This is a genomic window from Enterococcus sp. C65 (assembly GCF_040887165.1).
GTDB classification, from domain to species: domain Bacteria; phylum Bacillota; class Bacilli; order Lactobacillales; family Enterococcaceae; genus Enterococcus_B; species Enterococcus_B hirae.
Genome location: NZ_JBFOFG010000004.1, coordinates 1 through 57671, shown reverse-complemented (window position 1 = coordinate 57671; position 57671 = coordinate 1). Strand labels below are relative to the sequence as shown.

56 protein-coding genes and 2 other annotated features (1 of these 58 running past the window's edge) are annotated in these 57671 nt (G+C 37.0%); of the genes, 18 read left to right on the top strand and 38 right to left on the bottom strand.

Going from position 1 to position 57671, the window contains the following annotated elements:
* The 6 genes from AB3I12_RS05405 to AB3I12_RS05380 form a co-directional block, all read left to right on the top strand.
* A protein-coding gene (locus AB3I12_RS05405) for an acryloyl-CoA reductase (protein WP_063626716.1) crosses the window boundary here: on the top strand, positions 1-400 show its 3' portion. 590 nt of this gene lie to the left of the window's left edge; only the last 400 of its 990 coding nucleotides appear in the window; the start codon falls outside the window, past its left edge; the stop codon is at positions 398-400.
* Positions 397-1143, top strand: a complete 747-nt coding sequence (locus AB3I12_RS05400; RefSeq protein ID WP_034699795.1) for a phosphopantothenate--cysteine ligase — start codon at positions 397-399, stop codon at positions 1141-1143. The genes AB3I12_RS05405 and AB3I12_RS05400 overlap by 4 nt, the downstream gene beginning before the upstream one ends.
* Before the next feature lie 85 nt (positions 1144-1228).
* Positions 1229-1780, top strand: a complete 552-nt coding sequence (gene coaC / locus AB3I12_RS05395) for a phosphopantothenoylcysteine decarboxylase (RefSeq protein ID WP_010719847.1) — start codon at positions 1229-1231, stop codon at positions 1778-1780.
* 16 nt (positions 1781-1796) lie between these two features.
* Positions 1797-2429 carry an ECF transporter S component gene (locus AB3I12_RS05390; RefSeq protein WP_010719848.1) on the top strand — a complete coding sequence of 211 codons (633 nt, stop codon included), beginning with the start codon at positions 1797-1799 and terminating at the stop codon, positions 2427-2429.
* A gap of 361 nt (positions 2430-2790) precedes the next feature.
* Positions 2791-3438, top strand: coding sequence for an SDR family oxidoreductase (locus tag AB3I12_RS05385; protein ID WP_010719849.1), 648 nt, complete (start codon positions 2791-2793; stop codon positions 3436-3438).
* 3 nt (positions 3439-3441) lie between these two features.
* Complete coding sequence (locus tag AB3I12_RS05380) at positions 3442-4425, top strand: NAD(P)H-quinone oxidoreductase (RefSeq protein ID WP_063626714.1); 984 nt, start codon at positions 3442-3444, stop codon at positions 4423-4425.
* Positions 4426-4527: 102 nt separating this feature from the next.
* On the opposite strand, the gene AB3I12_RS05375 is transcribed toward AB3I12_RS05380, so the two are convergent.
* Positions 4528-5061 carry an isoprenylcysteine carboxyl methyltransferase family protein gene (locus AB3I12_RS05375; RefSeq protein WP_063626712.1) on the bottom strand — a complete coding sequence of 178 codons (534 nt, stop codon included), beginning with the start codon at positions 5059-5061 and terminating at the stop codon, positions 4528-4530.
* 210 nt (positions 5062-5271) lie between these two features.
* Positions 5272-6783 carry a flavocytochrome c gene (locus AB3I12_RS05370; RefSeq protein ID WP_063626710.1) on the bottom strand — a complete coding sequence of 504 codons (1512 nt, stop codon included), beginning with the start codon at positions 6781-6783 and terminating at the stop codon, positions 5272-5274.
* Between the two features lie 237 nt (positions 6784-7020).
* Between AB3I12_RS05370 and AB3I12_RS05365 the strand changes: the two genes are divergently transcribed.
* Positions 7021-7860 (top strand): hypothetical protein, encoded by an 840-nt coding sequence (locus AB3I12_RS05365; RefSeq protein WP_063626708.1) that lies wholly within the window; start codon positions 7021-7023, stop codon positions 7858-7860.
* Positions 7861-8080: 220 nt separating this feature from the next.
* Here AB3I12_RS05365 and AB3I12_RS05360 read toward each other — a convergent pair whose 3' ends face one another.
* The 4 genes from AB3I12_RS05360 to AB3I12_RS05345 form a co-directional block, all read right to left on the bottom strand.
* A complete protein-coding gene (locus AB3I12_RS05360) occupies positions 8081-8386 on the bottom strand; it encodes a bacteriocin immunity protein (protein ID WP_063626706.1) in 306 nt (101 codons plus the stop codon).
* 281 nt (positions 8387-8667) lie between these two features.
* Positions 8668-9252, bottom strand: a complete 585-nt coding sequence (locus AB3I12_RS05355) for an N-acetyltransferase (RefSeq protein ID WP_063626704.1) — start codon at positions 9250-9252, stop codon at positions 8668-8670.
* A 107-nt stretch (positions 9253-9359) separates the two neighbouring features.
* Positions 9360-10280: a UDP-N-acetylmuramate dehydrogenase gene (gene murB / locus AB3I12_RS05350; RefSeq protein ID WP_010719857.1), complete on the bottom strand. Its 921-nt coding sequence runs from the start codon at positions 10278-10280 to the stop codon at positions 9360-9362.
* Positions 10281-10351: 71 nt separating this feature from the next.
* Positions 10352-11272 carry a Gfo/Idh/MocA family protein gene (locus AB3I12_RS05345; RefSeq protein WP_063626703.1) on the bottom strand — a complete coding sequence of 307 codons (921 nt, stop codon included), beginning with the start codon at positions 11270-11272 and terminating at the stop codon, positions 10352-10354.
* Between the two features lie 114 nt (positions 11273-11386).
* Between AB3I12_RS05345 and AB3I12_RS05340 the strand changes: the two genes are divergently transcribed.
* The 3 genes from AB3I12_RS05340 (at position 11387) to AB3I12_RS05330 (ending at position 14151) form a co-directional block, all read left to right on the top strand.
* Positions 11387-12139, top strand: a complete 753-nt coding sequence (locus tag AB3I12_RS05340) for an exodeoxyribonuclease III (protein ID WP_010738301.1) — start codon at positions 11387-11389, stop codon at positions 12137-12139.
* A gap of 190 nt (positions 12140-12329) precedes the next feature.
* Positions 12330-12863, top strand: a complete 534-nt coding sequence (locus tag AB3I12_RS05335; RefSeq protein WP_010719861.1) for a 3'-5' exonuclease — start codon at positions 12330-12332, stop codon at positions 12861-12863.
* 208 nt (positions 12864-13071) lie between these two features.
* Positions 13072-14151 (top strand): hypothetical protein, encoded by a 1080-nt coding sequence (locus AB3I12_RS05330; RefSeq protein WP_063626701.1) that lies wholly within the window; start codon positions 13072-13074, stop codon positions 14149-14151.
* Between the two features lie 97 nt (positions 14152-14248).
* Here the strand turns inward: AB3I12_RS05330 and AB3I12_RS05325 are convergent, their stop codons facing one another.
* The 4 genes from AB3I12_RS05325 to AB3I12_RS05310 form a co-directional block, all read right to left on the bottom strand.
* On the bottom strand, positions 14249-14773 hold the full coding sequence (locus tag AB3I12_RS05325; RefSeq protein WP_063626699.1) for a GNAT family N-acetyltransferase: 525 nt from the start codon (positions 14771-14773) through the stop codon (positions 14249-14251).
* On the bottom strand, positions 14766-15239 hold the full coding sequence (gene tsaE, locus AB3I12_RS05320) for a tRNA (adenosine(37)-N6)-threonylcarbamoyltransferase complex ATPase subunit type 1 TsaE (protein ID WP_063626697.1): 474 nt from the start codon (positions 15237-15239) through the stop codon (positions 14766-14768). Before tsaE ends, AB3I12_RS05325 begins: the two co-directional genes overlap by 8 nt.
* A 257-nt stretch (positions 15240-15496) precedes the next feature.
* On the bottom strand, positions 15497-16477 hold the full coding sequence (gene pta, locus AB3I12_RS05315) for a phosphate acetyltransferase (protein WP_010719866.1): 981 nt from the start codon (positions 16475-16477) through the stop codon (positions 15497-15499).
* 152 nt (positions 16478-16629) lie between these two features.
* Positions 16630-17310, bottom strand: a complete 681-nt coding sequence (locus AB3I12_RS05310; RefSeq protein ID WP_010719867.1) for a uracil-DNA glycosylase — start codon at positions 17308-17310, stop codon at positions 16630-16632.
* 124 nt (positions 17311-17434) lie between these two features.
* On the opposite strand from AB3I12_RS05310, the gene AB3I12_RS05305 reads away from it, so the two are divergent.
* Together AB3I12_RS05305 and AB3I12_RS05300 are read left to right on the top strand one after the other, a co-directional pair.
* Positions 17435-18304, top strand: coding sequence for a Cof-type HAD-IIB family hydrolase (locus AB3I12_RS05305; RefSeq protein WP_063626695.1), 870 nt, complete (start codon positions 17435-17437; stop codon positions 18302-18304).
* 23 nt (positions 18305-18327) lie between these two features.
* The gene (locus AB3I12_RS05300) at positions 18328-18843 is read left to right on the top strand and encodes an LURP-one-related/scramblase family protein (protein WP_010719869.1); all 516 of its coding nucleotides are present in this window, start codon (positions 18328-18330) and stop codon (positions 18841-18843) included.
* A gap of 165 nt (positions 18844-19008) precedes the next feature.
* Here AB3I12_RS05300 and AB3I12_RS05295 read toward each other — a convergent pair whose 3' ends face one another.
* The 5 genes from AB3I12_RS05295 to AB3I12_RS05275 form a co-directional block, all read right to left on the bottom strand.
* Positions 19009-21003: a collagen-binding domain-containing protein gene (locus tag AB3I12_RS05295; RefSeq protein ID WP_063626693.1), complete on the bottom strand. Its 1995-nt coding sequence runs from the start codon at positions 21001-21003 to the stop codon at positions 19009-19011.
* A gap of 286 nt (positions 21004-21289) precedes the next feature.
* Entirely contained in the window at positions 21290-21853 is a 564-nt protein-coding gene (locus AB3I12_RS05290) for a GNAT family N-acetyltransferase (RefSeq protein WP_010719873.1), read from the bottom strand.
* A gap of 52 nt (positions 21854-21905) precedes the next feature.
* The gene (locus AB3I12_RS05285; RefSeq protein WP_010738307.1) at positions 21906-22085 is read right to left on the bottom strand and encodes a hypothetical protein; all 180 of its coding nucleotides are present in this window, start codon (positions 22083-22085) and stop codon (positions 21906-21908) included.
* A gap of 77 nt (positions 22086-22162) precedes the next feature.
* Positions 22163-22681, bottom strand: a complete 519-nt coding sequence (locus tag AB3I12_RS05280) for a hypothetical protein (RefSeq protein ID WP_010719875.1) — start codon at positions 22679-22681, stop codon at positions 22163-22165.
* Positions 22682-22774: 93 nt separating this feature from the next.
* Positions 22775-23155: a VOC family protein gene (locus AB3I12_RS05275; RefSeq protein WP_010719876.1), complete on the bottom strand. Its 381-nt coding sequence runs from the start codon at positions 23153-23155 to the stop codon at positions 22775-22777.
* 285 nt (positions 23156-23440) lie between these two features.
* Between AB3I12_RS05275 and pnuC the strand changes: the two genes are divergently transcribed.
* On the top strand, positions 23441-24199 hold the full coding sequence (pnuC, locus tag AB3I12_RS05270) for a nicotinamide riboside transporter PnuC (protein ID WP_010738309.1): 759 nt from the start codon (positions 23441-23443) through the stop codon (positions 24197-24199).
* Between the two features lie 153 nt (positions 24200-24352).
* Here pnuC and AB3I12_RS05265 read toward each other — a convergent pair whose 3' ends face one another.
* The 4 genes from AB3I12_RS05265 to AB3I12_RS05250 form a co-directional block, all read right to left on the bottom strand.
* Positions 24353-25648, bottom strand: a complete 1296-nt coding sequence (locus AB3I12_RS05265) for a hypothetical protein (protein ID WP_063626691.1) — start codon at positions 25646-25648, stop codon at positions 24353-24355.
* 90 nt (positions 25649-25738) lie between these two features.
* Positions 25739-26383, bottom strand: a complete 645-nt coding sequence (gene pcp, locus AB3I12_RS05260; RefSeq protein WP_010738311.1) for a pyroglutamyl-peptidase I — start codon at positions 26381-26383, stop codon at positions 25739-25741.
* Positions 26384-26438: 55 nt separating this feature from the next.
* Entirely contained in the window at positions 26439-27383 is a 945-nt protein-coding gene (locus AB3I12_RS05255; RefSeq protein ID WP_010719880.1) for a DUF979 domain-containing protein, read from the bottom strand.
* A gap of 1 nt (position 27384) precedes the next feature.
* Positions 27385-28071: a DUF969 domain-containing protein gene (locus tag AB3I12_RS05250; protein ID WP_010719881.1), complete on the bottom strand. Its 687-nt coding sequence runs from the start codon at positions 28069-28071 to the stop codon at positions 27385-27387.
* Between the two features lie 471 nt (positions 28072-28542).
* On the opposite strand from AB3I12_RS05250, the gene AB3I12_RS05245 reads away from it, so the two are divergent.
* Entirely contained in the window at positions 28543-28863 is a 321-nt protein-coding gene (locus tag AB3I12_RS05245; RefSeq protein WP_010719882.1) for a multidrug efflux SMR transporter, read from the top strand.
* A 162-nt stretch (positions 28864-29025) separates the two neighbouring features.
* On the opposite strand, the gene AB3I12_RS05240 is transcribed toward AB3I12_RS05245, so the two are convergent.
* Positions 29026-30450, bottom strand: coding sequence for a basic amino acid/polyamine antiporter (locus AB3I12_RS05240; RefSeq protein WP_010738312.1), 1425 nt, complete (start codon positions 30448-30450; stop codon positions 29026-29028).
* 208 nt (positions 30451-30658) lie between these two features.
* Between AB3I12_RS05240 and nrdI the strand changes: the two genes are divergently transcribed.
* Both nrdI and AB3I12_RS05230 read left to right on the top strand, forming a co-directional pair.
* Positions 30659-31108, top strand: coding sequence for a class Ib ribonucleoside-diphosphate reductase assembly flavoprotein NrdI (gene nrdI / locus AB3I12_RS05235; protein WP_010719884.1), 450 nt, complete (start codon positions 30659-30661; stop codon positions 31106-31108).
* A gap of 627 nt (positions 31109-31735) precedes the next feature.
* Positions 31736-32137 (top strand): hypothetical protein, encoded by a 402-nt coding sequence (locus tag AB3I12_RS05230; protein ID WP_010738313.1) that lies wholly within the window; start codon positions 31736-31738, stop codon positions 32135-32137.
* 295 nt (positions 32138-32432) lie between these two features.
* On the opposite strand, the gene AB3I12_RS05225 is transcribed toward AB3I12_RS05230, so the two are convergent.
* From AB3I12_RS05225 to AB3I12_RS05170, 12 genes are all read right to left on the bottom strand, one after another.
* Positions 32433-34421, bottom strand: a complete 1989-nt coding sequence (locus AB3I12_RS05225; protein ID WP_053766156.1) for a glucose PTS transporter subunit IIA — start codon at positions 34419-34421, stop codon at positions 32433-32435.
* 13 nt (positions 34422-34434) lie between these two features.
* A complete protein-coding gene (murQ, locus tag AB3I12_RS05220) occupies positions 34435-35331 on the bottom strand; it encodes an N-acetylmuramic acid 6-phosphate etherase (protein ID WP_010738315.1) in 897 nt (298 codons plus the stop codon).
* A complete protein-coding gene (locus tag AB3I12_RS05215) occupies positions 35318-36394 on the bottom strand; it encodes a DUF871 domain-containing protein (RefSeq protein WP_063626689.1) in 1077 nt (358 codons plus the stop codon). Before AB3I12_RS05215 ends, murQ begins: the two co-directional genes overlap by 14 nt.
* A 440-nt stretch (positions 36395-36834) precedes the next feature.
* Positions 36835-37392 (bottom strand): histidine phosphatase family protein, encoded by a 558-nt coding sequence (locus tag AB3I12_RS05210; RefSeq protein ID WP_063626686.1) that lies wholly within the window; start codon positions 37390-37392, stop codon positions 36835-36837.
* An 86-nt stretch (positions 37393-37478) separates the two neighbouring features.
* The gene (locus AB3I12_RS05205; protein WP_034699765.1) at positions 37479-38975 is read right to left on the bottom strand and encodes an Lsa family ABC-F type ribosomal protection protein; all 1497 of its coding nucleotides are present in this window, start codon (positions 38973-38975) and stop codon (positions 37479-37481) included.
* A gap of 349 nt (positions 38976-39324) precedes the next feature.
* Positions 39325-40446, bottom strand: coding sequence for a glycerate kinase (locus AB3I12_RS05200; RefSeq protein ID WP_053766158.1), 1122 nt, complete (start codon positions 40444-40446; stop codon positions 39325-39327).
* Between the two features lie 213 nt (positions 40447-40659).
* Complete coding sequence (locus tag AB3I12_RS05195) at positions 40660-42108, bottom strand: hypothetical protein (RefSeq protein ID WP_063626685.1); 1449 nt, start codon at positions 42106-42108, stop codon at positions 40660-40662.
* A gap of 261 nt (positions 42109-42369) precedes the next feature.
* Complete coding sequence (gene glsA / locus AB3I12_RS05190; RefSeq protein ID WP_034699759.1) at positions 42370-43296, bottom strand: glutaminase A; 927 nt, start codon at positions 43294-43296, stop codon at positions 42370-42372.
* 22 nt (positions 43297-43318) lie between these two features.
* Positions 43319-44749 (bottom strand): amino acid permease, encoded by a 1431-nt coding sequence (locus AB3I12_RS05185; protein WP_010719895.1) that lies wholly within the window; start codon positions 44747-44749, stop codon positions 43319-43321.
* 29 nt (positions 44750-44778) lie between these two features.
* Positions 44779-45987: an ammonium transporter gene (locus AB3I12_RS05180; RefSeq protein WP_063626682.1), complete on the bottom strand. Its 1209-nt coding sequence runs from the start codon at positions 45985-45987 to the stop codon at positions 44779-44781.
* A gap of 403 nt (positions 45988-46390) precedes the next feature.
* Positions 46391-46984, bottom strand: coding sequence for a YitT family protein (locus AB3I12_RS05175; RefSeq protein ID WP_053765862.1), 594 nt, complete (start codon positions 46982-46984; stop codon positions 46391-46393).
* Positions 46985-47254: 270 nt separating this feature from the next.
* Entirely contained in the window at positions 47255-48142 is an 888-nt protein-coding gene (locus AB3I12_RS05170; protein WP_010738325.1) for a hypothetical protein, read from the bottom strand.
* A gap of 348 nt (positions 48143-48490) precedes the next feature.
* On the opposite strand from AB3I12_RS05170, the gene AB3I12_RS05165 reads away from it, so the two are divergent.
* Positions 48491-49828: an amino acid permease gene (locus AB3I12_RS05165; protein WP_010719900.1), complete on the top strand. Its 1338-nt coding sequence runs from the start codon at positions 48491-48493 to the stop codon at positions 49826-49828.
* 131 nt (positions 49829-49959) lie between these two features.
* Positions 49960-50403, top strand: coding sequence for a DUF305 domain-containing protein (locus AB3I12_RS05160; protein ID WP_034699754.1), 444 nt, complete (start codon positions 49960-49962; stop codon positions 50401-50403).
* 69 nt (positions 50404-50472) lie between these two features.
* Here AB3I12_RS05160 and nhaC read toward each other — a convergent pair whose 3' ends face one another.
* The 6 genes from nhaC to AB3I12_RS05130 form a co-directional block, all read right to left on the bottom strand.
* Complete coding sequence (gene nhaC / locus AB3I12_RS05155; RefSeq protein WP_010738327.1) at positions 50473-51885, bottom strand: Na+/H+ antiporter NhaC; 1413 nt, start codon at positions 51883-51885, stop codon at positions 50473-50475.
* A 372-nt stretch (positions 51886-52257) separates the two neighbouring features.
* Positions 52258-53493: a M20 family metallopeptidase gene (locus AB3I12_RS05150; protein ID WP_063626680.1), complete on the bottom strand. Its 1236-nt coding sequence runs from the start codon at positions 53491-53493 to the stop codon at positions 52258-52260.
* Positions 53494-53567: 74 nt separating this feature from the next.
* On the bottom strand, positions 53568-54404 hold the full coding sequence (locus AB3I12_RS05145) for a MetQ/NlpA family ABC transporter substrate-binding protein (RefSeq protein WP_063626678.1): 837 nt from the start codon (positions 54402-54404) through the stop codon (positions 53568-53570).
* 13 nt (positions 54405-54417) lie between these two features.
* Positions 54418-55098, bottom strand: coding sequence for a methionine ABC transporter permease (locus tag AB3I12_RS05140; RefSeq protein WP_010719905.1), 681 nt, complete (start codon positions 55096-55098; stop codon positions 54418-54420).
* A gap of 1 nt (position 55099) precedes the next feature.
* Complete coding sequence (locus tag AB3I12_RS05135) at positions 55100-56173, bottom strand: methionine ABC transporter ATP-binding protein (RefSeq protein ID WP_063626676.1); 1074 nt, start codon at positions 56171-56173, stop codon at positions 55100-55102.
* A gap of 62 nt (positions 56174-56235) precedes the next feature.
* Positions 56236-56473, bottom strand: a binding site (T-box leader).
* Positions 56474-56512: 39 nt separating this feature from the next.
* Positions 56513-56748: a binding site (T-box leader), on the bottom strand.
* A 76-nt stretch (positions 56749-56824) separates the two neighbouring features.
* On the bottom strand, positions 56825-57496 hold the full coding sequence (locus AB3I12_RS05130) for an HAD family phosphatase (protein WP_063626674.1): 672 nt from the start codon (positions 57494-57496) through the stop codon (positions 56825-56827).
* Positions 57497-57671 lie beyond the last annotated feature (175 nt).

The following is a 57671-nucleotide window of genomic DNA, read 5'->3' as shown; positions in this document are numbered from 1 at the left end:
CCTATCCCCAAATGAATTTCTTCCTGAAAAGACAAAACCTTTAGGAAAGCAACAAATCGATTATGTCATTGATACGGTTGGTGGTGACTTATTGACCCAACTCCTTCCTTTGATCGCCTATGATGGTGCTGCGGCATTATGTGGAAATGCTGGAGGAATCCAATTGACCACTACTGTATTACCGTTTATTTTGCGCAATATCCAGTTGATCGGTATCGATTCAGTCAATGTTCCGCATGAAAAACGTTTCTCCTTATGGCAACAATTAGCTGATCTTGCTATTGCTGATGATCTTTTCGTTAAAGAAATCGCCTTGGAGGAATTGCCCGAAGTGATTCAACGATTGTTAGCTGGGCAACATCAGGGAAGAACACTAGTTAATGTAGGTGAAATGAAATGAAGATATTGATTACGGCTGGTGGCACAAGCGAAAAAATTGATCAAGTCCGTTCAATCACAAATCATTCGACTGGGCAGTTAGGTAAAAAGATTGCTGAAACATTGGTAACTGATTCAACAGTAACGATCGACTATGTCACGACAAACAGTGCTGTCAAGCCAACGTCACAGGACAATATTCGCTTTCATCTAATCGAGTCCACTCAAGATTTATTTGAAACTTTGGAAAGATTACTGACAAGTGACTCTTATGATGCCATCATCCATAGTATGGCAGTGAGCGATTTCACTCCTGCTTTTAGCCTATCTGAAGAACAATTGGCACAGAGCATTGACCAAACACCGCTAACGCCAGAACACCTTTCTTCATGGTTCCGAGACCATGAAATAAATCCTAATAAAGCTGAAAAAATCTCTTCTGACACAGAACACTTGTTAATTGCCTTGAAAAAAACGCCTAAGATCATCAGCTATCTAAGAAAATGGCAACCAGAAGCAACCATCATCGGCTTTAAGTTATTAGTCGATGTTTCAAAAACAGAACTTTTAGCAGTCGCCAAAAAAAGCATCATGAAGAATCAGGTAGACTACATCCTTGCGAATGATCTGACACAAATCGACGGAACAAACCATCACGGCTATCTATTAGGGGCAGACGGAACAATCAAAGAAGCTCAGTCCAAGGAAGAAATTGCTAAATTATTAGCATCGGTTATAATAGAACCAGTTTCCTTTAACCAATGAAACGCTGAAAAGAATTCTCTGATTTATTTCTTAAAACACAAAAGTTAAGCTTGATTTTAGCAGGGAATGAAAGGAGTAAACAATTATGAAAAAAATTCTATTGGGGGTTACTGGCAGTATCTCTGCTTATAAAAGTGCGGATATTACCAACCAACTCGTGAAACTTGGCTACCAAGTAGACGTAATCATGACAGAAAGCAGCACTCACTTCATCACGCCACTTACGTTACAATCCTTATCAAAACGTGCCGTCCATACCGATGTCATGCAAGAAAAAGAACCTTCAGTGATTAATCACATCGAACTGGCAAAACAAGCAGACTTGTTCTTGATTGCTCCTGCTACGGCTAATATTATCGGTAAATTAGCAAATGGATTAGCAGATGATCTGCTCTCAACAGTCGCAATGGCACTCCCTGCAGATACTCCGAAGTTGATTGCTCCTGCAATGAATACAAATATGTATCAACATCCACTCAATCAAAGGAATTTAAATACGTTAAAATCAATCGGCTATCAAGAAATCGAGCCAAGAGAGTCGTTGTTGGCTTGTGGTGATTTTGGCAAAGGTGCTTTAGCTGATACCCAAATAATCATTGATCAAACGGTACAATTGATTAATGAAAGAAACGCTTAATATAAAAGGAGTCATTATGAAAAACACACGTACTTTTGCTTTGACTGCTATGTTTTTAGCAATCATGATTTTATTAGCGGTCACACCGCTTGGGTTTATTCCTATTGGTCCAATCAACGCTACGACCATGCACATCCCAGTGATCATTGCATCAATCGTTTTAGGCCCACGTTTAGGTGGCTTTCTAGGAGGAACATTCGGCTTGATTAGTATGATCCGTAGTACGGTCATTCAAACACCTTTGTCATTCGTCTTCTCCCCATTCATCCCAGTGATTGGCACAGACCACGGAAGTTTGAAAGCATTATTGATTGCTTTTATTCCAAGGATATTGATTGGTGTTGTTCCCTACTTTGTCTATAAAGGAATACTACGGCTAAGTAAAAACAAGTTTCAAGGTGTTTCTTTGTTTCTAGCAGGCTTAGCTGGTTCTTTCGTGAATACGATCCTAGTGATGAATATGATCTATTTCTTATTCCAACAAGATTATGCTCAAGTGGTCGGAAAAAGTATCCATGCGTTATATACTGCTATTTTAGCTGTTATCTTTACGAGTGGTGTTCCAGAAGGAATCATCGCTGGAATTGCTACAGTCGCTGTTGGTAGTGTCTTGCTTCGTTTGATGCATGCGACACCCCAACCTAAATAAGACAATTAGCTGATAGCGAACATGATCTTCTTTGAATCAAAACATCCATCCCAATTTTTGTTGAAATTGGTAGATGGATGTTTTTTACTTAAAAATCATCAATAGTATGAAAGCTTCTACTCCTTGGAGCAAGCCTGAATTTGTCCCATCTAAGTTCCCCATGCTGTTTATTATCCTATCCACGGCGTTCTCAGAGCTGACCTTCGGCAATAAGCCTGAATTTTTCAAAATATGTGAAGCTATTTTAAAAAATTCTTTCTTATTGTCTTCGGAGCTATCGATGCTTTCATAACCTCTTTCTCGCATTTTTTTTGTTTAGTGTTATGATTGATAGTGATTATTATAAGAAAGGATGATTAAAATGAAAATTTTTGTTGTAGGTGCTAATGGCCAAATTGGTCGGCATTTAATCAAAGACCTTGCAACTACTAGACATCAAGTGACAGCAGGTGTACGCGAGGTTGCAACACAATCTTTAGTAAAAAAAGATAATGTCACTTATGTTTCTTTCGATCTTACTTGGACAATTGAAGAAATGGCAGATGCTTTTAAAGGTTGTGATCTCGTTATTTTTGTTGCGGGTTCGCAAGGGAAAAACTTATTGCAGATCGACTTAGACGGTGCGATTAAGACAATGATAGCGGCCGAATCAGCACATGTTTCTCGCTACTTTATGATTAGTGCTGTTTTTGCCGAGGATCGCAGCAAATGGCCAGATTCTATGATTGATTACTACATTACGAAACATTATGCTGATGAGTGGCTGAAACAACAAACAACTTTAGATTATGTAATCATCCAGCCAGTGTCATTAACAAATGAAGAAGTCACTACAGTCCAACTGGCAAAACCAACCGAAGCCACTGCTAAAACCGTCTCTCGTCAAACGGTAGCTGCTGTTTTGACAGCTTTAGTGGAACAACCAACTATAACTAAAACAACGCTAGTACTATCTGAAGGAACGCAGGAAATTTCAACTGCGTTGCAGCAAATAGTCGAGGAGGAATAAAAAATGCGAGCCATCACGATCAAACATCCCGGTTCTGCCGAAGTACTACAAGAGATCGATGCACCAAAACCAATAGCGAAAAAAGGACAATTACTCATTAAAGTTCACACAGCGGCAATCAATCGAACGGACATCATGCGGCGAGAAACAACGAATCAACAGACTCCTTACCCAATTCTTGGCGTAGAAGTAGCTGGAGAAGTGGTTGAAAACCGAAGTGATAACCCAGATTTTGTACCAGGTACAAGGGTATGTGGGTTAGTCAATTTAGGCGGTTATGCCGAGTACGCAGTGATGCCAGCTGACCGTGCAATTTTACTGCCCGATACATTGGATAATGTTGCAGCGGCTGGTATTGCAGAAGTTTTTCTAACAGCTTACCAAACACTCTATTGGCTAGGAAATTTACAAGAAGGTGAAACTGTTTTGATCCACGCTGGAGCGAGCGGTGTGGGAACGGCAGCCATCCAACTAGCAAAACAACTTACTAAGGCAACCGTCATCGTCACTGCTGGTTCATCAGAAAAACTAGCTTTTTGTCAAAAACTTGGTGCAGATGAACAGATCAATTACAAAACACAAGATTTTTCAACCGAAGTAGCAAGAATTACCAATGGAAAAGGTGTCGACGTCATCTTAGATTTCATCGGAGCTTCTTATTGGGAGAAAAATTTAGCTTCTATTGCTATTGATGGACGTTGGGTATTGATCGGAATGTTAGGTGGAACAATTGTACCAGAGATTGATTTAGCTACCTTGATCACCAAACGAATCCAATTGATCGGCACTTTGTTGACTCCTCGAAGTGATCAGTACAAAGCTCAATTGACTCAAGAATTTATGCAAGTAGTTGGACCTTATCTAGCTGACCAACGAGTCAAACCAATTATTGATCGTACCTTTACATTGGCGCAAGTCCAAGAAGCTCATGAATATATGGAAGCGAATAAGAATATCGGAAAGATTATTTTGACGATAACAGAATAACCAACTTTTAAATGCAAATAGCAATCAAAAAAAACCCGTAGAATCTCAAAAATAGGAGCAACTATTTTTGGATTCTACGGCTTTTTTTATTTAGCTAGTTTATTATGACTGCTTTATTTCTTTCTGTTTAATAGATGCGACTAATTGATTTTCCTTTTTTATTCGTAGATAGAGACAGAGACTATAAGGAAGAATAAAAATAATGAGTGTCACATAGGCGTGAAAAAGAAGCACGACTCCAATCAATTCAGGTAAAATATTTAAAAAATAATTGGGGTGCTTGACCCGTTGGAACAACCAATGTTCAATCAATTGATGATCTGGTTCAAAGATCAATTTCACTGACCAATATTTTCCTAATAATTTCATGACCCAAAAGAGCATGATAAACGAAAATAGGATGAGACAAAATCCAATCCAGCTGACCCAATTAATTTGTGTTTTTTGAATGCTTCCCTCAAAGAAAGCAGAAAAATAAAACAGCGTATGTAAGATAGCTAACCATTTCGTAGTTGTTTTTCCATACTCAATCGCTCTTTCATGTAATAATTGGTTCGCATGCTTACTTGAAATTTTTAATACATACAATCGTACGAATGCGATTATCAAAAAGAAATAATATAATTGTTGACTCATTCGTTTCACTCGTTTCTATTTTTATTTATTATCATCTGGAACGACCTGCAAAAGTCACTTATTTTCTATCAAATAATCATTTATTCAAAGTAAAGGAGTAGAACCATGATCGCATGTTCTTCACAGTTTGATAAAAGTATAGGAGAAAACTAACTTTTGACATGCTAGTTTTCTCCTAATTGACCGTCCATTTACTTTATATTTACGTTCTTAATTTTCACTGACGAATTTTGCTGCCTGTTGTCCAGCTTGTCGTCCAAAGATAATAATTTCAGCAACCGAATTACCACCAATCCGATTGTTCCCGTGTAGCCCACCAGTTACTTCACCAGCAGCATACAAACCAGTGATCGGTTGATTTTCTTTATTCAACACTTCTGTCTTCGTATTGATTTTCACGCCACCCATTGTGTAGTGGATACCTGGGGCAATTTTGATCGCATAGTATTTGGGTTCTGTCAGCCCATTATCCATCGCTGTCGTCCGATTAAAAGCGTCATCCTTTTGAGCATCGACTGCTTTATTCCAGGATTCAAGTGTTTGAGCCAAATTGTCTGCAGGCACATTTAATTTTTCAGCTAATTCTGCCAGATCATCTCCTGAAGTCACGTAACCCTTTTGCTCATAGAAATCAATTGCTTTTGCTCGATCTCTTACTCCTTGATCAAAAATCAAATAAGCAGATTTTTCCGGTAAAGCTGTAATAGCTGCGGAAACTTTGTCTCTTGTATCTAATTCATTCACAAATCGTTGTCCTTCTTGGTTGACTAAAATAGCCCCCTCACCTCGAACAGCTTCACCAATCAAGACTCCTTCATCTTGTTGGACTGTTGGATGTATCTGGATTTTATCCATGTCAACCGTTTGACCACCTAATTTTTCAATCATCGTGATTCCATCACCAGTTGAGCCTACTTGGTTAGTAGTGACATAGCCTGCTAAATCAGGACGGTATTTTTCAATCACTTCTTGATTGGCACCATACCCGCCAGTTGTCACTACAATTGCGTTCCCTTTGATTTCCTTTGGCTCTTCGCCTTGGACTTGTACAGTCACCTCATTGACTTTACCACTATTTTCTTTGATATCAGTTACATCTGTATTCACAAAAATAGGAATTTTACGTTCATGTACATTTTTTAACAATCCGTCAACTAAGTAACCACCGATAGCTGAGCCATCTGAAGGTCGGTGGGTTCTTTTTTCACTCATTCCCCCAGTAATTGTTAAATTATCCAATTTGATTCCATTTTGATCCAACCAATCAATCGCAGCGGCTGAATGATCAACGAAGTAGTGGAGTAATTCTTGATCATTGGTGCCACCTCCGCCTTTTAATGTTTCTTCGTAGAACGCTTCATTGGAGTCATTGATTCCGTCAGCTTGTTGGAATTTAGTGGCTGATGCATTCATTCCACTTGAGGATTTTAAGGTATTCCCACCTGCTACTGGCATTTTTTCAAAGATGACTGGGTTCAATCCAGCATCTTTTGCTTCAATCGCTGCTGTCATCCCTGCTCCACCTGCACCAACAATAATAATATCATAAGAATCTTTCATTTCAGCTGGGTTGGTATACGTTTGTTCCGATGCACCTGAAGATACCTCTGTTTTTTCAGATGATTTCGTGCTTGTCGTCGTTTTTTCTTTTGAATCTGCACTACAAGCTCCCATTGTTAAAACTGATGTAAAAACCACCAAACTTTTTAGCACTTTTTTCATTCTTTTCCTCCTAAATTTTAGTACTCCTTTATTTTAAGTGAAAAAATTCACAATTCCAACTATTTTTTTATTCTTTTTATCAATAAACAATGACTTTTTCATCTAGCATCTCTAGATAACTATTTTTGCTATTTTTTGTTGGCTGTTTTCTTATTCATTTAGGCGTTTTGGTACAAATAATTTTGGTTTGCGCTTTTACCCTAGTATAATCTTTACTATAGATAAAGGAGTTATTTTATGAACTATCTGAAAATGTTTTTTATGAATGGTACCAAAACCGCTGGAAGAATTACCCATGCGTTTTATATTCTTCTACGGGTCATCGTTACAGTAATGTTAGTCGATCAAATTTTTCAGCAAAACATGGGAAATACTTTTCTCTTATTGCTAACTCTAGTTTTATTTGAAATTCCTTATCTTCTAGAAAAAATGTTAAAGATCGAAATCCCGAATATGTTAGAAATCATTATTATTTCATTTATTTTTAGTTCAACTGTTTTAGGAGAATTAAGTGACTTCTACGGGTATTTCTCAATGTGGGATACTATCTTACATGCTTTAACTGGTTTTTTAGCTGGTGGGGTTGGTTTTTCACTTGTCTACTTACTGAACAAAAACACGAAAACAATGAATCTAACACCATTATTGTTAGCTATCGTTTCATTTTGTTTTTCAATGACAGTCGGTGTGATGTGGGAATTTGTTGAATTTTCAGCTGATCATTTATTTCAACTGGACATGCAAAAAGATAGCCTTGTCCAACAAATCAATAGTGTGGAGTTAAGTAAAGATGGCAATACTGTCCACTCGATCCCTAATATCGAGCAAACCATCGTGGAATATAAAGATTCAGCTGGAAATACAGAAAAATATGTGATTTCTGGTGGTTATCTTGACATAGGGATTATTGACACGATGAAAGACCTATTCGTCAATTTCATTGGAGCCTTGACGTTTAGTATCTTTGGTTATCTTTATAGCCAGAATGATTATCGAAAGTTTACTTTTATCCGTAACTTCATCCCCAGAAAAAAGAGAGAATCACGAACTGAAAGAAGAAAAGCACCTTCGAAATAAACAAAATTTTATCGTCAATTATTCTTTACGTGATCCTATCGGTAACTTTAGAAACTAGTATAAGAAAAATAGTCTACTATTAAAAGCCTGGGACAAGAACGTCCTAGGCTTTTTTGATGGGTATAAAAACAAATAAAGTGTGTTCAGGAATTGTACTACTTACACTTATTAAAGAGATCAGATAAACCAGCTAGCAGTGGTTCCACGCTTCAGGGGATATTTATTGAAAAAATGGTCCAAAAGTGATGGGTGTCGAAGCTAATCCTCGACCTAATTCTTGTTCAAATCGCCCTATCGTAGAAATTTTTAAATAAAAAGCTGCGACTGGTGGTGTCAATTGACTCTTGATCGCTAAAGGGCGTAGTTGATATTCCAGATCTTTCATTACTCTTGGAAAATATTCTTGCTTTTCTAGTTTGTTTTTAGCCTCGATCAATGATACTCTTTCCCTTTCTTTGACTTCTTTATTAAGAATCAAGTCGTATAATTCCACTATAATTTGATTGATTTCTTCTGTTTTCTTCATGATATCGCTCCCTTTAATATCATTTGGCACATCTTTCTCAAAGCTTTAATAAATATTAAATGTATTATAGTCTAGATTTACCTCTTCAGGTCATTCATTTCCTAAATAACTGTTTTCCATTCATAATTGTATCCTATAGTTATATATACATTCTTACATTTCAGCCTAAACCTATTTGAAATGAAACCAGTAGGTCGGAAAAAAGAAAGCCAAAATAACCATGATCACAGAAAATAGCTGATTCTACTTTCCATTATCACGGTTATTCCACAAAAAGAATGTTAGTCTTTTTTAGCTTTTATATTCAATTTTTCCAAAGTGTCCATTGCTAAGGGATACTCGCTATTGGGACGTCCATCAAAATTCTCAGCAATAATCGTAAACCCTAGCTTTTGGTATAGTTGAATGGCAGGATGACTCCAAGTTTGCGTATGCAGATACACTGGTCCATGAGATGCCAGCTTTTGGAAAATACGCAATACTTCGATCGTTAATGCTTTGGCAATCCCTTTTCCTTGATGCCTCGGATCTACTGCCAGCCAATGAAAAAGCGGATAGCTTCCATCCTTCCGTTTTTTGAACCAAGCGGTACAAGTCGCGATTTTTTCACCTGTATCAGTTACAACGAAAAGCATTCGTTGCTGAAGTTCTTCTTGATAAGGTAAAAAAGCTCTCTGAAAGTAAGCAAATGCTTCTGTTTCTGTTGCGAACTCTCCGACTGATTGTTCGATTCTTGCCCATTCGGTTTCATCGCCTAGACGGTAGTACTCAAAATGATACCCAGTCGCTAAAGATTGCGTAGGGAGACTGTCACTTAATGGACGAGTCATCCAAATCTCGGCATAAGGAACACGTTTATCTAGCATGAGCTAACTTCCTTTCTAAACAGAATAGCTCTTTCTATCTGTTTTATCACAAAAGTTTGAACATCTCACTGTAGTCATTGATGGCTAGTTCATTCAACTAGCAATGGTTACATGCTTGCATCCACTGTTTTTGCTTCGCCAATGATGCGTACTTCTGTTTCCAAAGACACATCAAATTTTTCTTTGATCACTTCTTGGATATGCGCGATCAATTCTGTATAATCCGTAGCGGTCGCATGATCAATATTGACAATAAAGCCAGCATGTTTTTCAGAGATTTGAGCGCCACCCCATTTTAAGCCTTGTAATCCAGCTTCTTGGATCAATTGACCAGTAAAATGCCCCACAGGACGTTTGAATACACTCCCACAAGAAGGATATTCCAATGGTTGTTTCGATTGACGTAATTCAGTCAGCTCGTCCATCCGCCCTTTGATTACTTCATGCTCTCCTGCAGTTAATTGGAAACGTGCTTCTAAAACGACTGCATCCATTTCTTGGATTTTACTATGTCGATAAGAAAACGCCATTTCTTCGTTGGTTAGAGTTTTCAACGTACCATCTGCTAATAAAACATCCACTTCTGCCAATACGTCTTTGATTTCACCGCCATAGGCACCTGCATTCATATAAACAGCGCCTCCGATACTTCCAGGAATGCCACAAGCAAACTCAAACCCGGTTAAAGAAGTATCTAACGCTGCATAGGTCGTATCGATCAATTTTGCTCCAGCTTCAGCTGTGACCATCGTCCCAGAAACTCGGATTTGTTTCATCTCAGTCAACATGATCACCATGCCACGAATCCCACCATCTTGAACAATCAAATTACTGGCATTACCTAAAACCATCCAAGGTACATCATGGGTTCGGCAATAATCCACTACTTCTTTTACTTCATTTTGTGTTTTTGGGAAAACGAGAACATCCGCTGGACCGCCCGTTTTGGTAAACGTGTAATTCATCAATGGTTCATCAAACAATAGATTGAGTGCTGGTAAATTTTTAACTAAGTCTTCTTTATTCACTGAGGATTTTCCTTTCTATATCAAACATCCCCATTATTCTATCACGCTTAAAACAAACTTGCCAGTTTCCCTCACATTTGTTGTCTTGTATGTTTGCGTAGCATTTCTTCACAAAGTGCATGACTTTGCATGATCCCTTGTTGCTTCAATCCTTCCATTGAAGGTTTTTCTTTGCTGATCTCTGCGAAAAATGTTTGAACCATTGGCTCAAAACCGCGTTTGACTAACGTACTTTCCCAATCGCCAAATTTTTCTATTTCGATACCAGATGCTCGTTGGATCGTCATATCCGTTAATTCCGCCACTTCATAAGTACCACTTTTACTAGTGATCTGATAGTTCTCGCTATTTGCTCCACTTAAAAGATCCATTGTTAAAATTGCTGTTTGATGGGCTGTTTCCAATTGTAAAACCGCAAATTCCAAAAATTCTTTTGTTTCACGGATCTGATATTTCGTACGCAAGATCGGTTCGTCCAAAAGATATACCGCCGTATCAACAAGATGTAAAAACAAATCATAGATCACAAATTCCGTTGTTTCCTGAGCTGCAATTCGATTTTTTTGTAACTGGATTAGCCGCTTCTCGGGGACTTGTTTCAAACGTTCGACCATTGGAGCAAAACGTCGATTGAATCCAACCATTAAGACAACTTGATTTTTATCTGCCAGTTCTTGTAATTCGTTGATTTCATTAAGGTCAACACTGAGTGGTTTATCGATATACACATGCACCTGATTTTCAAGACATTTTTTGGCTAATTCATAATGTACCTTTGTGGCTGCATGAATCATACAAGCCTTGATATCCTGAGACAGTAGTTCATCAATTGATTCATATAGGTGGTCAAATCCATACATTTCATGGATTCGTTTTTTCGTTTCTTTGTTTCTAGTCGCAATGTAGAAATCAATCTTTCCTTGATTTTTTGCATAAGTAGGTAAATACGCTTTTTCTGCAATATTACCCACACCAATCACACCAATTCGCATGTTCGTTCCTCCAATCCATTCATTACTCTTATCTTACACTATTTTTTAGTAAAATAAGGTACAATAGAACCACAAATGCTAATCTAAGATCCAAAAGAAAGGATGCGTATTTAATTGAAATTTATCTCCTGGAATGTGAATGGCCTACGTGCAATCGTCAATAAAAATTTTTTAGACGTCTTTCATGAATTAGATGCCGACTTTTTCTGTCTTCAAGAAACCAAACTACAAGCCGGTCAAATCGAATTAGACTTACCTGGCTATCATCAATATTGGAATTATGCAGAAAGAAAAGGCTATTCAGGCACAGCGATCTTTGCCAAAGAACCCGCACTAAATGTCTCTTATGGAATGGGCATTGATTTACATGATCAAGAAGGACGTTTGATCACACTTGAATACCCTGAATTCTTTCTAGTTACTTGTTATACACCTAATTCCCAAAATGAATTAAAACGCTTGGACTACCGTTTACAATGGGAAGAAGCCTTTTACCATTACTTAGAAGAACTAAAAAAACAAAAACCAGTCATTGTGTGTGGCGACTTAAACGTTGCCCACCAGGAAATTGATTTGAAAAATTGGAAAACCAATCAAAAAAATGCTGGCTTTACGATGGAAGAACGAACTGCCTTCTCACACTTGTTAGCAAATGGCTTTATTGATACCTTCCGCTATTTCTATCCTGAACAAACTGGTATTTATTCTTGGTGGAGTTATCGTTTCAATGCTAGAAAAAACAACGCAGGTTGGCGTATCGACTATTTCTTAACTAGTGACGAGTTGAAGCCACGCTTGATAGATGCAAAAATCCATACCTCGATTATGGGAAGCGATCATTGTCCCGTAGAACTAGACTTGAAATAATCTCATTGTTAGCCATCGTCATCCTAGGCAGGGCTGAATATTTTTATTAAAAAGAATGAAGAAAGATCAGCAAAGATGCTTCTTTTTTGAGCGTGGTCTTTCTTCATTTGATTGATTTTTTTACATATCCATCACTTTCTTTTCTTCACTTTTTATGTTAGTGTTTATTTTTTAAGGAGGTTTTATGCACATGAATTTTGTTGCAATGGACTTTGAAACAGCCAACCATCAATCCCACAGTGCTTGTTCATTAGCATTGGTTATGGTCCAAAATAGCCAAATTGTTGATGAATATTACACACTCATCCAGCCAGAAACACCTTTTTTCTGGAGAAATGTTCAAATTCACGGTATTCATCAAGAAGATGTTCGTACCGCACCCAAATTTCCTGAAGTTTGGCAAACGATTCAACATTATTTCCAAAAAAACCGCTTAGTCGTCGCTCATAACGCAGCTTTTGATACGAAAGTTCTAGCTGGTTGTTTAGATTATTACAATTTGCTCCAACCTCATTATTTATCTTTATGTACGGTAAAAACCAGTCGTCGTTTATTTCCAGAGATGCCAAATCATCGATTGAATACTGTCTGTGAAAATTTAAATATCACTTTAGCGAATCACCATGATGCATTAGAAGACAGTCGTGCCTGTGCAGAGATTTTACTTTATCAAGAAAAACACTTTGGAACAGATCCTTTGAAAAAATTAGTTACCCTAAAATGAGCTACTAAAAAACAGGTAAACAAAAAATCCATGGTTGCTTTTTACTGGTAACCATGGATTTTTTGATCGCCTTTTTTAGCCTTTTCAAGAACCTTTATCCCCTTCATTCCAACCATTCACCAATTTTTTCTGATTATTTGAAAAGATGTCCTCGATACAACGGTAAGATATGAGACACTATACTCAATAAAAGTGAAAGGAGTATCATATGCCATACGTTAATGAGTTACACCGTCTCTGTGACATCTGGGCACTTACCTTAGGCTTGAAAGATAATGTTAATTGGATATCAAGTGATGATAAAACCAATTATCCTTTATTACTTTCGATTTATATTGAAACATTGAAACAAGATCACGATAATTTTTTTATTGAAGCAACAAAAAAAGAGAAGTTCATCCAGTCCCTTGAACGAAGTAAGCAATTTTACACATTTGAACATGGTGAAGAACTATCAAATGTCCTTCAAACTATGAGGGATGATGACCCTACAGATTTCATGCTTCTCCCAATTCACTATCTTTTAAAAAAACCGAAGATCGATCTCAACATGGGAGTAATAGATGGATTTCGCGCTTCTGGATTATTGATTTATAAAGCCCCTACTGGTTATAAAGCAGTAATAGTTGATAAAATGAGACCTATTGATGGACTTCCTGTCTCCTACGTCTTGATTCCGCCAGAAAATTTATCCTCTCTTTGCGAAAAACTACTTCTAAACAATCAAGTTAAAAAGTACACAAAAGCAGAATTACCAACTATAAAAAAAAGAGAAATATTAGAGACAATCATTGATCACTCTATATCTAAAAAACTACTTCCTCTTAATGTATATACTGGCTATCAAAAAGTAGCTAATGATACTACCCTTGCAATAAAAGCACCTATCAAAACAGCATTATTTCACTGTCAATACGATATATTTAAATTGAGGGATCCATACTATGAAAAAATCACTTGGAAAAATGTTAGTTCTAATTCTAATTCCAATCCCACTATAACCGCTCGTAAATCTTTGTTAGCTCCTATAAAACAATTCGGTGGCTTCTTAAATTGTTTTAATCACTTATTTACATGGTATTTAATAAAAAAGCTAAAAAAAGTCAAATATGACTATACACTTGACTTTAATAAAGACCCCTTTATTAACCAAATTTTTACGGGAGAAATCAATGATCAATCATATTTCTATCAAAAAAAGCAACAGTGCATTACAGCTTCAAAGCACATCCAAAAATCTACTGTTTCTCGAAAAATAGAAATAAAAAATGCTAATCCTGTCCGATAAAATACTAACGGTTCAAATAAACAAATAATTCAGAAAATCTATGTCGCACTCTTTAGATTTAGGAGGAATGGACTGACCGTTCCTCCTAAATCTAAGATCAGTCAATCAATAAAGACATCCTATAGACATCCAAAAAGTCCCCATCATCTGTTCGGGCCCCTCTTTTCATAAGCGCTTCGATTTCAAAACCCATTTTTTGATACAAGTGAACCGCTCGTTCATTTCGAGTTTGCACATCTAGTTCTAGTCTAAAAAGTACACCATTTTCTTTCACCCAAATCAATACTTCTTCAAGCAACATCGTTCCTAATCCCAAACCCCAATAGTCCTTTAAGATGCTGATCCCAACCTCTCCCACATGAGAGATGCGGTATTGTTCGCCTGCTTTAACAGAAACAGCCCCGATGATTTTTTGACCCATACAAGCTAAGAGTAAAAGATTATTGTTGCTGTCTTGTAGATATTCGATGGATAAAGCTAAGGCTTCAGGTGTTAGCTCCATTCCTTGTTCATCCATAACCAAAAAGTCAGTCTCTTCCTCTACTTGTTGCATCATTGCTAATAATTCACTGGCATCATCTGGCTGAGCTTCTCGAATGGTCAATGAGATCTCTTCACTCATTGTTTTGTCTCCATTGTTCCATGATCCGTTGTTTGAAAGCTTCACTTTGCTCCCCATATGCTTGCAATTTCACATATCTATATTCTAAATCTGTATCACTTTTTTCTAAAATCAGTTCCAAATAGTCTTCTGGTAAGGCTTCTTCTAAAAGATTCCCCCATTCAATGACAGATAGACCCTCTCCTTCAAAATACTCATATAAACCAAGATCCGCACCACTAGCTGCCACACGATAAATATCCATATGATAAAGTGGCAATCTACCTTGATCATATTCCCGAATAATTGTATAAGTGGGGCTCTTGATCATTTGTTCAATTCCTAATCCGCGAGCAATCCCTTTGGTCAGCGTTGTTTTTCCGGCTCCTAAGTCACCAGTTAATACTAAATTATCCCCAGGCAGTGCCACTTCACCGATGACTTTTGCCAATTCTTCTGTCTTATCTAAACCACTTAATTCAATCATTCTAACTTACTCCTTCATCTAGCCTTTTGTGACAGTATATCGTGGATGGAAAATTTTTTAAAGCAAAAAAAAGCTTGGGACAAAGGTCGTCCCGAGCTTTTTCATATGTGTCAAAATGAATAAATGTTTTTCAATCATCAGCTCCTTGCAATAAGTCTAAATTTTTCAAAACATGAAAAATGTTTCAAAAAATCAGCGCTTATACGCTCGGAGCCGATCGCTTCTTTCATGAACTCTTATTCATTGAGTCTTAGATCTTAGTCTAATAATGTTTGGGCTGCAGTAATGATCGCTAATTTATACACATCTTCTTCGTTTGCTCCACGAGATAAATCAGAAACTGGTTTATTCAATCCTTGTAAGATCGGTCCGATCGCTTCAAAATTACCAAAACGTTGAGCAATTTTGTAACCAATGTTTCCAGATTGCAATTCTGGGAAAACAAAGACAGTTGCTTGTCCAGCTACATCAGAATCAGGTGCTTTTAGTTGAGCCACTGAAGGAACATAAGAAGCATCAAATTGTAATTCGCCATCAATTACATATTGAGGCGCTAATTTTTTAGCAATTTTAGTTGCTTCGACCACTTTATCCACTTCTGGTGCTTTCGCAGATCCTTTAGTTGAAAAACTCATTAATGCTACTTTAGGATCAATATCGAATAATTCAGCAGTCTTTGCTGATTCTACAGCGATTTCTGCTAATTCTTGGGCATTGGGATTGACATTGATAGCACAATCTGAAAAGACATATTTTTCTTGGTCACGTCCACGTACCATGATCATCGCACCACTTGTTCGGCTGACGCCTGGTTTTGTTTTGATGATTTGTAACGCTGGACGAACAGTATCTCCAGTTGAGTGAATCGCACCAGAAACCATCCCGTCAGCAATTCCCATATATGTCAACATCGTACCAAAGTAATTGACATCTTTTAAGATGCTTTCTGCTTGTTCCTTGGATGCCTTTCCATTACGACGTTCCACAAAAGCTTCAACCATTTCATCCCATTTATCATAACGATTTGGATCAATGATCGTAAAACTTGAAGTTTTAATTCCACGAGCATGAGCAGCAGCTGTGATTTCTTCTTCGCTACCAATCAAAATAGGTTCCACTAATTCTTCCGCTTTCAAACGAGCTGCTGCACCTAAAATTCTTGCATCAGTTGCTTCAGGAAAAACGATTTTAATGCTGCGACGTACAATTTTGAATCTCAAACTATCAAACAATTCCACAAGATGACCTCCAGATATTTTCTATGTATCCATCATACACTATTCCCAAAAAAAAGAACAGTTTATTTTATCTGTATCAGTCAAAAAACCATTAGTAATGAAGTCTTTCACATAACATACAATCTGACATATAACAGGAAAACGCTGTCTTACTACACTGTTTCAGGTAATTGCCAATCGATCGGTGTTTCCCCTAATGCCATCAGTGCATCATTGGTCTTAGAAAAAGGTTTAGAGCCTAGGAATCCTCGATGAGCTGATAATGGACTAGGATGAGCAGATGTTAAAATGATATGCCGACTTTTATCAATCATTTTCATTTTTTCTTGAGCCGGTTTCCCCCATAAAATAAAAACGATTGGTTTTTCTCGTTCGTTTAATTTTTCAATGATTTTATCCGTCAATATTTCCCAACCTTTGCCACGATGTGAGTAAGCTTGACCTTCTCGGACCGTTAGTACCGTATTTAATAGTAAAACGCCTTGCTTAGCCCAAGAAACTAAATTGCCATGTTTGACCGGCGAAATACCTAAATCACTTTGCAATTCTTTATAGATATTGTTTAATGATGGTGGAATTTTAACCCCTGGTTGCACAGAAAAAGATAAGCCATGTGCTTGATTGACACCATGATAAGGGTCTTGACCTAAAATCACAACCTTTACTTTTTCGTAAGGAGTCAATTCCAACGCTTCATAAATATGATACATATCTGGATGAATTTTCTGAGTCGTATATTCTTTTTTTAAAAAGTTTCTTAACTTTTGGTAGTATTCTTTTTCAAACTCATCTGTTAAAATCGTTTGCCAACTGTTATGAATGATTTCTTTCAATCGTTCCACCTCCAACAATCAGGATAACTCACAAATTCTTTCTTAACAAGGGGCAATCTTCGCACGCAGTGTCATCTGGATATGGTAAACTAAGAAGAAGAGAAAGAAAGGAACGATGAGAGTTATGATCAAATTAATCGCATCAGATATGGACGGTACTTTATTAGATGCCCATATGAGTATATCACCCGAAAATACCGAAGCGATCCGCTTTGCCAATGATGCAGGGATTGAATTTATGGTTGCGACTGGTCGCAATTATCAAGAAGCACGTGCGGCTTTAGATGAAGTTGGCATTGATTGTGCCATGATTACGCTAAATGGTGCGCAAGTTTTCGACAAAACAGGAAACTCCTTGTTCACTGTTCCAATACCGACTCTAAAAACTGCAACTGTCTTAGATATCCTTGATCAAAATGAGATTTATTATGAAGTATCGACCAATCGAGGGCTTTATTCTGAAAGCCAAGCCAAAAGAATTGAAAGCTTTGCCTCAATGATTGGTAGTCATCTCCCCCATTTAACATATAAAATGGCGATTGCGATGGCTTCAGCCAACCTTGAACTTTTGCATATCAATTATGTTGATAGTATTCGTGACTTGCTCCAAGACGAAACATTAGAGGTATTAAAAGTGATTTGTTTCCATACGGAAGGTCCGCGAGTATTGGGTCCAGTTGGAAAAGAAATCAGTGAACTGGGTGACTTAGCTGTTACTTCGTCTGGTCAAAACAATATCGAGGTCAATCACAAAAATGCCCAAAAAGGAATTGCTGTGGCTCATGTCGCACATGACCGAGGAATCGAATTAGACGATGTCATGGCGATTGGGGATAATTTTAATGACGTTAGTATGTTACAAGTGGCTGGTGTTAGTTTTGCGATGGGAAATGCTGAAATCGAAGTCAAAGATTACGCAAAATTTGTCACTGATACTAACCTGGAGTCTGGGGTCGGCAAGGCAATCTTACGGGCAATTTCCGAAAATCTATAATTTTCGAGAAAAGAGGGAGAAAGATGTCAGAATTTTTCATTCAAGAAAAGCATCTCAGTCGTGTCACGAGGACTGTTGTTAAAAATGAATCTGGTAAATCCATCTTCTTAATGGTTGGTCGTTGGGGAACAAAAGGAGATGCTTTGTCTCTTTATGCAATGAACGGAAATCTTGTGGCACATATTAAACAAACGAGTCTAACTTTCGGAACCCGTTTTGAACTTTATAAGGATTTTAAAAAAGTGGGAACGATGCAAAAAATCTTTAACTGGCCCGGGGATTTTTACTATGTACGTCGTCTTCATTGGACAGTTCAAGGAGATATCTATAACCATCAATATCAAATCCATCATTTTAATCAACGAATCATGAAAATGGATAAAGCAACGCTTTTTTCTGGAGATTATTATGTACTTGATATTCCAATGGAAGAAAATGCGCCTATCTGTATCTGTATCGCAGCTGTATTAGACTACTGGTTATACCGTAAAAACCATGACAAAGATACACCTCTTTCTTACCGATTAGACACAAATTAACTTGCTCCTTCTTATAATCAGAATAACTTCAAAAAAAAATAAGCCATCCTCTAGGAAACAAGACCCGCTAGTCAGAGCAAACGAACTTAGCAGATACGCTTCATGTAGGAAGGCTTATTTTTAGTTGGCTCAGTCAAACACTTGATGAGCCTTTATTTATTCTTCTTATTTATGCTTCTTTCTTCTCATAAATCCCACAATAACAACTAACACAATAATCATTCCACCAACAATTGCTAACCATTTATTGGAAGCACTATTTGTTTTTGGCAAAACTTGTGAATCTTGATCTTGAAAATCCATTGACCGAGATTCATCGGTTACGTTAGTTGTTTCATTTGTGGAACTGTTAAACTCATTTCTATCTAAATCAGTACCCTTCCCTTGTTGTGGGATGGTGCTATTCATTCCATTTGATTGATTAGTTTTATCATTATTATTAGGATACACCTGATTGGTATCCTCTCCGCTCATACTTGGATCAATATGAAATGGAGTTGGCGTGTCAGTATCACTATTACCATTTGTTGGGTTGCTACTGCTGTCACCACTTGTTGGGTTAGTACTACTGTCACTGCTTGTCGTATCCGTACTGCTATCACTGCTTGTCGTATCCGTACTGCTGTCACTGCTTGTCGTATCGGTATCACTGTCACCACTTGTTGGGTTAGTACTACTGTCACTGCTTGTCGTGTCTGTACTGCTATCACTACTTGTCGTATCCGTACTACTATCACTGCTTGTCGTATCCGTACTGCTGTCACTGCTTGTCGTATCTGTACTGCTATCACTGCTTGTCGTATCTGTATCACTGTCACCACTTGTTGGGTTAGTACTGCTATCACTGCTTGTTGTGTCCGTACTGCTGTCACTGCTTGTCGTATCTGTATCACTGTCACCACTTGTCGTATCCGTACTGCTATCACTGCTTGTGGTATCCGTACTGCTGTCACTGCTTGTCGTGTCCGTACTGCTGTCACTGCTTGTGGTATCCGTACTGCTGTCACTGCTTGTTGTATCGGTACTGCTATCACTGCTTGTCGTGTCCGTACTGCTATCACTGCTTGTGGTATCTGTACTGCTATCACTGCTTGTTGTGTCGGTACTGCTGTCACTGCTTGTCGTGTCCGTACTGCTGTCACTTGATCCAGAATTATCTGGATTATCAGCAAGGAAAATTTCGTTAGGGTCCCAACGATTGGTTGCTGCATTTAGCGTAACATTTTTTCCGATGATTGTTCCATCCATATTTTGATTGGCTGTGACATCTGCTCGTGGCGCAATAATGGTACCTTGAAAAGGTGCATTTATCGCCAAGTTCGTTACATTACTTGGGAAATTCCATGAAATATTTGCGTCAGAAAAATCTTCCGTTTCATGATTTGCTCGATTATTGTAATGAATTTGTGACTGGATCGTGAAATCAGCTGGTGCATTGATGACATTCATAACCAAAATTTTATTTTCAGAATTTACAATATTCAGTGGTGTATTCAATGATAACACTGAAGCATCCACATTGATGATTACAACATCTGAACTTCCCATTCCTGTTACATCAATCGTTCGATTATTCATATCAGAAAAATCACTTGAAAGATAGGTTTTAGCAGGAGTAATCGACATCAAACTTTCCGAAGCTCCTTCTAATTTTGCAAATTCCGTGTCAAAATCAATATAAGTATTCCCAGGGCGATCTTGATAAAGTTCTGAAGCAGATAAATGGTCGATCCTTGAGCCATTCACCACTGCCCGATCATTTTCGATCCCTGTACTAATTGAAGAACCTACAACAAATTTATTTACTCGGTTACTATCTCCCGAAGTAAAGGATGAGCCAATCAATGAATCAGTTGCTTGAACATAGTTAATTTCTAGTTGGAGGTCACCTGTGATGATATCTGTCCCAAAATTATTGTTTGCATCTAGCTCTTTTGTTGCAATATTACCATTTGTATGCGCGTTTATCGTCGTTTTTTCTTTTGCGAATATATGGAATTGAGAAGCAATCCCTAATATTCCATAATCACCAGTTAAATCATCATAGATGCTACCAGAATCTTGAGGCGTATAAGTTTCCGCTATTGCAGGTAGAGCAACAAAGAGATTTAAAAATAATAGCACAACACCAAATATATTCCCAATTTTACTTCTTAACATTTCAACGGTCCTTTCCTGTCTCCAAGCCCAGTGACGAGCGATAGAGCATATTTTAATACTTAAAAAAAGACCCGTCATTACAGAATAATTGAAAATAAATGAAAAATATTTTCATAAAAAAGAGATTATAACAACTATCATTTAATATATACAACTGAAATTTATGAAAAAAAAACAAAAAAAGAGTGAAAAACCTTGTTTTCACTCAACATTTTATCAAATAATAGTTACAACAATTTAAATGTCTTTATTAAAAAATAATAAGTTTGGTTTAATTAAGAAACCATTAAATTTCCTTTTGCATGTGATCATAGAGATGATCACTGATTTTCCTTTTGCCTACTACTTTAAATCCGTGACGTTCATACAATCTTTTGGCGTTAGGATTTTGTTCATCTACACTTAAACCAATAACATTTCGCCCAGTTTTTTTAGCTAATTTAGGTAAAGCTTCAAGTAAGTGTGAACCTATTCCTTGTCCTCTAAAAGCTTCCGAAACGGAAATGGAATCCAAATACCATTCTTTAGGAAATGTTTCTTGATCTACAAATAATTGTTCCTTATCTGTAATTCCATGTTTTTCTAAAATTACTTCTAAGGGTTTATCGATAAATGGCTCTTCTTCATCTGTGTAGCCAAATGCTACACCAGCTATCTTGCCATCAATTTCTTCAACAATTCCTCTTGTATAACTGTAACGATAATCGGGATCCATAATGGCTTCTTCTAAGATTTCAATTGTTTTTTCTTTCCCATACTTTTGTAAAAAAGGTAATTCCATATCATTTAAAATAACTAAAATCAGCGGAGCAATCTCTTGAGCATCCTCTTTTTTTGCAAAACGAATCATTTCATTCTCTCCTTTTTTTCATTCTATCACTGAAAAATAAAGATCAAAAGAGTTATTTTAAATAATCCTCGATTTTTTGGGTAACAAAATAACCATGTGAAACGATGCGAGCAGCTTCTGTCCGGCAATAAGGACAAACGATCGGCATTTCTTTATCAACATGTTCAACTACATTGTTGACTTCTTCATAAGTAAACTTTTTCCCACAATTTGGGCATTTCATCTTTTCCATAGCAATGACTTCCTTTCTTTTTTACACATTTAGCTTACTCTTATATTGTAAAAAAGAAAAATGATAGCTATTGATTTTTAGGCACGAATCAACAAAACAGATTCTTCATTATCCTCTGCTAATTTGATCTCATAGTATAATTTGTCGCTTTTCATTAGCAAAACCCAACTTCTTACTTTAGCATTGCGCTTTCCACTTTGTTTAACAGCTTCTTTCATTGCCTTTTGAGGAGATTTGCTTGAGTAGATCTTTTTGATGTCAAAGAATGGTTGGTTTTCGGCTAATTTACTCGAACGAACAGCTGGCTTTCCGGTTGTAGGATTGACAACAAGCGTTTGTTCAGAATCTACGAAAAGATATTGAAAGGTATTGTTTGTTTGTTGTTGGACATCCTCTTTTGGTACAAACTGAACCATTTGAACTTTTGTTTTATTTGTTTCTTTTTTAAAGATTCCCACTGCTTTTTTCAGTGAGATTTGATATTCTTGTTCACTAATATCATCATAACGAAACGTAGCAGTCAATAATCCTAACGAAGCCGTTAGCCCAATAAGTATGAGAATAGCTGACCCAAATAAAATTTTTTTCATCTTCATCAGTGTCTCCCTTTTCCTTTTTTTTACTAGCATACCAAGATTTTTTATTAAAAAAAATCGAATGACAGAAAGAAAAAGTGACAATTTTGTTACTTATTCATGTAATTCTAACGGCAAACCATCTGGATCAAAGAAAAAAGTCATTTTTTTCCCAGTAAATGTATCGATTCGAATTGGCTCAGTTTCGATCCCTTTTAAACGAAGCTCTTCAATGACAGATTCAATCTGTTCCACTTTAAAAGCCAGATGTCTTAATCCACATGCTTCTGGATAACTTGGACGTTTAGGCGCATTAGCTACCCCGAATATTTCTAATTCAGCTGTTCCAAGCTTTAAATCTAATTTATAATCTTCTCTTTCCGCACGATAATTTTCACGGATTACTTCAAAGCCTAACTTATCAACGTAAAATTCCCGTGATTTTTGATAGTCAGATACAATAATTGCGACATGATGGATAGCAGATAAATTCATTTTTTTACTCCTTTAATCTTTTATTCTTTTTCATATTTTAACATTTTCTTTGGTCAAAAGTTTTTTATAAAGAAAAAAATGGAAAGTTCACCTACGTCGGTTGACTTCCCATTCTTTCATCAATTCAATGTAAAGTTTTCATGTTTCCAGAAAACAAAGCAAAAAGTATCATAACACATATTATTTTAAATTGAAAGACTAGAAATATTTTTTGAAAGTAATACAATAGGTTGTGTCAACAAATCGAACACATACTATATTTAGTGTTTAAAGGAGCTTTTATCAATGATAAATTATTTTCGCTTTTTAGCACACCAACTCAAAGGTTGGCCTCAACAAAATTACTATCTTTTCTTTTTTAGTCTTGGGTGTCAGATTATGACCCTTGTGAATAGCCCTATTACTTGGTTAGCGGTGATCACTTTTATCGGTACTACACTTGGTGTCTTGTGTATCTTATCAATCAATGCAGCGAAATCTGTTAATGGTATTTTAGGAATTTTATCAGCTATTTGTTTCATCATCGTTGGTTTTTCTGCTAAAAATTACTTGAGTATCGGCGAACAAATCGCCTATATGATCACCTTAGATATCCCTGTTTTATTAAGTAAAGAATGGAATCATAACATGGCAGCAAAAATCCGTAAGTTCAATGGAAAAACATGGTTAGTCGCAATTTTTGCTACGATCCTGGTTTATGCTATTTCAGGTTTCTTGATTGGGCGCTTAACAGACGATCCACGTCCTTGGATCGATGCTATTGCCTTTTCAATCAGTTTGACAGCTGGTGTGATCAGTTTCTTGCGTTACAATAACCAATATTATTGGTGGTTGGCTTCAGGATTAGCACAGATGGTTCTGTGGTACATCTCATTTAGACATGGTTCAGCTAGTTTAGCTATGTTTGTCAATAGTTCCGTTTACCTATTGAATGATGTCTTGGCTTTCACAGTTTCTCCTTGGTATAACCAAAAAGAACGTGAACGAATGCTAAAAATGGAAAAAGAATATGATCAAGAGCATGAAAAGAGTGTGCTGATTTAAGACCGTGCCATGATCATTTTGATCTGAATATAATCGACAGACTTCTGGTAAAGCATGTTTCGATGTTCCCTTTTTCTTGGTACTTATCTAAATAAGCTAGCTGTCGCCAACAACTGATTGGTGGTAGCTAGCTTATTTTTACCCTATCGACTTTCACAATAGTCTTTTTAATAATTGCTTAGTTTTTGAACTTTCTGTTTGCAAAACTTTTTCTAATTGTTGGAAATATTGTAACGCATGTTGTTGTTCTTTCGATAAGGAATAGTCATTTTCATTTAGTTCTGTTAAAATGGTCGTCACTTTTTTCGTTTTCAACTCAACAGCAATTTTATCCCATACTTCCTCGGTGACTACCTTTTTCTGTGACACATTTTCGTTGGCTATCACTGTTTGCTTCATTTCTTTTTCTTTTCGTAAGACCTTCAAGAAACCATTTCTCATGACTCTAGGAATACTATCAAAGAAGCCTTCTGTGAAACCATAACGACAATATTGCTGCCAGATGAAAAGATACACCTCGGATTGGATAAATCGCTGCTTGCGTGCATATTCGGTCATTTTACTCTGTTGTTCTGGAGTTTGTTGGCGTCCAGTTGCTCTTAATTGCTGGATGAATGTTTCAAAGAAGGTCAATGATAGTTGTTCACCCCCGTCAACAGCGATCAACGCCCAGTCTTTTTGCAAAAAAGTTCGGTAATTCGTTAAAAAAGTCTCGACATCTTTCACTAATTCTTCTGAAAAATCTTCAAATAGTTCTTTCTTCCCACGAATTTTTTTAGGGGTTCCCTCTAATTGCGTTGCAATACGTGAGATCTCTTGTTTCAGCGCTTGATAATCAGCAAGATAAATTGGCATATCTGCTTCACGAAAATCCACAACCCTGGCAACTAGTTTTTGATCAGGCAAATAGGGATTTTTTAATTTTCGATTTTGGTAGAGCATAAAACAATATTCTTGCCATAAATCTTCTGGAAACGCCACGTTTTGCTGTTTCAGCCACAATAATTCGTCTAGTGCTAAATCGACTTTAGTCATCCCTTGATTGATAGATGTTGCGATTTGCGGGCTTACGTGTAAATGTTCAGCAAAGTGATTGATCCCTAAAGAAAGGCTCTTACCGGTCTTTGGTGAATGAACGATATATTGCACTTTTAATTCACGACCGCATTCGCAATATAATTTTTGTTGTCGCCGTTTGGTACGAAAAAAAGGATTGATTTTAAAATCGGAAAAGACCCAATCAGTCGCTGCTAAATAATTTTCTTCTATAAATTGGGAATTAATCAAGTAGCGTCGATGTTGATCAACTAATTGACGTTGTTTCGTCGTCAACTTTTCATAGATTTCCCAACGCTGATTACTTGTATACTGTTTTGATATCTTAATTGGATAGACTTGATTGATTTCTTTGGGATACCATTCTTTAAATACCTTTTGCCAGTCGTTCATTACTTATGTTTCCTTTCAAAAAAAGAATCGACTGGTCTGATTCGACCAGTCGACACAATGACTTGTTTTTCACTACATTATTTGTAAAAATTAGTGAGTTGTTCCTGCATTGCCAGCAATGTCATGATCATTTGTTACGGCTGCTTCTACTGCATAAGTCAAAGAAGCGGCAATATCATCTAATGACATTGATGGTGTGCCTACTGGACGATCAATCACTTGATCAGGTGAAAATGGCACATGGATAAATCCGCCACGAATCGTCGGGAATTTTGTCTCAATCAAGTGAAGCAAACGATACATGATGTCGTTGCAAACAAAGGTACCAGCTGTATACGAAATGTAAGCAGGTAATCCATGTTCATGGACATTTTTTGTCATTGCTTTAATCGGTAAAGAAGTGAAATAAGCAGCTGGTCCATCTGGTTCTAACGCTGTATCAAAAGGTTGGTTTCCTTCGTTGTCAGCAATTCTAGCTTCTGCTAAATTGATTGCTACTCGTTCGAATGAAACAGCTGAACGTCCACCAGCTTGTCCAACACAGATGACGATTTCCGGTTGATGTTCTTCGATTGCTTTTTCCACAACTTGGCTGCTTTTAGCAAAAACCGTTGGGACTTCCACTTTGATAATTTGTGCTCCAGCAATTTCATCAGGCATTTTTTTCACTGCTTCATAAGCAGGATTCACTTTATCTCCACCAAATGGATCAAAACCAGTTACTAGTACTTTCATTTTACATTCCTCCATTATTCTCAGTATAAACTAACTATTATTATAGAGTTTTTTCTTATTTAAATAAAATCATATAAACGATTTGGAACACTAACATGAAGATCGCTACGAATAATTGGTTCTTGATTACGCCGTATTTATCTTTCATCTCTAACATTGCCACAGGCACGACATTGAAGTTTGCAGCCATCGGTGTTAACAAGGTTCCACAGAACCCACAGGTCAGAGCAACCATTCCCACTAGTGCTGGATTTGCGCCGTGACTGAATACAAACGGTGCACCGATCCCTACAGTCATTACCGTAATCGCTGCAAAGGCGTTCCCCATAATCACCGTGAAGATAACCATACCCAATGCATAGATTATAATACCGACATTCACATTACCTTCGGGAACGATTTGCCCGACTGCATTAGAAATAACTGTCCCTACTCCTGCACTTGTAAAAACCGCTCCTAATGATGCCAAGAGCATTGGTAACATACTTAAAGGTCCTACTGTTCCTAGCATATCCGCAGCATCATCTAAGAAAGTAGTTGGTCGATTGTCTCGTGAGAAGAACATCATGATCACCATTGCGGCAAAAACACCAACACCAACACCAACTAATGCGCCAAGCTTAGTAAAGAGTGCGAACAAGATTGCAAAGATCCCAATACTCAATGCCGGAATAAAGATTTTCATTCCTAATTTATCAGACATTTTTTCCATGTATTGTTTAGAAGGTAAGCGACTTTCTCCTTTGCTGACTTTCTTGGCAATCGCTGGAACTGTCATGGCAAAAATCAAAAGACCGTTGACGATCGCAGGTAACCATCTTCCACCAGCAATTACGATTCCTAATACTGTCCAGAAAAAAGCAGAACCGTATCGATGAGGATTCGTTTTATCGTTAATGTTTCTGATTCCTGTATAAATCAGAACTAACCCCATGATGATATATAATATTTCTAATAATTTATCCCCTAATAAAATTTCAGGATCTGTAAAAAAGCTCATATTATTGCCCCTTTCCTGAATAATATTTTTTCGCTAATTTCTTTTCTCTTAAGTAGAAATAAATACTTGCAACAATCAGTGCAACGACAGCAACTGGTACTTCAACCAAAGCAAGTTGTCCTAGTGTCACTTCATAACCTAGACCTTTTAAAGTCGATTGAACTAACAACGCACCTGCTCCACCAACGAATAATACTTGACCAAAGAACCAACAAATATTTTCCATCGCAGAAGACATGCCTTTTAATTCTTCCTCATGTTGTGGATCAATTTCCAGGCCTTTTGATTCGACTGTTCCTAAAGCCATTGGCATGATGATTGGGCGGACAAAACCGGCAACTCCACCAAAGCTGACATTGAACGCTGCAAAGATCATACGGAAGACCCCATAGATATCAATGATCATTCCAGCTGATACTTTCTTAAAGCGCTTAATAAGCGAAGCTGCTGATTCTTTCAAACCATTACGTTCCAGTGTACCTGTTGCCAACATAATAATGATAAAAATAGCCATTCCTCGATTATTGACAAAACTTGTTCCTAAAGTTTCTAACATTCCTTCAATTCCTAAACCGCCTGTCAATGCGGTGACAATCAGTGCGACCATTACGATCAAAATTGAATCTAATTTTAGTGCAAAACCGATAATGACGATCAAGACACCTAAAAGACTAAGATAGTTCTCCATTTGACTTCCTCCTTAAAATTACAAGATATTTTTTTATTATAAATCAAAAAGCCATGAAAATATAGATAAAATCCAATTATCTCATTGTATTTTTTAAAAATTCAGTCAATTCAATAAAAAAATTAGAAAAATCACTTACGATTGAAACAACTCGTTTACAGTTCAAATTTTTTGAGAGCTTATTTTTGTTAACTAACAAATGAACAAAAAACAAACAAAAACGTGCTTCATTATCTTAAATAACACTTTAGCGTAGGTGTTTTCCTCCAAAAAACGACTTCTAAATCGAATAGCCGATTCAAATTGGTTCACGTTTTAGCTTATCACTACCCTTATTTTTTATTCTGTGTTATCCTTTCAATTAACAAAATAATGACACAACTATCGCCGGGTAGTATTAAGAGGATAAGCATTCCATTAGGTCTTTGGAGGAATGCTACTCCTCTTTTTTGTGTAAATGGAGTGATTAATATGGCATGGTTTGAATTAATCTTAGCGGGAATCTTGGAAGTTTTTTGGTCTACGATGATGAAATGGAGTGATGGTTTTTCTAAATTGAATTATTCTTTCTACACAGTCATTGGCATGATCGCCAGCTTTTATCTCTTATCAAAGGCGATCAAACAGTTACCAATGAGTTTATCCTATCCTATTTGGACCGGAATCGGTGCCGTTGGTTCAGTGATCATTGGTGTCGTCTTGTTTCATGATAAACTGACATTAGCCACTTGGTTTTTCGTTGGCTTATTATTGATTAGTCTGGTCGGAATCAAAATAACCAGTGGACATTGATCCTACATTATCAGGAATGGTTGATCAGACCAAAACAATAGTAGGTGCATGAACACATCAAAAAAAGCCAGATAACCGGTTTTGCTAACGATTCTTTTATTAGAATCATGAATTACCGTTTATTTGGCTTTTTTAACGACTTAATTTAACATATTTGTGTATTTAAACATGTAAAACGCCTGTAGCAAATAGAATCATTGCTGTTAGTCCGATCATTGTGACACCGACTAATAAAAATTTATCTAAGTGAAGATGAGGGATTGGCTCATTTTGTTCTTTCCGGGCTCTTAAATAAAAGAAGATCCCAGGTAAGAAGAGTACTAACACTAACATCACTTCATTGAAAGCAACCACGAGCATTGCCCAGACTTGAAATGCACTGGCTAAAAAGCCGATAAAGAATTGCCCCCATTCTTTTCTTTGATAAGATAGTTTCATCTGATAAAGACCTAAGAATAACCAAGTAAAGAATATCGCTGCTGTCCCAAGTGTGTAAGCAAAATTATACGCACTATCCGTGAACAATAAAGAAAGTAAGAAAACATTAGTACAAATCGTCGTTAAGACAATAGCATACGTTGGCGCACCTTTTTTATTGACTTGACCCCAGCGTTTCGGTAATAAGTTAGCATCTGCCATATTCCTCATGGTTTCAATCGGTAAAATCGTCCAAGATAACCAGACACCGACAAGCGAAATGATCAAACCGCCGTTGATCAAGATTGCTCCCCATTTTCCTACCATCATTTCAAACACATAGCCCATCGCTGGCTGTGTTTGGATTCCTTGCAATTCTTTCATTGACATTGTCCCATAAGGTAACATCGAAACTAAAACATAAATGATGATTAAACCAAAAATACCAAGGATCGTTGCTTTCCCTACATCTGATTTTTTCTTTGCACGAGAACCAACCACAGAAGCTCCTTCGATCCCAACAAACACCCATAACATCACCATGATACAGCTCAATATCTGACTAGAAAATGGCACGGGCTGGCCATTCGCACTCAATATGATATCACTAGAAAAATTATCGATAAATTGTTGCAGTGAAAAGGTACTGATTGCTACAACAATAAATAAAAATAGTGGGACAAGTTTACAGATCGTTACAATAGCGTTCACATAACTTGCATTTTCGACCCCACGATTGACTAGCCAAGCATATCCCCATAAAAACAAAGTGCTCATAACGATCGAAGCGATATTCTGACCTCCGTCGAATACTGGGAAAAAGTAACCTAAAGCACTCATTAGCAACGTAGCAAAGGCTACGTTCCCCAACCAACAAGTAAGCCAATAACCCCAACCACTGATAAATCCAGCAAAACGTCCGAAACCAGCTTCTGCATAGCTGAAAATACCACCTTCCAGCTCTGGACGTTTTTTATTGATATTATTGATTGATAACGAGAGCATCAACATAGCTGTTCCAACTAGCACCCAACTAAAAATAGCTGGGGCACCAGCCGATCCGGAGATGTCCGTCATAATACCAAATACGCCACCTCCTATCGCTGACCCAATCACTAAGGCCGCTAGTGGAAACAACCCTATTCCTTTGTTCTGTTGCTCTGTATCCATTTTAAGCATCCTCCAAAATAAACCGCTTTTACCAAAAGTATAACAAATCTTCACCTGTTTTACTTTATTCATAAAAATTCTAATAGAAATATAATTGTAACTATTTTTTTCTAATTATACAAGAATCTTGCATATTCATTTAGGGAAAACCTTTTCCAAAAATTGATAAAAAAATGCTATACTGGAGACAAGAATTGGAGGAAATGTAATGAACATTCTATATATATCGATCTCTGGAAACACACGAGCTTTCGCTAAAAAACTTGCTGAATATGCTGCGAACCAACATGAGTTAAATCCTCAATTACCAGAAATCACGCTAAAAGAAATTCATGAAAATAGTGACTTTCAACAAGAGAGTGAACCTTTCTTCACTTTTGTACCCACTTACTTAGATGGAGGAAATGGGTTAGATAACGGTGATACAGAAATTTTAACAGAAACCATGCGTGAATATCTGGAATACGAAGACAATCATACGCTTTGTCTGGGTGTCGTAGGGAGTGGAAACAAAAATTTTAATAATCAATATTGCTTAACCGCTAAACAATACGCCAGCCAATTTGGCTTCCCTTTCCTCGCCGACTATGAATTACGGGGAACCCCAGCAGATGTTGAGCGAGTATATCAAAAGTTAGTCGAAACAGCTAACCAATAATTTCTAAAAAATTCGATCAAAACATAGAACAGAGAGGAAACTTAGTTGGTAAGTTTCCTCTCTATTTTTCTTTTTTAGGCTTTATACTCATTCAGTAATCCGCTTATCGAATATCCTTCATCCATCACTTGCGATTATTTTACATTACAATAGAAGTAAACTGTGTCACCTCCAACACTGTGATTTATTGTGTGAACTTGTTACGAAGCTCTGGCTAAGATAAAACACTCGTCATCCACATGATGCCCCATTCATAGACTTCCGTTATAAAAAGTTATCGTATCAGATTCTAATTCTATTTCAATGGATCTCCCCTTCATTTAGATTACTTTTGTCAGAAAAATTTGTTATCAAAAACTTAAACATAGACAGTTCGAAAGAGAATCACTAGTCAAAATGGAAGAAATAAAATTCCCCATACTCTTTTTAAAGCTATTCAGTTCAAATAATCTTAATATAACCAAGCATATTGCAAACGTTAACTTAACAGAACAAAAAGGAAAAGGTATAATAAAAATAGAAATATTTAGATTTTTATATGTTATTTTATATTTTTTTGACACTAGATTATAAACAAGGTGGTGAAAAAACATTAAAAAAAAGAAATTTCTTGTTGTGTTATTTTCAATGTTTTATTTATTATTTTTAGGTGCTTGCAAGCAAAAGAATGATCCTGTGGTTTCTTTAGAAGAAGTCGATAAAGCAGTGATTTTTGTTAAAGATGACGAAGGAAAAGAAAAAAGTTGGAAAGCTACAGACCCCAATTTTTTAAAAACATTAATAGGAAACCTTAATGTTCTGTTTAATAAATCGGATCAACATGCTCAACGTTATGATATGAAACTGACATCAAAGCAAAAAAGATTCAACTATCAAATAAAGTTTTATAAAAACAATAATGTTGTACAAGAGATTCAGATTTCAAAAGTAAATAAGGTAACTATAGACAAAGAGGAATTCATGATTGGAAAAGAGAAAGAAAACGAACTAGATAGTTTGAAAAATCATTTATTACTTGTTGCTAAATAGATAGGCGATGTTGGGACAATCATCTACCAAAAATGAAATAAGCCTGATTTTACTTTTAGTACATACCATCAAAATCGGGCTTATTTTACTATTCTAGCCACTTTGTCTTCGTGTATTTCTTCTAATTTCTCCAATTGAACTTTTAGCTTGGTTCACCAGTGATTTATCGTCTTAAATGAATCAAACTGTTTCTCTTACAATTATTTTTCCCTCTTATTAATCATAGAAAAGAGCCTGAGACCGCACTTGGTCCCAGGCTCGAATTTTCTTTATTCTTTATCTGTTTTTACTTCGTTCAATTTTTTGTAGCTTCAACAGTCATGACCTTCGCTTTGGCTTTTGTCTCACCTGTTTTTTCTAAAACGAAATTTTTTACTTTCTCCATATTGGTAATTAAAACCATCATCGAAGTTTCTTTACCGGCAGCTTTGATTGCTGCTAAATCGACTTGAGCAACAAGTGTATCGGGTGTCACCAACTGACCTTCTGTTACCTTCACCTCAAATGGTGCACCACCAAGGTCAACTGTATTGATCCCCATGTGAAGTAACACTTCTAATCCATTAGCGGTTGTGATACCAATCGCGTGTTTAGTGGGGAACACTGAGCTGATCGTTCCACTTACTGGTGAATAGATCTGACCATTGATTGGCTCAACAAAGTAACCTTCTCCCATCATTTTTTGAGCAAATACGGGATCACTTGCCTTTTCAAGTGATTCAACTACTCCATCAGCTACAGCAGCTAATGAAATTTCACTTGTGCTGACTGCTCCTGTATTTTCCGTCATTGGTGTCATTTCAGTTGTTGTTTCTTCAGCTAATTCTTCTTTCTCCAATTGCTCTTTAGGAATACCAAAGAAGAATGTTGCTAGGAAACCACCTGCGTAAGCAGCGAGTAACCCTAAGACATACCCTAACCATTTTCCATCTGAAATCAATGGGATCAAAGCAGCACCAGAAGGCCCGATCGCAATAGCACCTACATTTCCAATCATCCCAACAACAGCACCACCAATACCACCACCGATACAAGCGGTAATGAACGGACGTCCTAACGGCAGTGTCACACCGTAGATCAATGGTTCACCGATTCCTAAGATTCCTACGGGTAACGCACCTTTGATCATTTCAGTCAATTCTTTATCTTTTTTACAACGAACCCACAATGCTAATGCTGCTCCGACTTGTCCGGCACCAGCCATCGCCAAAATAGGTAATAATAGTGTTTTTCCTGTTTCATCAATCATTTGGACATGGATCGGTGTTAAGATTTGATGCAATCCGAACATAACCATCGGTAAGAATAGTGTCCCCAAGACAAATCCTGAAAAGGCCCCACCTACACCTAATACCCAGTTGATTCCGCCAACCATTCCATCTGAGATGAAACCAGCGAGTGGCATGATGAAGAAAATTTCGACTAAGCCAATAGCAATCAATGATAATGTAGGGGTAACAATAATATCAATGGAATCTGGTACAACTTTATGCAATTTCTTTTCAACGATTGCTAATAACCAGACAGCAAAAATAACTCCTAAAATCCCACCTTGACCTGCAGCTAATGCTTCACCAGTGAATAAGTTTTTAAGTGGCGCTTCTGGATTCATGCCTGTTAATAAGACTACCGCACCGATAACACCACCCAGAGTTGGTGTTGCACCAAAAACTTGAGCTGCATTGATCCCTGTATAAATCACTAAGAAACTGAACATACCATTTTTTAGAATGTTCATGATATCAATGTATTGTTGCCAAGTTGCTGCATCTAATGTACCCGCTGTCACTAAGTTTGCTAGTACCGCAGCAATCCCTGCCACGATCCCAGTACCGACAAATGCTGGAATCATAGGGACGAAAATGTTCGAAATATCTTTCAAGATTGATTTGATTTTTGATGGTTTTTGTTTATTTTTTTGAGCAGCTTTCATCGCTTGCGCTCTCTCATTTACCAAATCTTTTCCTGAGGCTGACGACTTATCAGAAGCTCTATTTCCTGAAGAAATCTGTTCTCCTAATTTTACACCTGCTTGATCTACCATCGTTTGTGCTACTTTGTTCACTTTACCAGGACCGATGATCACTTGCAGTTGTTCGTCCTCAACAACGCCTAATACACCAGGTATCGCTTTCAATTTTGCAACATCGACAAGCTCATCATTAATGATCTTCATTCGAACACGGGTCATGCAGTGGACAATGCTTTCGACATTGCCCATTCCGCCTACACCAGCATAGATCCGCGTTGCTAGTTCTTCTAAAGTCAATTCATTTTTAGCCATTGGTTCTTCCCCCTCATAAGGTTCCTTTTACAAAGCCGTTTGCTTCAACTAATTTTTCTTCTGCTGTCGCTTTATCACTATTGGTTAAAATCATCACGATCGCTAATTTCACATTTTTATCTGCTTCATTAAAATACTTCTCAGCGGTTTGATAGTCAACCTCTGTTGCTTGCATAATGATTCGTTTTGAACGCTCAATCAATTTTTCGTTGGTCGGTTTCACATCGACCATCAAGTTATTGAACACTTTGCCAATCCCGATCATACTAATTGTTGAGATCATATTCAAAATCAATTTTTGTGCTGTACCAGATTTTAGGCGAGTTGAACCGGTTAGAAACTCAGGTCCTGCATCAACTTCGATCGGATAATCGGCATGTTGACTGATTTCAGCATTTTTATTACAAGAAATTGTAGCAGTAGTCGCTCCGATTGTACGAGCATAATCTAAACCGCCAATCACATACGGTGTACGACCACTTGCGGCAATCCCGATGACCATATCATTTTCAGTTAATCCTAAGTTTACTAAATCTTCTTTCCCTAACTCTAAAGAGTCTTCTGCTCCTTCAACCGCAACTGTCATGGCTGCTTCACCACCAGCAATCAAGCCAATGACCATCTCAGGTTCTACACCAAATGTTGGTACACACTCTGCAGCATCTAGCACACCTAAACGACCACTTGTACCGGCACCCATGTAGATCAATCGACCACCTTGTTGGAAAGATTTAATCGTCTGTTGGATCACTGGTTCGATGCTAGCCAATTCTTTTGAAACGGCTTCGGCTACTTTATGATCTTCTTGGTTCATTAGCTGAACTGCTTGGGTAACACTCATTTCATCAAGTCCAAATGTTTGTTGATTTCGTCGCTCTGTTGTTAGATTTTCTAAATTAATTTGCTTCATTTGTTTTTCCTTCTCTTCTAATTATTTTAAAATTTACCCCTGCACGGATTTGCTCAAGTAGCGGTAACTCGGCTTCGCTTATTTGAGCGACCCGATTCACTTTTTCATCTGCTGGTAAATCCTTTTTAGTAATTTGAATCTCCCCCATGTAACGAAGATATCGTTCATTATCTAAAGTAATCGTTCCTTTTGCTCGTTCTTTCGTATCACGAGGAGGAATTTGAGGGATGTTTCTAAACCGTGCATCCGCACTGCGGATAACATCTCTTGCTTCATCTTGCCGATTCATATGGTTTCCTAAAATATACTCGTAAAACTGGGCATCAATTACTTCAGCATGTAGTAAAATTGTTTGTTCTCTTTGATACATGGCAAATTGTTCTTGAATTTCTTCTGAAAGTCCGCCATCACCGATATAAATCAAATCTGTATCGCATGACATCAAATCCAGAGCAGCAGCTAAAGGATGGACATGTCGATGACTTTCTAAAGTAGGTAAACCTTGATATAACGGACCACGTAAGGCTTCGTCGCCTGCCACAAAACCTTGGATTGTAAAGCCTTGTTCTTTTAGCCAATGATTTTTTTCTTGATACCATTTCCGATCTAATCCAGTTTCGGGACGCGGATAGTAATTATGCCATGCTTCAAGTTGAGAAAAATCTGCATTAGCGACTTGTAATTCTGTGACATCTTGTGGAGTGATCGTGCTGGCGTTTAAACTGATTTTGATTTGATGGCTCCAATTCGCAATTTGTTCATTTGAAAGATGGTAATCCATTCGTAACCCAGTAACGCCAATCTTTTTTAATGGCTCTAAATCTGCCATCGAAAACCCAGCATGTTTTAAAGCATCTCCAGAAATATCTACCATTAGATCCAATTGATTTTCTTTGGCACATTCGCCTAGTTCTGTTAACCGTTTTTTATATAAACTAGCATCATCTTCAGGAATATGCATAGAAGTAAATATCCCATCAAACCCATTCTTTGCCATCTTTTGGATATAAGCTTTTTTTTCTATCGTTAAAGCTTCATTCATAAAAATCGAAAAACCAAACATCTGTCTCCCCCTCACGCGATGTATCCGTATTCATTTCTATGAACAGAGTATACCTCTTGTGAAATAAAATTTCAACATTTTTATAAAAATAAATTAATTTTATTTCTAAAAGCGTTTTCGTTGATTGATAATGATAGGCGATTTCAAAGATTAATGGCTAATTATATAACTAAAGAAAGAGCGACACACCGACTAAAAAGTGTTTCATGCGCTGAATGACAGTACAAAAATACGCATCAATCATTGGTTCATTCTGACCTCTATTTGATTTTATACAACTCATCAGTCCTTATTGACAAAAAGCCACGTAAATAAACGGAAGAATGACAAAAATAGCAAAAACTATTTTTGGATTCTTCCGCTTATCGGTTTCAGAAATCAACTATTTTTTTGATTCATGATACGAATGTTTGACTCCGCTGCTACCCGCCAAAAATGAGTTAAGACTTTATAGTGTTCAGCTCATGTTTACTAGGAAAAGTAACTAATTCCGTATTTTCAACAAAAAAATCAAAGAATGTCTCATTTGGCATAGGATGGAAATAAGCGTTCATGATACGAATCAACGCATTATGACAAACTAATAGGTAGACATTCTCTTCATCAGCAAGACATTCTTCGATCAATGGAACAACTCGAGCATAAACATCTAACACTGATTCACCATTTGGAAAACGCACCGCAAATTCTTGTCGTGCTTCTTGAAAGATTGTTTCATAACTTGGCATCCCGTCGTATTCCCCAAAATCCATTTCGATTAACCGTTCATCTACTTCCATTGGCAAGTGAAGTTTATCGGCAACGGCTTGCGCTGTATCTTTTGCACGTTGTAAAGGGGAATGGATAATCTTCGTGACTGGGATTTGTAATTCTGAAACTTTTTCAGCCAATTTCTCCGCTTGTTTTTGCCCTTTTTCTGTTAATGGGGCATCCGCTCTCCCGCAGACTCGTTCTGCTGCATTCCAAGTTGTCTCGCCATGTCTAGTTACATATAACATTATTCAACGCTCCTTTGTTTGTTCTGGCTCGATTGTAACATAACTAATGAGCAAAACAAGTTTCACTACTTATTGATGACAATGAGTTATTTGAGTGAAATGAGTCGATCAGCTATTTTATTTAAGAAGACTTGGTCATGATCCACAACCAACATTGCAGGTTTAAACGATAAAATCAGTTGCTCCAACTGGACTTGATTGAAGACATCTAAATAGTTCAACGGTTCATCCCAAATATATAATTCCGCTTCTTGAGAAAGCGACTTGGCTAGTTCAACTTTTTTGCGTTGCCCCATACTCATCTGTTCAATTCGGTTATGAAAGACTTCTCTTTCCATCCCTAACTTGCGGAGATTATTTAAAAATGTTTGATAATCAACTTTTTGCTTTTCTGCAAATTCACTGAGCGTACCTCGATTATCTTCATAATTCTGACGCACGTAACTGATCGTTAGTTGATTAGGCTTATGGATCGTACCTGCAGTTATTCCATCAAAATCGTCTAAAAGATAATGGATGATCGTAGATTTCCCTATACCGTTTGCCCCTGTCAACGCCACACATTCGTTTTGGTCAATCGTAAAATTAACGGGCGAAAAAAGCAGCTGTTGATACCCCAGTTGTAAATTCTCCACAGTCAGCAATCGTTTATGATGTGTTTTTTTGACATTCATTGTCAAAGGCTCTACATATTCGATATCCTTCAATAATTTTTCTTTTTCCCCGATTTGCGTTTCCATCCGATTCACGATTGCTTTCGAGCGTTTCATCGTTCGAGCGGCATCCGCACCAATTGCACCACGATTCACTCTACGATTTTCGGTATCGATAAACCCAACGCTTTTTTTCGTCTTATCTCCCTCACGAGAGCGGGACCACTCTGCTTTTTCTGCTGCAGTTTTCTTCAAGCGCGTGACTTCTTTTTTGATTTTTTCATTTTGGGCAATCTCAAACTCATTTTTTAACTGCTTTTGCTCTTCATATACTGAAAAGTTCCCCTGATACAGTTCTAATTGGCTTTTTTCAATTGCTAATACATGATCGACCACTTCATCGATAAATCCGCGATCATGGCTGATCACGATAAATCCTTGATTTTTTTTCTGCAAGTAATTAGCTACTTGTTTTCTTCCGACTAAATCCAAATGATTCGTCGGCTCATCGATCAAAGGAAAATGCTGATCATCAACAAAAAGCAGTGCTAAGAGTACTTTTGTTTTTTCACCACCAGACAGTGTGTGAAATGGTCGCCACAAAATCTCTGGGTCAGTTTCCATTAATTGTAGTTCTCTTTCGATTTCCCAAAGTTCGACATCAGCTATCTCATTCAACGCATCATAAGTAAATTGTGCTTCTTCTCCAATTTCTTGAGGGAAATAGTTAAATTCTTGCTGATGGATAATCTGTCCTTGATAAGGTAGTTTATCTTGTAAAATGTTCAATAATGTCGTTTTTCCACGTCCATTCCGACCGATCAATCCTAATTTCCAAGTGGTATCAAAATTCAATGTAGCTTGATCAAATAAGGGTAGCACTTGATTGTCATAACCAAAAGTTAAATTTTTAATTTCTATCTTCGACATTTATATCCTCCTATAAAAAAGACCAGTCCTATTTTCAGAACTGGTCGCCAAAGAAGGGATACAAAAAGAGACCCCACCAATGAAAACTCGCCAATTCTGAAAATCTGCCTGCTATTTTTTATTGAGTAAGTGTTTTTCACATTAAATTCTGCGTGAGCAAGCTTCAACGGGCAATCGTTAGACCGTTTCTCTTCACTCAAACATCGTAATTAATGTAATTTATGCACTTTTCTCATTAATAAAATAGCCTTAATGCAGCTTTCAATCATTGACTTAGTTTTTCAATGGCAAGATCCCTCACTTCGTTTTATTTGTTATTAGGTTAACATAATTATTTTTAAACTGTCAACTAAGATAAATCATCTTCCACTAATCGGCTGAGATTATGTGTCATAATCGCTACTTTTTCGAGGGTTTCTTGACGATCTAAGGCTTTTTTCAATTCAATCGGTCCTAGCTGGATACTAAAAACACTTGGCAGAAATTCATCTAATCGTCCAAGATTTTTTTCGCGACTGCCACATAACGCAATAACTTTTTTCCCATGTTTCTTTGCCAGTTTAGCTACACCATATGGTACTTTCCCATTGATCGTCTGCTGATCGATTCGTCCCTCACCTGTGATCACGAGATCTGCTTGTTTGATGGCTTCTTCTAAACCAATCAGTTGAGCAACAAGTGAAAAACCAGAAACCATTTTACCACCGACAAGCAATAACGCTCCACCGATTCCACCAGCAGCCCCACTTCCAGAAACAGCATTTAAATCAATATTAGTCGTTTGTTTTATCTGTTCGGTTAAATTCGTTGCCTGTTTGTCAAGAAATGCTAAAGTTGTTTTTGTACCACCTTTTTGCTTACCGTAAATTTGAGCTGCTCCTTGTGGGCCACTGTAAAAACTTGTCACATCAGCAGCAACTAGCAATTGAACCTTTTTGAATTTTTCACGGCTTTTGCCCCACTCGATTCGTTTCGTCGTCAGCAGTGGATTTCCCTCTGTAGCCCCAACTAACTTGGCTCCTAGCGACTGCAACAGACCTAAGCCACCATCTGAACAGCCACTCCCACCTAATGTGACAATCACCTGATCAACCTCTTGTGTCAAAGCATCTTTCAAAAGTTCTCCCAAGCCAAAGCTAGAAGCTGATCGAATCGTTTGATCAGTTGGCTCCTTTAATAAATCAAGACCGATTACTTCAGTTGATTCAATCACTGCCAGGCGTTTTCCCGCATAAACCGTGAGTAAATATCTGCAACTTACTTTTCGAAAAAGCAGATCTACCCCTTCGATTACCCGCCATTGACCACCTAAAGCATGATAGATCGCCTCTGCTGTTCCTTCTCCTCCATCAGCAATCGGGCGATTGATTTTTTCTCCTTTTTTTGAAAACCAGCCATTCAAAGCTGCTTGATTTAACTCAAACGATGAGGCACTTCCTTTAAATGAATCAATGGCTGCTAAGATCGTCATTGTCGTTCCTCCTCTGTACGTTGCTCTCATTACTAGTAAGACATGTTTCTCTTTTTTTGACAACCAATACAAGTTGAAAATTTGCAAAAAACAATACACGGATGGGGCTAAACAATTAGCGAGGCTGTTTTTCATAAATAGAAAAGTGACGTTCAAGAATTCACTTCCTTCTTGAACGCCCACCTTCGATTATTGCTATTTGATTCTTGCTATTTATAAGTGCTTTTTATTTGAAACAACCGACCATGTGGTATTAAGATGCTCATATTTCCTGTTCAAAGAAATTGGTATCACCCTCGTGTTTTCAGTGTCAAATCCACATTGATATACAGTATAATCACAATACACGATTCTGTGCGTAAAATACAAGCATTCATCTGGTAATTCTTCTAACGAATGATAAATCATTGGATTCAGTTCAGTATATTCATTCATTTCGGACATGAGTAGTTCACGATAAAAAATTTGCTTTACAACACTAGGAGCCACAATGAAAATTTCAGTAGGTTGTTCTTCTTTTTCGTCTGCAATCAATGTCATACTTTTGACAAATTTTCTGATCAAGTTGTGATTCCATCTTACTTTTGGATAGTATGTTTTCTTCCAATCATTGAGAATAACTATGATATCCTCATACAGTTTTTTTTCTGAAGTAGTTAATAAATAGATTTGATCAGGGAGAAATACTTGACCATCTGCCCAGATCGTACGAATAAACTGTAAAAATGATTTTTTTAAAATAAAATCATTTTTACAATTTTTGTCAATTCTAGTTACAATTTTTTCGATTAGCTCATGGAGACAAGGCGTGTTTTCAATGAAACTGGTATAAACAACTTCAAAATCTTTTTTCAATAATTCCATATTTTCGTTCGTATAATTTCGTGTGTTAAATAACGAAAAAATATAATACACGTCTTCTTCTTGTATATCTAAATGTTCTTTTTGTTCAGCTAACCCTTGGCTAACAATATGAAATAAAGGCTTTTTTTCAGCTGACTTTTTATCTTCTTCATCAAAATAAAGAGGATATTCTTTACGTCCAATCGCTATTTCAATTCCTCGAACAATCAAAAATCTATCTTCCTCAGAATATCTTCGTTTGAAAAAATGTGTTTCGACAAAATCAATCAATTGGTGACAAGCATCTATTACTTGATGATTTTTATTTTCATACCCTTCCCAATTAATGTATCTCACTAAGGAAAGTAAAAGATTTCGCACGTCAAATTCAGGAATGATAATTTGTTTATTTCTTAAATAGGAATTAGCTTTAAAGAAATCTAAGACTGTCTTTTTGATCGTATAAACTTTACTTAAAGAGATAAACTCAAGATCTGATAATTCCGTACTAGTGAATTGCCCTCTAAAATAATAACTTAAAAATTTTAAAAAATACGATTGTCCATATAAAAACTGTGTTAACTCTGATAATTCAATACCATGTTTAAATATGACTCTATAGATATGCTTTTCTCGCTTAATGTCTTCGATACAATATTCTAAACATTCGGTGATACTTTCAAGATCGTGTAACACAGTAGGCATTGTCACACCTAACATTTTGGCAATATATTCGATATCTATTTCTTGAAATTCAAATAATTGCTCACAAAGATAGACTTTTCTCGAAATATTCCGCTCAATGTAATTTTCCAACATGCCTTTTTCGCTCCTCTAATTTATATATATACTTATTTAAACATATTACTTAAAACCCATTTTTTTTATTTCCTTAAAAGGAAAACGTTTACAAAAACAAAATAAAAAAGTCTGAGCTGGGAAAAAGCTTCTTCCCAGCCCGAACAAACCAATCATTAACTATAAATAAATGACAGTGAAGCATTTTTTGCATCGAGTAAAAAAGATTCAACTAAGGAGGAATCTGTTTTCATCATTCTGCTTAATACTTTCTCACTAATTTTAGTCAAAAATATCAACATCGAGTTTTTCGACAACATCTTTTAAAAGTTGGATTCCAGCTGCGCTATTACCAAAAGCATCTAATGCTGGGCTGAAAACACCCATGCCATAATAATTAGGAACAGCTACCATTAGGCCCCCACCGACACCACTTTTAGCTGGAACACCGACATGAACAGAAAATTCCCCTGATTCATCGTACAATCCTGCAGTTGTCATAATTGATTTGACAATCGTTGCGCTTTCTTCTGTAATGATTTGTTGTCCACTCCAAGGAGCAATACCTTTATTCGCTAAGACAGCGCCTAACTTGGCAATCCCTTTAGCAGTCACATTTACTGAACATTGTTTAAAATACACATCGAGGATTTCTGATACATCTCCGTCGATCATTTGATTACCTTTCATGTAATAAGCCAAGGAGCGATTAATATCCCCAGTTCTTGATTCAGAACGATAGATTTCTTCGTTCAATGTAATTTGAGGATCATCACAAATTTCTTTCATAAAAGCTAAAATACGATTGAATTTGTCCTCTGGATCTTTTCCGGCAATCAAAGAAGTGGTTGCAATCGCACCAGCATTCACAAATGGATTCATTGGATGATGACGATGATTGAGTTCCATATTCAAAATCGAGTTAAAAGCAAAACCTGTTGGTTCTGTATTGATCGTTTGAAAGACTTTATCGATGCCATTATCTTGGATGGCTAATAATAATACGGGTACTTTTGACATGCTTTCAATCGCAAAACGAACTTGCGAATCACCCGCTTCGATTAATTGATTTTTCTTCAAATCATAAATTGCCATTCCTAATTGTTCCGGATTTACTTGCGCAAGCGCTGGGATATAATCTGCTACATGTCCTGTTTGATAGTAGTGGAAATTTTTCCCAATCAATTGTTCTAATTCTTTGACATCCATTTTAATAACCAGCTTTCAATTTTTATTTATTATTTGCATGTTGAAATTTATGACGATATGCATAAATCGTAAAAGGAATAACTGCAACAATGAGATATGAAATGACTAAAATCGTTTCATAGATTCCATGTTGGCCTGCAGCAATACTTGAAGGTGGTACAAAAGAAATACAAAAAGCAAATAGTGAAGTCAATAATCCTAAACAAGCGACAATGGTTTTGACAACTTTTCCACCTGGCACTTGATAAGCCCGTTCTAATGAATCATCTTTGTAAACTAATTTTAAATAGCCAATAAAAAACATAAAATACAGCATCAAATAGATAACTACTGTTAGTGACATAGCTGCAAGGAAGGATAAATTATTTCCGCCACCACTTAATGTAAAGACAGTTGCCCAAATGGATGCAACGATCCCATTAGCAATCATTAAGTTTGCCGGTACACCATAAGCATTTTCTTTCGCAAAATGTGCGGGTAATAAACCTTCTTCGGCAGCCACATGTAAGGCTTTAGATGGTGAAGTGACCCATGATGCAATTTCTCCAATAACCCCTAAGCACACTAAGATAGCAAGAATTTTTGCAATCCAAGCAAGACTGGGATCAATGTGTCGCAATAAAAATTCAAGAGATTGAATAACCCCTGTATTGAGTGATAATCCTTGTTGAGGAACAGTTGTTGCCACTGTCAATCCACCAAACGTATCCAAAATAATCGCTAATATAACTAATACGAACATCGCTAGTGGATAATTCTTTTTAGGATTTTCCATTTCATTTGCATGACTAGCAGAGGTTTCTACCCCCATATACGCTAAAATAAATGAAACAAAAACGACTAATGTTGGTAATTTGGAAAAATCAGGTATCAATGTTTTCATTGATAGTGTCGTTTGTAAGGGTGCGCCAGAAGCCACATAGTGGATACCTAATCCGAATAGAACTAGTGCTGGTAACAAGATCCCTGCAATAAACCCGATCCGAGCAATCAATGAAGTATATTTTGTCCCTCTTAATTGAGACAATAAAATAGCCCAAAAAATAATTAAAAGAATCGCTAATTTCAAAAACTTATTATTTTGGATAGCAGAGATTCCTGTTGCATAAGATAATGCTCCTGTCAGGAAATACAGCATCGTTAAGTAACCAACTGTGATTTCAAACCATTGGAAAAAGATAGCAGCAAATCCAAATCTTTTACCTAGCGTGCGACTTACCCAAGTGTAGACACCGCCTTTTTCCCAGCCTTTAACAGTTGCCATTTCAGCCGCGCATAATGCTACCGGAATAAACCATAACAAACCGCCTAACAACAGGAAGAAAACCAAACTAAAGCCCGATGTCGCAAATGTTGGGTACTCATAAAGTGAGACAACCATTGAGATCGTCATGGCTAAAAAGCCAAAAAATGTTAATTTCTTCGCAGGAATTTTCGCTTTGCTTTCTTGCATGAAACTTCCTCTTTTCTACTATATTTAATTTATTTATTTTCAAAAAACGTGAAATCTAATCCTTCTTCTTGTTCTTCTTTCGTCGTCGTGATGATCGTTAGACACATGATGCTCTTTAAGATACCTGTTGTGAGCGCATAAGCGTATAAGGCAACTAGACAAACACCGATGATTTGAACACCTAATAGGAACCAGCTGTGTGAATCAGAGAGCAAATGAGCATTTGTAGCAAAAAGCCCAATTAAGATGGTTCCAGTAAAACCACCCATGCCATGTACACCCCATACATCAAGTGCATCATCCCAATTTTTCTTCTTACGAAATGCAACAGCATACTGACAAACAATTCCGGCAATGATTCCGATGATGATGGCACTTCTTGGATTGATATAGCCTGCACACGGTGTAACTGTTGCAAGTCCAGCGACAGAACCAGTTAAAATGTCGACAAAATCAAAACCATTCCCTCTGATTTTCGCTAAGATCAACCACGTCATCATCGCAAATGCCAACGCAACAAAAGTTGAACCAAAAGCATTGACCGCTTGGTAATCTGCTCGGAGTGCCCCTCCAGCATTAAATCCAAACCAGCCAAACCAAAGAAGACCTGTTCCAATAGCTGCTGCCATCAAACTACTATGTCCTGATCGTTCAGAAGCAGGAATCTTTCTTTGGCCAAGTGTCAAAATACATGCCAGCGAGCCGAACCCTGCAGTCGTATGGATGACAGCACCACCAGCAAAATCTCGGAAGCCTAATTGTGCTAAAAATCCGCCTCCCCATATCCAGTGACAAACAGGGAAATAAATCAGAAGATTCCAAAAAATCAAAAGCAAAACATAACCTTTAAGATTCAATCTCCCAGCAAAGGCCCCCGTCATCAATGGAACGGTGATTACGATGAACATCAATTGATATAAAAAGAACATCAAAAAAGGAATCGTTGCTCCATGTAATAAATTAGGTGCGTTAGAGACATGCTTCATTAAAAAAAAGTCAGCTGGATTACCAATTAGTCCACCGATATCTCTACCGAAAGCTAATCCAAAACCACCAAATATCCACATCAAAGTTGTTATTCCTACTGAAAGAAACGACTGTGCCATAATAGTTGTGATGTTATTTTTCCGTGCCAACCCGCCATAAAAAAATGCCAAGCCAGGAGTCATCAAGCAAACCATTGCGGTACATAAAATCATAAATGCTGTATCACCTGTATTGATAGGTAAATGATTCATTCATTTTCACCTCTTTTCTATAGCTTGAGTATAAAAAATTTTAACATCTGTTTTTTGTTTATCTTTTTGTGTTTTGTATCGTCAAATCCGAAATAAACTAAAATATTGGTCTAATTACTTCTTAAAAATCTTACTTTATTTAATATGTATCCGTTTTTTCAATCACTTTATCCAGCTGTCTGATGGACTTTCAGAGAAAATCGGTACAATAATAATGTTGTTTTTTGTTTTTTTATTTTGTTATCGTTCAACTTTTTGAACAAAAATAGACTTTCTCTTTATTTTTTTCATTAAACTGAATCATTAGTAAACAAAACAAAAAAGAGTCTGGACATCAATCCGACTCTTTCTATGTAATAGATATATAAATGGTGTTCGATTCGCACAAAATTGCTTCACACGTTTAAATTCTATTCAATTGCTTTAGTGTTAATCCAAAGATTGGTCCAATCGCTAGTACACATAGAAGTGTTCCGATACCAATAGGGGCACCTAATAATACGCCTACAACGACCATTAGTGCATCTAAACCGATCCGAATAAAAGTTAAACTGAATCCCGTAAATTTATAAAGCAATTGAGTCAGTGCTTCTAGTGCGGCAGATCCTTTGTTTGAAGAAACATATAATCCCGCTCCAACCCCAAATAAAATAGGGGCTAAAAGAACTGCCATGATCGAATAGCCAGTCATGTTAACTGAAAGTTTATTTAGCCATGGTTCAATCTGTCCAATCAGTAATCCCAATCCAAAACCATTGATTAAACTACCGATCCCTAATTCTTTTCGATTGAAGATAGCAACGATTCCTAACACTACTGCATTAAACAACAAACTAGCTACCCAAAAGGGAATATCAATCAACGTCAACATACCTAATAAAAAAACACTGATCGTATCTGCGCCTTTATGTGCAGTGATCAATAATGTGATCGCTAATGCAATCATACTTGTCCCTAAAATCACTTGTATTATTTTTTTTCGTTCTAATCTATTCATTTTTCCTCCATCAAACCAAAAGATCCGCTTGTTGAACAATCAGATATTAAACAAATGACGATACATTTATCATATCTGATACGCCAACTAAACCTATGGAGCCTATTTTACTATTAAACAGGAAGAAATAACTATCAACTATTACGGCTACCACTGAAATAATTAACGTAAAAGGAAGCGATTTATCTGGTATAATGAGAAAAGGTTTACATCGTTAAAAGAACGACTGTTTTTCTAAAAAATTTTTCCAGCTTTTTCACCCATACATTCTTAATCTTCTTTATGATACTCATATTTTTCAAAGTCTACTTTATCTAGCCATAAGAACCTTTGAGCCCAATTATTGACATCAAAAAAGTTTAAAATGTTCGGATCAACTGGCTGAAAAGGTGAATGCAGGAATTCCGGCAATTCATCCAAATTTCGTTCCTGAAGTAAAAAGATATTTTGAGGATTATAAAAATAGTAGCTTTTAATTGCTTCATTGTCAGTCACTAACTTTTTCTCAAAAAAACTAGATTCAAAAGTTCGTAAAGTGACTCCTTTTTGTCCTGCTCTCATGAGTTCTAAAATTCCTTGTGATTGTGCGGTCAATGCTAAATAATCTGCGTAAGAAAGATAATTCGCCTGCTCATTTCCTCGTGAAGGTAAAATATAATAATTGGTTGTAAGTCCACGCTGTTCAAATTCCTTGCGATAGCTCTCTGCTAGCTCCTTACGACCATTATCAGTGGCACCAAAAAACAAATCAGAAGTGACTTCCACCTGAGGAATCTTCATCTTTTTAGAATAAAATGAACTATTGTGGCGTAATCCAAGTTTTTGCGCCTCTATCCGGTCAAAATGGTATATTTCATCGACGGCCGATTCGTTTTGTGCTTGTTGAAGCATTCGAAAGTGTTCCTCTTCTTTCAAATGATTCCAAAAGTATAAAACGATTTTAGCTGTTGTATAAGGGCGGATCTTCGCAGCTATTTCCGTTTCGAATCCATAATCTAAAAAAACGATCAATTCATATTCTTTCAATTTGGGATGGAAAAAATTAAAATACACTGGATCTAATAAATCTTTTCCCGAAATGACATCTAAAGAATCAATAGAGGGTAAAAAATACAACGCTTTATCTTTTGCAACCAATAAGATAGGCAATTTTGACATTCTGGTTTCCTCACTTTCCTATGACCATTATGGTTCATTTGATTAATTCAATAGTAACATGAAAATTAGTGATTTTTTGCTATCATAATTTCTTCCCTTAGGAAAAGACAAACAAAACGCTCTCTTATTAGGGTTTGCTCCTACTATCAAGTTTTACGCTTACATAGGAAATTTATGACAAACATATGATGTTTTCATTAAAGTAGAAATTTTTATTTACAGAATTGTTGAAATTGTCAGATAATTTGCTATGATATAAAAAGTTATTTTTCTACTTAATATAGTTATCAATCATTTGACTGCGATTGTTTCGTCGTCAATAGTTTAGTCTTAGAAAAGGGGTTGCTTATGGAGAAAACTGAAACAAACAAACTAAAAAAACAACTAAGTTCCAGACACATCACGATGCTAGCACTGGGGGGTGCTATTGGTGCGGGACTATTTAAAGGAAGTGGCGAAGCTATTGGGATTGCCGGTCCTGGTGTCTTGATTGCTTTTTTGATTGGTGGGGCTGTTTTATTCATCGTAATGAATGGTCTTGGTAAATTAGTTTTAGATGACGGGGATACCCAGCATGGATTATCGGGGCTTGTTCGACCTTTTTTAGGTGCCCATTCTGCTGACTTTATCGACTGGGTTTACTATTCATTATGGACGATCAATATTATTGCCGAAGCTGTAGCGGCAGCATCCTTCTTACAATTATGGTTTCCAACGATTCCACCTTGGACCTTTGTCTTAATTCTAGCCGTGTTGACAACGTTGATTAATTTATATTCTGTGCGGTTATTTGCTGAAACTGAGTATTGGTTGGCATTTGCTAAAATCAGCGTAATCATATTGTTGATTATCTTCGGGATATACCTAGTAGGTCATCAAATGTTTGACATTGGGGTCTTTCCTACACTAAACAGTATTACGGATCATGGTGGCTTTGCCCCTCATGGTATGAAAGGAATCGTCAACTCGCTACTCGTAGTTATATATTCTTATGGTGGTTCAGAATTGATTGCGATCACAGTAAGTGAAGCCGACAATCCCAAAAAAGCGATTCCTAAGGCAATTCGTGGAGTAATGGGACGAATCATTTCATTTTATATCATTCCATTGTTCTTGTTGTTAATCATTTTCCCTTGGGATACCTTGGCAAACTCATCTGCTAGCCCATTTGTGATGGTATTTGAAAAAATGCATATTCCATTTGCCGCTGATCTTGTAAACTTTGTGATCATCTTAGCGCTCTTTTCTTCCATCAACTCAGGTGTATATGCTTCTTCACGTTTGCTGTATTTCCGTTTAAAAGACAAAAAAGGTGCAGCAAAAAAACTATCTGTTTTGAATAAACACCATGTTCCACAACGTTCCGTATTATTTTGCGCAAGTGTTTTATATTTAGGCGTTGTTCTTTCTTACTTTGTTGGTGACAAACTATTTGGCTATTTGGCTGGTTCTCTTTCCTACACTGTCTTAGTCATCTGGCTTATGATCAGTATTGCAGCCTTTATCCTTGCATTAAAGAAAGGTTCTCTTTTTGAAAAAGGGGTAAACTTATTAGCAATCGTAGTTTTAGGATTGATCTTTGTGGGAATCTTCTTCACTAATTCAATTGGTGTGACATTATTGACTGCCCTTCTTTACTTGGTGATTTTCTTTAGCTACCGCAAGAAAAATGATATCTTTGCTTAAAAGCCCTATAAATAGCTTGAGTTCCTTAAGCCAAAAACAAGCAACTAAGTTGTACCAAACAATTTAGTTGCTTGTTTTTTTGTAAGCTGAGAAGATAAAAGTTGGGGAAAAAATAAAAGGAGTGTTTTTAAATGAAAAAGTATTGGAAATTTTTATTAATGATTGGAGTATCGACCGTCATCATGTTTGGTATGATGTATTTGAATGTCTACTCGATCGATCATCTTTTCTTTAGTCGTACACGGGTGTTCATGGCATTGATGATGGGCGCTGTAATGGCGATCATCATGCTCTTATTTATGTGGAAAATGTATGAGAATAAAACATTGAACAAAATCATTTTAGGGGTAAGTGTCTTAGTATTTGCCGGTTCTTTGTTTATGGTCCGTAGTCAAACAACAGTCAGTGATGTCGCTTGGATGAAAGCCATGATCCCTCATCATTCGATTGCTATTTTAACCAGTAAACGTGCCAATTTGAAAGATCCTGAAGTCAAGAAATTAGCAAACGACATCATCGAAGCGCAAGAAAAAGAAATCGAACAAATGAAGAAGTTGATTGAAGAACAAAAATAAGTATATCGTAAAAAAACGCCCGAAACATTGCTGTTTTGAGCGTTTTTTTGATTCAAATATTCCGAGAGTTTATTCGTTTGTATCGATACCAAGCGTTCCATTCGGCTTTTCGTCTATTTTTTCGATCCCTAATCCAGTAAAGGCGCTAACCATTGAAAAAACTGGTGAGAGTAAACTGAAAAAGACAAATGGTAAGTATGTGAGAGTTGGAATCCCAAAGGTACTAGCTACAAAGCTGCCCGCAATTCCCCAAGGTACAAGGTAATTGATCACTGTGCCACCATCTTCTAACGTTCTACCTAAAACAGTTGGGTCAAACCCAGCTTTCTGGTAAGTCTCTTTGAACGCATTCCCAGGTAAGATAACTGATAAAAATTGTTCTCCAATAAAGAGATTGACACCAATACTTGTCATCAATGTGGTGAAAATCAATTTTGGTGTATTGGTCATTTTCTTAGAAACGACATCCATAACTGTGGAAATCAAACCGAATTCAATGAGTAATCCACCAAGTGATAATGTTAAAATGATCAAAGAAACAGTTGGCATCATACTTTCGATCCCACCACGACTAAGTAATGAATCAATTTGTTGATTGCCAGTAGTTGCAACGAATCCAGATTCAATCACTGTCGCTAAACTACTAAGAGAAGTTTGCGGATTCTGAATAAAGATCATCCCCACCGCCACAGCTATATTTAATAGAATAGTCAAGATAGCTGGTACTTTTTTCCAAGCACATAATAACATTAAGAACAAGGGAATCAACGACCAAAAAGAAATTGTAAAGTTTGCTTCCAGGATATCAGTGACTTCTCGGATAGCCGTTAGACTAGTTTCTCTATTTGTGTGTCCAAGAACCATGAACAAAAAGAAGGAAACGACAAAAGCTGGAACCGTAGACCACATCATATGTTTGATGTGCTTGAATAGATCGGCATCAACGATTGCTGCGGCTAGATTGGTTGACTCTGACAAAGGAGACATTTTATCTCCAAAAACAGCACCTGAAACAATTGATCCCACGACTAACGCTGGATTAATTCCTAATGTCGTACCAATACCGAAAAATGCGATCCCAATCGTTGACATGACAGTAAAAGCACTCCCTACTGCACTACCGACGATAGCACAAACAACAAATACAGAAGGAACAAACCACTTGACACTTATCAATTTAAAACCAATAACCATAAGTGTCGGGATAATTCCTGCTTGGATCCACACCGCAATCAGTGCGCCGACTAATATAAAGATAAAAATCGGAATGATTCCCGGTTTGATTCCATTGATAATTCCTTCATGTAACCACTCTGTTGGGTATCTTTTCACTACAGCGTAAAGCATGATCATTCCAATTGCTGCTAAGATCGTAATGTTTGGTGATAATTTTAATCCGACAACTCCAATTGCTATACTTGCCACAATCACCAATAAGACAAATACAGCTTCTTTAAAACTCGGTTTTCCTTTTTTCTTCATAATCATTCTCCTTTTTTAGTTAATCGAAGTACTAAAAAAGAATAGATATCGAATGACTCCGCCACAATTCATGGGCATTTCCCCCTCTAATCAAACAAAAAGAACTATTTTCAACTAAGGACGAATGACTCCGCGGTACCACCTTAATTAAAAACAGTTCTGTTTTTCACTTTGATTTAACTATTTAGTTTTTATTCCTTTTCATGTAATTCGACATTTCGGCTTGATCGGTTCGCAGCTACCACCGACTTTCTGAACAAAACACCTGAAACGCTACTATGTGAAAAGTTGACTTTCATGAAGTTTACCTTCTGCGAGATTTTTTGTCAATACAAAATGACTATTTTTTTCAAATCATAAATCATTATTTATTTAAAAAGTCGAACCAGTTAACTGACTTTTTTCTAAAAGTTGTTGGTGTTCTTCCTGAATCTTTGTCAATAAAGCTGGTTGTTCGAATAAATCTAAAGCGGTAGCCGCTAATAGTTCTGCTGCAATGGCGATCGATGCCAACCCTTTTTCACTTTTTGCGGCTGCTTTAAACTCTTCCGAATGTCCAGCGATATACTCATCTGAAATCGAAATAGTTGGTTGAATCGTCGGAATCACTTGACTGACATTCCCTACATCAGAGGACCCTAAGCTGGTCTTTTCTGTTACATCGATTTCCGTTTCTGGAACTCCAGCTGCTTTTGCATGTGTAAAAAACAACTCATCGAAAGAAGGTGTCGGAACCATATGATCTACCGCATTTTGAAACAAACCAAATTCATAGCTTGTGCCCGTACTCAACGCAGCTCCTTTCACGATTTGTTCCACTTTTTTAAAGACTATATCTAATGTTTGGCGATTGCCAGCACGTAAATAAAAACGTCCTGCAGCATATTCAGGGATGACGTTAGCAGCAACTCCGCCGTTAGTGATGATCCCATGGATATTGACATCTTTAGGTAATTGTAAGCGTAGTGCGTTGATACCATTAAAAACTTGAATCAGTGCTTCTAATGCGTTTACTCCCTTTTCGGGTGCTGCAGCAGCGTGAGAAGCAACTCCATAAAATTTGATATCAACTGGATCATTAGCTAGCGATTCGGTTGTTTTTCCGTAACGGTAAGCTGGATGAGCACATAAAGCAGCCGCCACATCGTCAAATAATCCCTCACGAACAAAGCTCCCTTTCGCTGAACCATTCTCTCCTCCTTCTTCCCCTGGTGTTCCATACACTCGGATCTCACCACCAATTTCGTCAATTTGTTTCTTAATGATACTCGCGGCTAATACGGAATACGTTCCAAAAAGATTATGTCCACACGCATGTCCAATTCCAGGAAGTGCATCAAATTCAGCTAAAAATGCAATCGTCGGACCTGGCTTATCTGAGCGATAGCTAGCAGCAAATCCTGTACGGTGTCCAGCGACCTCCTTTTCAACTGTAAAGCCTTCTTTTTCTAACTGGCGAATCAATGCAGCAGATGAATAAAATTCGTAATTGCTCACTTCTGGATGTTGATGGATATCCAAGGCAAGTGCTTGATATTCTGGTAATCGTTCTTGGATCGCTTCTTTCAATAAACTGGATCGATTCGTTGAAATAGTTGATGTAGTCATAAAAAAATTCCTCCTTGTATGCTGGCTTCCGATAAAAATTTCTAGTTAATTTGAGTTGTACTTTCTGATGATGCTCATTTACGACCAAAGGTTTTCCATGCTGGAACACTCGAACCTTTTGACGTTTCTTCAATGACTTTAGCAGTTGCTTCAGTTTGATAAGTATCAACGATTTTTTGATACGTACGGTTTGTTTCATCTTCTTTTCGGGCAACAATGATGTTGACATAAGGGAGGGCACGATCATCCACTGGTTCTAAGAAAATTGCATCTTTCGTTGGTGTGAACCCTGCATCGACTGCTACCCCACTATTGATGACCGAAAGACTCACATCGTTTAGCGCACGTGCTGTTTGCGAAGCATCCAATTCTGTGAGCTTAAGTTTTTTATCGTTTTCTGTCACATCAGAAATCGTCGGAGTCTGTCCCTTCGATGGATCAACTTTGATCAGCCCCGCTGATTGAAGAAGAAGTAAAGCGCGTCCCCCATTGGTTACATCATTAGGGATGGCTACTTTTGCACCTTCTTTTACTTCCTCAATCTTTTTGATCGTATTGGAATAGATTCCTAATGGGGCATTTACGGTGTTTCCGATTGAAACTAGATTTGTGCCATGTTCTTCATTATAGTTATCTAAAAAGAACTGGTGTTGAAAGGCATTCAAATCAATTGAGCCATCAGCTAAGGCCGCATTTGGTTGATTATAATCGGTAAACTTTACATATTCTAATTCAATATTCTCCTTTTTTAGACGTGCTTTTACATCGTCCCAAACATCTGTATCTTCACCAATCACCCCTAATTTGACAGTTGTTTCTTTTGTTTTTGTATCTGCCTTTCCTTGACTACAGCCTGCCAACCAAAATAATGCGACGAATGTCACTACAGCAAATCGAATCACTTTTTTCATTTTTTCTCCTCCATTAATGTGATATTTTTTTAATTAAAAAATTACTGATAAATTGACTTAAAAACACCAATGCCAAAATCAATAATGTCGCAACAACCGTTACGTCTGTTTGAAATCGATTATAGCCCCGAGAAATAGCTAAATTTCCTAAACCACCAGCTCCTACAGCACCTGCCATTGCGGTTAAGCCAATAACATTGATGATCGTTAAAGCTGAGACACGAATGATACTAGGTAGTCCTTCCAGTAAATAAACACGAAAAATGATACCCAATGGACTCGTTCCCATTGCTTGTGCAGCTTCGATAACACCGGGATCAACTTCAAGCAAGGCATTTTCGATTTGTCGAGCAAAAAAAGGAACGATGCCGACAATCAAAGGAACTAGTGCTGCCGTTGCTCCAATTGTTGTTCCGACAATAAAACGAGTCGTCAATGCAAGTAAAGAGAGTAAAATGATAAATGGAATGGATCGTACGATATTGATCACCTTATCAAAAAGTTCAAAACATAAGCGGTTTTCAATTAATCCTTTAGGTCGGGTAACGACTAAAACCACCCCTAATATAATGCCCAAGATTCCCCCAATCAAAGCAGACCAGAAAGTCATATATAGTGTTTGCTTTGTCGCTTCAATGAATTCATCTGGGATCAAATAAACATTTGGCAGATAGCTTTTGAGCCATTCGTTCATCTTAAACGCCTCCTTCAACGAGTTTGATTCTTTCTTGTGTTTCATGTTTTTGTAAGAGATTGACTTTGATACCTAATTGGATCAAATAATCTAGAGCTTTTTGTTTTTGAATGCTATCTCCCGCTAAAGTTACCACCAAACTACCTATCGGTGTTTCTTGCAGCCATTCGATATTGCCATAAAGAATGTTTGCTGTTACTTGGTATTTGCTATACAACTGGGCAATCAATGGTTCATTCGTTTGGCTCCCCACATAACTCAGTTCAACTAGCCACTTATCCGTAAGCTCTTCTGCAAAGCCTTGCTGTCCAGTAATCTTTTCCAATGCTTGATCTAAGTGAGTCGCTGTACGTATAAAATCTTTCGTTAGTTCTTCTTTTGGATGACTAAAAATTTGAACACTACTTCCACTTTCGATAATTCGTCCAGCTTCCATCACCGCCACTTTATTACAAATTTCTTTCACTACTTGCATTTCGTGGGTGATCAAGACGATCGTTAATCCTAATTGGCGATTTAATTTTTTGAGCAGCGCTAGAATTTGATGAGTCGTTTTTGGGTCAAGGGCACTCGTCGCTTCATCACAAAGCAATATTTTGGGATCATTTGCTAAAGCTCTCGCAATCGCTACTCGTTGTTTCTGTCCACCAGATAATTGGCTGGGATAGGCAGAAGCTTTTTCCTTTAACCCTACTAAATCCAGTAAGTCACTTACTTTCTGACGACGTTCCTGTTTTGATTTCCCAGTATACTTTAAGGAGAAATCAACGTTGTCAAAAATTGTGCGACTTTCCATTAAGTTGAAATGTTGAAAAATCATACCAATCGTTTTCCGTTCTTTTCTTAATTCTCTTGGTGTGAGATCACCTAAATTCGTCTGTTGGATGATTACTTCCCCCTTCGTTGGTTTCTGTAAGAAATTCATCACACGAACTAATGTGCTTTTTCCTGCCCCAGAATAGCCCACAATGCCATAGATATCTCCTTGGGACACCGATAAATTCACTTCATTGACAGCTGGAATGTTTTTTCCTTTTTGCTCAAAATGGACACTGATGTTTTTTAACTCAATCATTCGTTCTCCTCCTTGTTGTATAATAAAAAAGGCATCCTCAAGAAAATGAACTCAATCATTTCCTTGAGGACGCCTTTTTGCGTGTTACCACCTCATATTCAAGCTACATTCACATGTCGCTCCTCTTCAAGTACAAACATACTCTAGCGAGATACCGGTCGCAGCCGTTACCGCCTCACAAAATGCTTGGGGTAAAATGCTCAGTAGCCATTTTCCAATCGTTCCTCTTTGCTTCTTCTCAGCTCCCGAAGCTCTCTGTTAAAAGATTTCCAACTGTACTTACTACATCATTGCAAAAAAATATAAAAAAAAAATCCTCTTACCAACAAAAAATGTTAGTAAAAGGACGACGAATCGTGGTACCACCTTTATTCGGAAGTTTCCTTCCCTCTAGCCAACGTCTCATTCCTGAGAGATTGGGGTTCAGTTTAACGGTTGAACGACGACCGAATTTATCTACTTATCGACAAATTATTCTCCAAGGCCATTTTCAACTTTGCGGATTTGACTCTTTTCACCAAACAGAGCCTCTCTAGGAAATCGTTCAAGTTTACTTTCCTTATCAACGAATATACTAATTTAGTTGTTGCGAATAATTTACCGTACTCATAATTAAAAGTCAAGGAAGAAGTTTACAAAAAAATGATTGAATTATTTTGTTGTTTTTTTATCTAACATTTCAATAACAGTTCGTAAGTCGTTTCCTTCAGCAAGTAAATTTAATTTTTCTTTTTCTTCTGCTGTATAATTTCGTTCAAAACTAGTATCTGGAATTAAAACAACGCCCATCCCAGCTCGAGAAGCAGAAGTAGCTCCAACTAAAGAATCTTCCACTGCAAATGCTTCTGAAGCAACTAATTTTGTTCTTTCTAAAGCGGTTAAGTAAGGAACAGGTGAAGGCTTGTTTTCACTTACTTCATCACCGAATGTCATCGTATCAAAATAATTAGCCAAATCAAATTGGGCTAAGATATCAGTCGCTCTTTTAGTAACTGTCGTTGTTGCTAATCCAAGTCGTAAGTCTCGTTTTTTTAATTCGGCTAAAACTTCTTTCGCATAGGGTTTTAATTGTATCCCACCGTTATGAAGCTGTTGATAAAAATATTCTTCACGCTTAGCACGAACTTCTTGAACTTTTTCAGGGCTTCCAGCTGCTTTCACTAAAATGTCAAAACTTTGCTTCCAGTTTTTACCTCCCCAAGCATCTACTACTTCTTTGGGAATCGCTAAATCATACTGTTGGAATCCCCATAACCAACCATCACGATAAGTTTTCTCCGTGTCAACTAATAGTCCATCTAAATCAAATATTGCGCCTTTCATTTTTCACTATTCCTTTCAGAAAACAATATCCATAGTTTAGCATGTTTCATTGTTATTTGCACAGAACGAATCATATTTTCCTTTCATAATAAAATGAAAGGTATAGAAAAAAATGAGTCCGAAGCACTTTTGAAGTGCCCCGAACTCATGATTAGAGGTGAGAATGGATGGGTAA

Excerpts from the sequence above, each read along its gene's own strand:
- pcp (WP_010738311.1), bottom strand. The coding sequence starts at position 26,383 with ATGAAAGTACTAGTAACTGGTTTTGATCCATTTGGTGGAGATAAAGTG.
- AB3I12_RS05300 (WP_010719869.1), top strand. The coding sequence starts at position 18,328 with ATGTCAGAATTTTTCATTCAAGAAAAGCATCTCAGTCGTGTCACGAGG.
- AB3I12_RS05280 (WP_010719875.1), bottom strand. The coding sequence starts at position 22,681 with ATGAAGATGAAAAAAATTTTATTTGGGTCAGCTATTCTCATACTTATT.
- AB3I12_RS05145 (WP_063626678.1), bottom strand. The coding sequence starts at position 54,404 with ATGAAAAAAGTGATTCGATTTGCTGTAGTGACATTCGTCGCATTATTT.
- AB3I12_RS05255 (WP_010719880.1), bottom strand. The coding sequence starts at position 27,383 with ATGAGCTTTTTTACAGATCCTGAAATTTTATTAGGGGATAAATTATTA.
- AB3I12_RS05295 (WP_063626693.1), bottom strand. The coding sequence starts at position 21,003 with ATGTTAAGAAGTAAAATTGGGAATATATTTGGTGTTGTGCTATTATTT.
- AB3I12_RS05365 (WP_063626708.1), top strand. The coding sequence starts at position 7,021 with ATGAACTATCTGAAAATGTTTTTTATGAATGGTACCAAAACCGCTGGA.
- AB3I12_RS05165 (WP_010719900.1), top strand. The coding sequence starts at position 48,491 with ATGGAGAAAACTGAAACAAACAAACTAAAAAAACAACTAAGTTCCAGA.
- AB3I12_RS05360 (WP_063626706.1), bottom strand. The coding sequence starts at position 8,386 with ATGAAGAAAACAGAAGAAATCAATCAAATTATAGTGGAATTATACGAC.
- AB3I12_RS05170 (WP_010738325.1), bottom strand. The coding sequence starts at position 48,142 with ATGTCAAAATTGCCTATCTTATTGGTTGCAAAAGATAAAGCGTTGTAT.
- pnuC (WP_010738309.1), top strand. The coding sequence starts at position 23,441 with ATGATAAATTATTTTCGCTTTTTAGCACACCAACTCAAAGGTTGGCCT.
- AB3I12_RS05195 (WP_063626685.1), bottom strand. The coding sequence starts at position 42,108 with ATGTTGGAAAATTACATTGAGCGGAATATTTCGAGAAAAGTCTATCTT.
- AB3I12_RS05200 (WP_053766158.1), bottom strand. The coding sequence starts at position 40,446 with ATGACGATCTTAGCAGCCATTGATTCATTTAAAGGAAGTGCCTCATCG.
- AB3I12_RS05150 (WP_063626680.1), bottom strand. The coding sequence starts at position 53,493 with ATGACTACATCAACTATTTCAACGAATCGATCCAGTTTATTGAAAGAA.
- AB3I12_RS05130 (WP_063626674.1), bottom strand. The coding sequence starts at position 57,496 with ATGAAAGGCGCAATATTTGATTTAGATGGACTATTAGTTGACACGGAG.
- AB3I12_RS05285 (WP_010738307.1), bottom strand. The coding sequence starts at position 22,085 with ATGGAAAAGATGAAATGCCCAAATTGTGGGAAAAAGTTTACTTATGAA.
- AB3I12_RS05210 (WP_063626686.1), bottom strand. The coding sequence starts at position 37,392 with ATGTTATATGTAACTAGACATGGCGAGACAACTTGGAATGCAGCAGAA.
- AB3I12_RS05215 (WP_063626689.1), bottom strand. The coding sequence starts at position 36,394 with ATGTTTGGTTTTTCGATTTTTATGAATGAAGCTTTAACGATAGAAAAA.
- AB3I12_RS05325 (WP_063626699.1), bottom strand. The coding sequence starts at position 14,773 with ATGAGTGAAGAGATCTCATTGACCATTCGAGAAGCTCAGCCAGATGAT.
- AB3I12_RS05230 (WP_010738313.1), top strand. The coding sequence starts at position 31,736 with ATGTTTTATTTATTATTTTTAGGTGCTTGCAAGCAAAAGAATGATCCT.
- AB3I12_RS05370 (WP_063626710.1), bottom strand. The coding sequence starts at position 6,783 with ATGAAAAAAGTGCTAAAAAGTTTGGTGGTTTTTACATCAGTTTTAACA.
- AB3I12_RS05245 (WP_010719882.1), top strand. The coding sequence starts at position 28,543 with ATGGCATGGTTTGAATTAATCTTAGCGGGAATCTTGGAAGTTTTTTGG.
- AB3I12_RS05250 (WP_010719881.1), bottom strand. The coding sequence starts at position 28,071 with ATGGAGAACTATCTTAGTCTTTTAGGTGTCTTGATCGTCATTATCGGT.
- murQ (WP_010738315.1), bottom strand. The coding sequence starts at position 35,331 with ATGAAGCAAATTAATTTAGAAAATCTAACAACAGAGCGACGAAATCAA.
- coaC (WP_010719847.1), top strand. The coding sequence starts at position 1,229 with ATGAAAAAAATTCTATTGGGGGTTACTGGCAGTATCTCTGCTTATAAA.
- AB3I12_RS05160 (WP_034699754.1), top strand. The coding sequence starts at position 49,960 with ATGAAAAAGTATTGGAAATTTTTATTAATGATTGGAGTATCGACCGTC.
- AB3I12_RS05385 (WP_010719849.1), top strand. The coding sequence starts at position 2,791 with ATGAAAATTTTTGTTGTAGGTGCTAATGGCCAAATTGGTCGGCATTTA.
- glsA (WP_034699759.1), bottom strand. The coding sequence starts at position 43,296 with ATGGATGTCAAAGAATTAGAACAATTGATTGGGAAAAATTTCCACTAC.
- AB3I12_RS05345 (WP_063626703.1), bottom strand. The coding sequence starts at position 11,272 with ATGCGAATTGGTGTGATTGGTGTGGGTAATATTGCAGAAAAAGCGTAT.
- AB3I12_RS05225 (WP_053766156.1), bottom strand. The coding sequence starts at position 34,421 with ATGGCTAAAAATGAATTGACTTTAGAAGAACTAGCAACGCGGATCTAT.
- AB3I12_RS05275 (WP_010719876.1), bottom strand. The coding sequence starts at position 23,155 with ATGAATTTATCTGCTATCCATCATGTCGCAATTATTGTATCTGACTAT.
- AB3I12_RS05290 (WP_010719873.1), bottom strand. The coding sequence starts at position 21,853 with ATGATTCGTTTTGCAAAAAAAGAGGATGCTCAAGAGATTGCTCCGCTG.
- AB3I12_RS05140 (WP_010719905.1), bottom strand. The coding sequence starts at position 55,098 with ATGAACGAATGGCTCAAAAGCTATCTGCCAAATGTTTATTTGATCCCA.
- AB3I12_RS05305 (WP_063626695.1), top strand. The coding sequence starts at position 17,435 with ATGATCAAATTAATCGCATCAGATATGGACGGTACTTTATTAGATGCC.
- AB3I12_RS05390 (WP_010719848.1), top strand. The coding sequence starts at position 1,797 with ATGAAAAACACACGTACTTTTGCTTTGACTGCTATGTTTTTAGCAATC.
- tsaE (WP_063626697.1), bottom strand. The coding sequence starts at position 15,239 with ATGATTGAATTAAGTGGTTTAGATAAGACAGAAGAATTGGCAAAAGTC.
- AB3I12_RS05375 (WP_063626712.1), bottom strand. The coding sequence starts at position 5,061 with ATGAGTCAACAATTATATTATTTCTTTTTGATAATCGCATTCGTACGA.
- AB3I12_RS05240 (WP_010738312.1), bottom strand. The coding sequence starts at position 30,450 with ATGGATACAGAGCAACAGAACAAAGGAATAGGGTTGTTTCCACTAGCG.
- AB3I12_RS05265 (WP_063626691.1), bottom strand. The coding sequence starts at position 25,648 with ATGAACGACTGGCAAAAGGTATTTAAAGAATGGTATCCCAAAGAAATC.
- AB3I12_RS05380 (WP_063626714.1), top strand. The coding sequence starts at position 3,442 with ATGCGAGCCATCACGATCAAACATCCCGGTTCTGCCGAAGTACTACAA.
- AB3I12_RS05175 (WP_053765862.1), bottom strand. The coding sequence starts at position 46,984 with ATGAATAGATTAGAACGAAAAAAAATAATACAAGTGATTTTAGGGACA.
- AB3I12_RS05330 (WP_063626701.1), top strand. The coding sequence starts at position 13,072 with ATGCCATACGTTAATGAGTTACACCGTCTCTGTGACATCTGGGCACTT.
- nhaC (WP_010738327.1), bottom strand. The coding sequence starts at position 51,885 with ATGAAGAAAAAAGGAAAACCGAGTTTTAAAGAAGCTGTATTTGTCTTA.
- AB3I12_RS05355 (WP_063626704.1), bottom strand. The coding sequence starts at position 9,252 with ATGCTAGATAAACGTGTTCCTTATGCCGAGATTTGGATGACTCGTCCA.
- nrdI (WP_010719884.1), top strand. The coding sequence starts at position 30,659 with ATGAACATTCTATATATATCGATCTCTGGAAACACACGAGCTTTCGCT.
- AB3I12_RS05180 (WP_063626682.1), bottom strand. The coding sequence starts at position 45,987 with ATGAATCATTTACCTATCAATACAGGTGATACAGCATTTATGATTTTA.
- AB3I12_RS05205 (WP_034699765.1), bottom strand. The coding sequence starts at position 38,975 with ATGTCGAAGATAGAAATTAAAAATTTAACTTTTGGTTATGACAATCAA.
- AB3I12_RS05135 (WP_063626676.1), bottom strand. The coding sequence starts at position 56,173 with ATGATTGAGTTAAAAAACATCAGTGTCCATTTTGAGCAAAAAGGAAAA.
- AB3I12_RS05185 (WP_010719895.1), bottom strand. The coding sequence starts at position 44,749 with ATGCAAGAAAGCAAAGCGAAAATTCCTGCGAAGAAATTAACATTTTTT.
- AB3I12_RS05400 (WP_034699795.1), top strand. The coding sequence starts at position 397 with ATGAAGATATTGATTACGGCTGGTGGCACAAGCGAAAAAATTGATCAA.
- AB3I12_RS05335 (WP_010719861.1), top strand. The coding sequence starts at position 12,330 with ATGAATTTTGTTGCAATGGACTTTGAAACAGCCAACCATCAATCCCAC.